The 43,870-nt window shown below is 60.6% G+C and carries 35 protein-coding genes and 2 tRNA genes (1 of these 37 running past the window's edge); 26 read left to right on the top strand and 11 right to left on the bottom strand.

The annotated features are described in order from the left end of the window. Nucleotides 1–506: 506 nt before the first annotated feature. The 6 genes from AC1ROI_RS21660 to AC1ROI_RS21635 all read left to right on the top strand — a co-directional run bounded on the left by AC1ROI_RS21660 (nucleotide 507) and on the right by AC1ROI_RS21635 (nucleotide 7,749). A complete protein-coding gene (locus AC1ROI_RS21660; protein ID WP_102594088.1) occupies nucleotides 507–1,115 on the top strand; it encodes a YqiA/YcfP family alpha/beta fold hydrolase in 609 nt (202 codons plus the stop codon). Nucleotides 1,116–1,169: 54 nt separating this feature from the next. Next, nucleotides 1,170–3,074, top strand: a complete 1,905-nt coding sequence (gene parE / locus AC1ROI_RS21655; RefSeq protein ID WP_010464236.1) for a DNA topoisomerase IV subunit B — start codon at nucleotides 1,170–1,172, stop codon at nucleotides 3,072–3,074. Further along, nucleotides 3,074–4,063 carry an esterase-like activity of phytase family protein gene (locus AC1ROI_RS21650; RefSeq protein WP_077750228.1) on the top strand — a complete coding sequence of 330 codons (990 nt, stop codon included), beginning with the start codon at nucleotides 3,074–3,076 and terminating at the stop codon, nucleotides 4,061–4,063. The genes parE and AC1ROI_RS21650 overlap by 1 nt, the downstream gene beginning before the upstream one ends. Next, nucleotides 4,060–4,584 (top strand): retropepsin-like aspartic protease family protein, encoded by a 525-nt coding sequence (locus AC1ROI_RS21645; RefSeq protein WP_077750229.1) that lies wholly within the window; start codon nucleotides 4,060–4,062, stop codon nucleotides 4,582–4,584. The genes AC1ROI_RS21650 and AC1ROI_RS21645 overlap by 4 nt, the downstream gene beginning before the upstream one ends. Nucleotides 4,585–4,591: 7 nt before the next feature. Continuing rightward, nucleotides 4,592–6,859, top strand: coding sequence for a DNA topoisomerase IV subunit A (parC, locus tag AC1ROI_RS21640; protein ID WP_010464231.1), 2,268 nt, complete (start codon nucleotides 4,592–4,594; stop codon nucleotides 6,857–6,859). A gap of 176 nt (nucleotides 6,860–7,035) precedes the next feature. Next, nucleotides 7,036–7,749, top strand: a complete 714-nt coding sequence (locus AC1ROI_RS21635) for a PqiC family protein (protein WP_010464228.1) — start codon at nucleotides 7,036–7,038, stop codon at nucleotides 7,747–7,749. 255 nt (nucleotides 7,750–8,004) lie between these two features. Here the strand turns inward: AC1ROI_RS21635 and AC1ROI_RS21630 are convergent, their stop codons facing one another. After that, the gene (locus tag AC1ROI_RS21630; protein WP_010464226.1) at nucleotides 8,005–9,537 is read right to left on the bottom strand and encodes an AhpA/YtjB family protein; all 1,533 of its coding nucleotides are present in this window, start codon (nucleotides 9,535–9,537) and stop codon (nucleotides 8,005–8,007) included. Between the two features lie 135 nt (nucleotides 9,538–9,672). Between AC1ROI_RS21630 and serB the strand changes: the two genes are divergently transcribed. Further along, nucleotides 9,673–10,887: a phosphoserine phosphatase SerB gene (serB, locus tag AC1ROI_RS21625; protein ID WP_102594087.1), complete on the top strand. Its 1,215-nt coding sequence runs from the start codon at nucleotides 9,673–9,675 to the stop codon at nucleotides 10,885–10,887. Between the two features lie 147 nt (nucleotides 10,888–11,034). Here the strand turns inward: serB and AC1ROI_RS21620 are convergent, their stop codons facing one another. After that, nucleotides 11,035–12,813 carry a cyclic-di-GMP receptor FimW-related protein gene (locus tag AC1ROI_RS21620; RefSeq protein ID WP_102594086.1) on the bottom strand — a complete coding sequence of 593 codons (1,779 nt, stop codon included), beginning with the start codon at nucleotides 12,811–12,813 and terminating at the stop codon, nucleotides 11,035–11,037. A gap of 198 nt (nucleotides 12,814–13,011) precedes the next feature. On the opposite strand from AC1ROI_RS21620, the gene AC1ROI_RS21615 reads away from it, so the two are divergent. Next, entirely contained in the window at nucleotides 13,012–13,413 is a 402-nt protein-coding gene (locus AC1ROI_RS21615) for a lectin OAA family protein (RefSeq protein ID WP_042932429.1), read from the top strand. Nucleotides 13,414–13,469: 56 nt separating this feature from the next. On the opposite strand, the gene asd is transcribed toward AC1ROI_RS21615, so the two are convergent. Genes asd through AC1ROI_RS21600 form a run of 3 tightly spaced genes read right to left on the bottom strand, consistent with a single transcriptional unit; the run spans nucleotide 13,470 to nucleotide 16,746 of the window. After that, nucleotides 13,470–14,330: an archaetidylserine decarboxylase gene (asd, locus tag AC1ROI_RS21610; protein ID WP_083375180.1), complete on the bottom strand. Its 861-nt coding sequence runs from the start codon at nucleotides 14,328–14,330 to the stop codon at nucleotides 13,470–13,472. Nucleotides 14,331–14,348: 18 nt separating this feature from the next. Continuing rightward, nucleotides 14,349–15,164 carry a rhodanese-like domain-containing protein gene (locus AC1ROI_RS21605; protein ID WP_102594085.1) on the bottom strand — a complete coding sequence of 272 codons (816 nt, stop codon included), beginning with the start codon at nucleotides 15,162–15,164 and terminating at the stop codon, nucleotides 14,349–14,351. Between the two features lie 43 nt (nucleotides 15,165–15,207). Continuing rightward, nucleotides 15,208–16,746 carry an HDOD domain-containing protein gene (locus AC1ROI_RS21600; RefSeq protein WP_010464215.1) on the bottom strand — a complete coding sequence of 513 codons (1,539 nt, stop codon included), beginning with the start codon at nucleotides 16,744–16,746 and terminating at the stop codon, nucleotides 15,208–15,210. A 166-nt stretch (nucleotides 16,747–16,912) separates the two neighbouring features. On the opposite strand from AC1ROI_RS21600, the gene motA reads away from it, so the two are divergent. Beyond that, nucleotides 16,913–17,764, top strand: coding sequence for a flagellar motor stator protein MotA (gene motA, locus AC1ROI_RS21595; protein WP_010464213.1), 852 nt, complete (start codon nucleotides 16,913–16,915; stop codon nucleotides 17,762–17,764). Nucleotides 17,765–17,767: 3 nt separating this feature from the next. Continuing rightward, nucleotides 17,768–18,796: a flagellar motor protein MotB gene (gene motB / locus AC1ROI_RS21590; protein ID WP_102594084.1), complete on the top strand. Its 1,029-nt coding sequence runs from the start codon at nucleotides 17,768–17,770 to the stop codon at nucleotides 18,794–18,796. 221 nt (nucleotides 18,797–19,017) lie between these two features. Here the strand turns inward: motB and rsgA are convergent, their stop codons facing one another. Beyond that, nucleotides 19,018–20,049, bottom strand: a complete 1,032-nt coding sequence (gene rsgA / locus AC1ROI_RS21585; protein WP_010464204.1) for a small ribosomal subunit biogenesis GTPase RsgA — start codon at nucleotides 20,047–20,049, stop codon at nucleotides 19,018–19,020. Nucleotides 20,050–20,156: 107 nt separating this feature from the next. Between rsgA and orn the strand changes: the two genes are divergently transcribed. Together orn and AC1ROI_RS21575 are read left to right on the top strand one after the other, a co-directional pair. Continuing rightward, on the top strand, nucleotides 20,157–20,699 hold the full coding sequence (gene orn, locus AC1ROI_RS21580; RefSeq protein WP_007995036.1) for an oligoribonuclease: 543 nt from the start codon (nucleotides 20,157–20,159) through the stop codon (nucleotides 20,697–20,699). A gap of 222 nt (nucleotides 20,700–20,921) precedes the next feature. Beyond that, nucleotides 20,922–21,533 (top strand): trimeric intracellular cation channel family protein, encoded by a 612-nt coding sequence (locus AC1ROI_RS21575; RefSeq protein ID WP_007945604.1) that lies wholly within the window; start codon nucleotides 20,922–20,924, stop codon nucleotides 21,531–21,533. Here the strand turns inward: AC1ROI_RS21575 and queG are convergent. Beyond that, nucleotides 21,515–22,594 (bottom strand): tRNA epoxyqueuosine(34) reductase QueG, encoded by a 1,080-nt coding sequence (gene queG / locus AC1ROI_RS21570; RefSeq protein WP_083375176.1) that lies wholly within the window; start codon nucleotides 22,592–22,594, stop codon nucleotides 21,515–21,517. The genes AC1ROI_RS21575 and queG overlap by 19 nt on opposite strands. A gap of 63 nt (nucleotides 22,595–22,657) precedes the next feature. On the opposite strand from queG, the gene AC1ROI_RS21565 reads away from it, so the two are divergent. From AC1ROI_RS21565 to AC1ROI_RS21510, 12 genes are all read left to right on the top strand, one after another. Further along, nucleotides 22,658–24,157 (top strand): NAD(P)H-hydrate dehydratase, encoded by a 1,500-nt coding sequence (locus tag AC1ROI_RS21565; protein WP_102594082.1) that lies wholly within the window; start codon nucleotides 22,658–22,660, stop codon nucleotides 24,155–24,157. Next, nucleotides 24,145–24,615 carry a tRNA (adenosine(37)-N6)-threonylcarbamoyltransferase complex ATPase subunit type 1 TsaE gene (tsaE, locus tag AC1ROI_RS21560; RefSeq protein WP_077750238.1) on the top strand — a complete coding sequence of 157 codons (471 nt, stop codon included), beginning with the start codon at nucleotides 24,145–24,147 and terminating at the stop codon, nucleotides 24,613–24,615. The genes AC1ROI_RS21565 and tsaE overlap by 13 nt, the downstream gene beginning before the upstream one ends. Nucleotides 24,616–24,663: 48 nt before the next feature. Next, on the top strand, nucleotides 24,664–26,043 hold the full coding sequence (locus tag AC1ROI_RS21555; RefSeq protein ID WP_370654465.1) for an N-acetylmuramoyl-L-alanine amidase: 1,380 nt from the start codon (nucleotides 24,664–24,666) through the stop codon (nucleotides 26,041–26,043). An 8-nt stretch (nucleotides 26,044–26,051) separates the two neighbouring features. Further along, nucleotides 26,052–27,962 carry a DNA mismatch repair endonuclease MutL gene (mutL, locus tag AC1ROI_RS21550; RefSeq protein WP_172962167.1) on the top strand — a complete coding sequence of 637 codons (1,911 nt, stop codon included), beginning with the start codon at nucleotides 26,052–26,054 and terminating at the stop codon, nucleotides 27,960–27,962. Further along, the gene (miaA, locus tag AC1ROI_RS21545) at nucleotides 27,962–28,933 is read left to right on the top strand and encodes a tRNA (adenosine(37)-N6)-dimethylallyltransferase MiaA (protein WP_010464198.1); all 972 of its coding nucleotides are present in this window, start codon (nucleotides 27,962–27,964) and stop codon (nucleotides 28,931–28,933) included. The genes mutL and miaA overlap by 1 nt, the downstream gene beginning before the upstream one ends. Before the next feature lie 94 nt (nucleotides 28,934–29,027). Next, on the top strand, nucleotides 29,028–29,288 hold the full coding sequence (gene hfq / locus AC1ROI_RS21540) for an RNA chaperone Hfq (protein WP_007902656.1): 261 nt from the start codon (nucleotides 29,028–29,030) through the stop codon (nucleotides 29,286–29,288). A gap of 12 nt (nucleotides 29,289–29,300) precedes the next feature. Beyond that, entirely contained in the window at nucleotides 29,301–30,602 is a 1,302-nt protein-coding gene (gene hflX / locus AC1ROI_RS21535; protein WP_010464197.1) for a ribosome rescue GTPase HflX, read from the top strand. Between the two features lie 96 nt (nucleotides 30,603–30,698). Next, the gene (gene hflK / locus AC1ROI_RS21530) at nucleotides 30,699–31,871 is read left to right on the top strand and encodes an FtsH protease activity modulator HflK (protein ID WP_010464196.1); all 1,173 of its coding nucleotides are present in this window, start codon (nucleotides 30,699–30,701) and stop codon (nucleotides 31,869–31,871) included. Then, the gene (hflC, locus tag AC1ROI_RS21525) at nucleotides 31,871–32,740 is read left to right on the top strand and encodes a protease modulator HflC (RefSeq protein WP_010464195.1); all 870 of its coding nucleotides are present in this window, start codon (nucleotides 31,871–31,873) and stop codon (nucleotides 32,738–32,740) included. Before hflK ends, hflC begins: the two co-directional genes overlap by 1 nt. A gap of 314 nt (nucleotides 32,741–33,054) precedes the next feature. Then, nucleotides 33,055–34,242, top strand: coding sequence for an ATP phosphoribosyltransferase regulatory subunit (locus AC1ROI_RS21520; RefSeq protein WP_010464194.1), 1,188 nt, complete (start codon nucleotides 33,055–33,057; stop codon nucleotides 34,240–34,242). 54 nt (nucleotides 34,243–34,296) lie between these two features. Next, nucleotides 34,297–35,589, top strand: a complete 1,293-nt coding sequence (locus tag AC1ROI_RS21515; protein ID WP_010464193.1) for an adenylosuccinate synthase — start codon at nucleotides 34,297–34,299, stop codon at nucleotides 35,587–35,589. Nucleotides 35,590–35,739: 150 nt separating this feature from the next. Further along, entirely contained in the window at nucleotides 35,740–37,674 is a 1,935-nt protein-coding gene (locus AC1ROI_RS21510) for a methyl-accepting chemotaxis protein (protein WP_010464192.1), read from the top strand. A 123-nt stretch (nucleotides 37,675–37,797) separates the two neighbouring features. Here AC1ROI_RS21510 and AC1ROI_RS21505 read toward each other — a convergent pair whose 3' ends face one another. The 4 genes from AC1ROI_RS21505 to AC1ROI_RS21490 form a co-directional block, all read right to left on the bottom strand. Beyond that, nucleotides 37,798–39,363, bottom strand: a complete 1,566-nt coding sequence (locus AC1ROI_RS21505) for an ABC transporter permease (protein ID WP_077750242.1) — start codon at nucleotides 39,361–39,363, stop codon at nucleotides 37,798–37,800. After that, a complete protein-coding gene (locus AC1ROI_RS21500) occupies nucleotides 39,363–40,373 on the bottom strand; it encodes an extracellular solute-binding protein (protein ID WP_102594080.1) in 1,011 nt (336 codons plus the stop codon). The genes AC1ROI_RS21505 and AC1ROI_RS21500 overlap by 1 nt, the downstream gene beginning before the upstream one ends. Nucleotides 40,374–40,592: 219 nt before the next feature. Further along, nucleotides 40,593–40,679 (bottom strand) — tRNA-Leu (locus tag AC1ROI_RS21495). Nucleotides 40,680–40,845: 166 nt separating this feature from the next. Then, nucleotides 40,846–40,932 (bottom strand) — tRNA-Leu (locus AC1ROI_RS21490). 226 nt (nucleotides 40,933–41,158) lie between these two features. On the opposite strand from AC1ROI_RS21490, the gene rnr reads away from it, so the two are divergent. Both rnr and rlmB read left to right on the top strand, forming a co-directional pair. Then, a complete protein-coding gene (gene rnr, locus AC1ROI_RS21485) occupies nucleotides 41,159–43,789 on the top strand; it encodes a ribonuclease R (RefSeq protein WP_010464189.1) in 2,631 nt (876 codons plus the stop codon). After that, nucleotides 43,786–43,870, top strand: partial view of a 23S rRNA (guanosine(2251)-2'-O)-methyltransferase RlmB gene (rlmB, locus tag AC1ROI_RS21480; RefSeq protein WP_010464188.1) — the 5' end (the start) only. The gene runs 683 nt beyond the window's last position; the window shows 85 of its 768 coding nt (coding positions 1–85); the start codon lies at nucleotides 43,786–43,788; the stop codon falls past the right edge of the window. The genes rnr and rlmB overlap by 4 nt, the downstream gene beginning before the upstream one ends.

Raw genomic sequence — 43,870 nt, 5'->3', positions numbered from 1 at the left:
TCTCTTTTACAGGTACCCCCATTCCACTGTAGGAGCGAGGCTTGCCCGCGAAGACGGCCTGACAGCCGACCAATCTCTTTTACAGGTACCCCCATTCCACTGTAGGAGCGAGGCTTGCCCGCGAAGGCGGCCTGACAGCCGACCAATCTCTTTGCAGGTACCCACACTCCACTGTAGGAGTGAGCCTGCCCGCGAAGACGGCCTGACACCCGACCAATCTCTTTTGCAAGTACCCACATTCCACTGTAGGAGCGAGCCTGCTCGCGAAGGCGGCCTGACAGCCGACCAATCTCTTTTACAGGTACCCCCATTCCACTGTAGGAGCGAGGCTTGCCCGCGAAGACGGCCTGACAGCCGACCAATCTCCTGCAGGTACACCCATTCCCCTGTAGGAGCAAGACTGCCCGCGATGTCGTCTACCCAGCCCCTCATGCCCGCCATGCATATCCCGATCCCCCCGACTCCCTGTAAACTCCGCGTTCTTTACCGACGCCCAGGGAGCTCAAATGTCCGGTTCGATCCTTTATATCCACGGCTTCAACAGCGCGCCTTCGTCAAAAAAGGCCACGCAGTTGGTGCAAGTGATGGACCGCCTGGGTTTGAGCGATCAGTTGCGCGTTCCTGCCTTGCATCACCACCCGCGCGAAGCCATCGGTCAGCTGAACAAGGCGATTGAAGAGCTTGGGCGGCCACTGCTGGTAGGCAGCTCACTCGGCGGCTACTATGCGACTCACTTGGCCGAGCGCCATGGCCTCAAGGCCCTGTTGATCAACCCTGCCGTCAGTCCGCACCGGATGTTTGACGGGTATCTGGGGACGCAGAAAAACCTGTATACCGATGAGGCCTGGGAATTGACCCACGACCACGTGACGGCCCTGGCCGAGCTGGAAGTGCCGGCGCCCCAGGATCCGCAGCGGTATCAGGTGTGGTTGCAGACCGGCGACGAAACGCTGGACTATCGCCTCGCCCAGCAGTATTACCGCGCCTGTGCCTTGCGCATCCAGGCCGGCGGCGACCATAGTTTCCAGGGTTTTGCCGCGCAACTGCCGGCAATGCTGAATTTTGCCGGTATCGGCGCAGATTTGTATCAGGCGATCGATTTCACAGCACTGTGAGTCGTCGTCTCTTTTTCACAGAACACTTTTTTGACAGGCGGACGACGAGACCCCATGGCCACTCCCAGCGCTAGCTCTTATAACGCAGACGCCATCGAAGTCCTCTCGGGCCTCGACCCGGTGCGTAAACGCCCCGGCATGTACACCGACACCAGTCGGCCGAACCACCTCGCCCAGGAAGTCATCGACAACAGCGTCGACGAAGCCTTGGCCGGGCACGCAACCTCGGTGCAGGTCATCCTGCACGCCGATCACTCCCTGGAAGTCAGCGATGACGGCCGTGGCATGCCGGTGGACATTCACCCGGAAGAAGGTGTGTCGGGCGTCGAGCTGATCCTCACCAAGCTTCATGCGGGAGGCAAGTTTTCCAACAAGAACTACCAGTTCTCCGGCGGTCTGCACGGGGTGGGTATTTCGGTGGTCAACGCTTTGTCGACCGAAGTCCGGGTGCGCGTGAAGCGCGACGGCAACGAATACCAGATGACTTTCGCCGACGGCTACAAGAAAACCGAGCTGGAAGTGATCGGCACCGTCGGCAAGCGCAACACTGGCACCAGCGTGTTCTTCGCCCCGGACCCGAAGTACTTCGATTCACCGAAATTCTCCATCAGCCGCCTCAAGCACGTGCTCAAGGCCAAGGCCGTTCTGTGCCCGGGGCTACTGGTCAGTTTTGAAGACAAGGCCACCGGCGAGAAAGTCGAATGGCATTACGAAGACGGCCTGCGCTCCTACCTGGTTGACGCCGTCAGCGAATTCGAACGCCTGCCGGACGAGCCGTTCTGCGGCAGCCTGGCTGGCAACAAGGAAGCGGTCGATTGGGCGCTGCTGTGGTTACCGGAAGGTGGCGACAGCGTGCAGGAAAGCTACGTCAACCTGATCCCGACGGCGCAGGGCGGCACTCACGTCAACGGTCTGCGTCAGGGCTTGCTCGATGCGATGCGCGAGTTCTGCGAATTCCGCAGCCTGTTGCCGCGCGGTGTGAAGCTGGCGCCGGAAGACGTCTGGGAACGCATCGCTTTCGTGCTGTCGATGAAAATGCAGGAACCGCAGTTCTCCGGCCAGACCAAGGAACGTCTGTCGTCCCGTGAAGCGGCGGCGTTCGTTTCCGGTGTGGTCAAGGATGCGTTCAGCCTGTGGCTCAACGCTCATCCGGAAACCGGCATGCTGCTGGCGGAACTGGCGATCAACAACGCCGGCCGTCGTCTCAAGGCCAGCAAGAAGGTCGAGCGCAAGCGCATCACCGCCGGGCCGGCATTGCCGGGCAAACTCGCCGACTGCGCCGGGCAAGACCCGATGCGTTCCGAGCTGTTCCTGGTGGAAGGTGATTCCGCCGGCGGTTCGGCCAAACAAGCGCGGGACAAGGAATTCCAGGCGATCCTGCCGTTGCGCGGCAAGATTCTGAACACCTGGGAAGTCGACGGCAGCGAAGTGCTGGCCAGTCAGGAAGTGCACAACATCGCCGTGGCCATCGGTGTCGATCCGGGCGCAGCGGACATGAGCCAGCTGCGTTACGGCAAGATCTGCATTCTCGCCGACGCCGACTCCGACGGCCTGCACATCGCCACCTTGCTTTGCGCCTTGTTCGTCCAGCATTTCCGCCCGCTGGTGGATGCCGGTCACGTTTACGTCGCGATGCCGCCGCTGTACCGCATCGACCTGGGCAAAGAGATTTACTACGCCCTCGACGAAGCCGAGCGCGATGGCATTCTCGATCGCCTGGTGGCCGAGAAGAAACGCGGCAAGCCGCAGGTCACCCGATTCAAAGGCCTGGGTGAAATGAACCCGCCGCAACTGCGCGAAACCACCATGGACCCGAACACGCGGCGTCTGGTGCAGTTGACGCTGGACGATTTCGAAGCGACCTCGGAAATGATGGATATGCTGCTGGCGAAGAAACGCGCCGGTGACCGCAAATCCTGGCTGGAATCCAAAGGCAACCTCGCCGAGGTTCTTGGCTGATGCGGGCTGGCTTTGCCCTGGCGTGTGCGTTACTTCTGACCTCCGTTTCGGCGCTTTCCGAACCGGCACCGCAGTTGCGCCTGTTGTCCGAGCATCCCGTCGATGGCATGCGCGGCGGCAATCTGTCGGGGCTGGCCCAGTGCGGCAAAGACTTGTGGACGGTCTCCGATCGCGACGATGACCAGATCTACCGTCTCGATACCCGCGACACGGTCTGGCAGGCCGAAACCGTGGGCATCGGCGTGCCGGCGGTGCCGGACAGCGGTTTGCCCTGGGGGTTGCGTTCGCGGGCCTGGGTCGCGGCGTTTGTACGGGGCGGGGACCTGGATTTTGAAGGCATCACTTGCGACAGCGCCGGTAATCGCTACATCGTCAGCGAGTCCCATGCCGCGATCCTGCAAGTGCCGCCCGTTGGGCCGTCGTCCTGGCTGAAGATCTCGCCGATGCTGGTTCGCGAAGCGCGGGCCAGTGGCATGCTGTTGCAGTTCAATGCGCTGTTCGAGGGGCTGGCGATCAATCCGGCGGGCGATCAATTGTGGCTCGCCGCCGAGCGTCAAAGCCGTGGCTTGTTGCTGATCAAGCGCAAACAGACTGTGTGGGATTGCGACGGTGGCTGCGTGCTGCTGAGCGAGGCGGGAAAAGAAATGCAGCCGGCACAGTTTCCACGGGCCAAAGCCGTGACTCGGGACTTTGCCGATGTATCGCTGTTCAACGGCAAGCTGTTTACCCTTGAACGCAACGCTTACCAGATCTGCCGCCGCGACCCGGAGACGGCCAAGGTCGAGCGCTGCTGGTCATTTGCCGATGAAGCCTTGCAGGAACACCGCCGCTATCAAAATCCGTTTGGTCTGACTGAAGCGTTGATGGTCGACGCCGAGGGTGCCTGGGTCGGCACCGACAACAACAACGATGCCCGCGCCGATGGCGAGGTTCGCCCGGTCGTTTGGCGCTTCGCCGCGCCTGAAGGTGGCTGGAGTGCCAAGCCGTGAGCCAGCAAACGCCGGGAAAGCGTGCCGGTCGGGTGTTCATGGTGCTGGCCTGGTGCGCGGCGCTGTTCCTGGCGACGCGGTTTTTCGGCCAGTGGGAGGATCGGCAGCAAAATCCCAATGTGGTCGTCAGCTCGGAGCAGGGCGAAGGTTTTATTGAAGTGAAACTGGCCAGCAACACCCAGGGGCACTTCGTCGCCAGCGGCCAGATCAATGGCCAGCCGGTGGATTTCATGCTGGATACCGGGGCAACCGATGTGGCAATCCCGGCGCAAATGGCCGAACGGCTGAAACTGGAACAAGGCTTCGGGGTGACCCTGAGCACCGCCAACGGTCGTACCGAGGGTTATCGAACCCGCGTCGACCGGCTGCAACTGGGCGACATTGTGCTGCGTGATGTGCGCGCCATCGTCGTGCCAGGCCTGGATGGCAAGCAAGTGCTGCTCGGTATGAGCGCGCTGAACAAACTTGAATTTACCCAGCGCGGTGGCACCATGCTGCTGCGCCAGACAACGAACCGATGAGGCCCGCATGAGCGACTCCCTTGATCTCAGCCTGGACGGTGTAGAACGCCGGTCACTGGCTGACTTCACCGAAAATGCCTACCTCAACTACTCCATGTACGTGATCATGGACCGTGCCTTGCCGCATATCGGCGACGGCCTGAAACCGGTACAGCGGCGCATCATCTATGCGATGAGCGAGTTGGGGCTGGACGCCGATTCCAAGCACAAGAAATCGGCGCGTACCGTCGGTGACGTGCTCGGTAAGTTCCACCCGCACGGCGACTCGGCGTGCTACGAAGCCATGGTCCTGATGGCCCAGCCGTTCAGCTATCGCTACACGCTGGTCGACGGCCAGGGTAACTGGGGTGCGCCGGATGATCCCAAGTCCTTCGCCGCCATGCGTTACACCGAGGCGCGGCTGTCGCGTTATTCCGAAGTGCTGCTCAGCGAACTGGGCCAGGGCACGGCGGACTGGGGGCCGAACTTCGACGGTACACTCGACGAGCCGCTGGTATTGCCGGCGCGTTTGCCGAATATCCTGCTCAACGGCACCACCGGCATCGCCGTGGGCATGGCCACCGACGTACCGCCGCACAACCTGCGCGAAGTCGCGACAGCCTGCGTGCGCTTGCTCGATGAACCCAAAGCCACGGTCGAGCAGCTCTGCGAGCACATCCAGGGCCCGGATTACCCGACCGAAGCGGAAATCATCACGCCTCGTGCCGATCTGCTGAAAATGTACGAAACCGGCAAGGGGTCGGTGCGCATGCGCGCCGTGTACCACATCGAAGACGGCGACATCATCGTCACCGCGCTGCCGCATCAAGTCTCGGGCGCCAAGGTGCTGGAGCAGATCGCGGCGATGATGCAGGCCAAACCGTCCAAAGCCCCGCAGATCGCTGACCTGCGCGACGAGTCCGACCACGAGAACCCGTGCCGGATCGTGATCATTCCGGGCGCGCGGAAGAATTTCGACCACGATGCGCTGATGCAACACCTGTTCGCCAGCACCGAGCTGGAGTCGAGCTACCGGGTCAACATCAACATCATTGGCCTGGACGGCAAACCGCAGCTGAAAAACCTGCGGGCGCTGCTGGTCGAGTGGCTGGAATTCCGCGTTCAGACCGTGCGTCGTCGTCTGCAATTCCGCCTCGACAAGGTCGAGCGTCGCCTGCACCTGTTGGACGGTTTGTTGATTGCCTACCTCAACCTGGATGAAGTGATTCACATCATCCGTACCGAGGAACACCCGAAAGCCGCGCTGATCGCACGGTTCGCCTTGAGCGAAATCCAGGCCGACTACATTCTCGACACCCGTTTGCGTCAGTTGGCGCGACTGGAAGAGATGAAACTGCGTGCCGAGCAGGATGAACTGCTCAAGGAACAAGCCAAGCTGCAAGCCCTGCTGAGCAGCGAAGCCAAGCTGAAAAAGCTGGTACGTACCGAGCTGATCAAGGACGCCGAAACCTACGGCGACGACCGTCGTTCGCCCATCGTCGAGCGCACCGAAGCCAAGGCCCTGACCGAGCACGATCTGCTGCCGAACGAGAAAGTGACAGTCGTGCTGTCAGAAAAAGGCTGGGTGCGTTCTGCCAAAGGCCACGAGATCGACGCCACCGGGCTTTCCTACAAGGCCGGGGATGGTTTCAAGGCATTGGCACCGGGTCGCTCCAACCAGTTTGCAGTGTTTATCGACTCCACCGGTCGCAGTTATTCGGTGGCGGCCCACACGCTGCCATCGGCCCGTGGCCAGGGCGAGCCGTTGACCGGCCGTCTGACGCCGCCGCCAGGGGCGAGTTTCGAATGCGTGCTGATGCCGGAAGACGATTCGCTGTACGTGATCGCCTCCGATGCCGGATACGGCTTCGTGGTCAAGGGTGAAGACCTGCAAGCCAAGAACAAGGCGGGCAAGGCGTTGTTGAGCTTGCCGAACAACTCGAAGGTCATTCTTCCGCGCCCGGTGACCGATCGCGAGAACAATTGGCTGGCCTCGGTGACCACCGAAGGTCGCCTGCTGATCTTCAAGATCAGTGATCTGCCACAATTAGGTAAGGGCAAAGGCAACAAAATCATCGGGATCAACGGTGAGCGTGTGGCCAGTCGCGAAGAATATGTCACGGACATCGCCGTACTGCCGGAGGGCGCCACGTTGGTGCTTCAGGCCGGAAAACGTACGTTGTCGCTGAAAGCGGACGACCTCGAACACTACAAAGGTGAGCGTGGTCGTCGTGGTAACAAACTGCCACGTGGCTTCCAGCGGGTCGATGCGCTGCTCGTCGAAAACCTCAATTAAGCGGCCTAGAGCGCTCGATCTACGATTTAACGCGTAGATCGACGCTTTGCCGCTGGAGTCGGAACGCATATTCACGGATGATATGGCCTTTCAAGCGCCGGCGTGGCCGAGCGTTCTTCATATTTATTGAGTATTTTCACTGTGGTTAGCCTTGTGGCAACCACCTGGATGGGACGATGACTGCTCTGCGCCTTCCTTTTATTTTGATGCTCGCTGGCGTTCTTGGCCTGGCGGGTTGCAGCGTTCACCAGCCGGTGTCGCTGTATCAGCTGGACAGCGGAAGTCCGGTTCAGCCTGCGCAAAGCGCCGGCATGGCGGTATTGCTCGGCCCGGTAACGCTTGCGGATTACCTGCAACGCGAAACCTTGTTGCAGCGACAGCCGGATGGCAGCCTTCAGGCGTCGACCGACGGTCGTTGGGCTGGAAGCCTGTCGTCGGACGTTGATCAGCTGTTGCTGCGTCAGGTGGCGGGCCATCTGGACAGTCAGCGGGTTGTGCTGGCGCCTGCGACCCTCGGCTTCACGCCGGATGTCCAGGTGCTGCTGACGATTACTCGTCTGGACTCGGGCGAATCGCAACCAGCGATCCTGGATGCGCAATGGCGCCTGATCGACCGTCGTGGCCAGGTTCGCGATAACCGCATCATTCACCTGCAGGAGCAGCACGCAGGCGGCACGGCGGCTCAGGTTCAGGCTCAGGGGGTGTTGCTGCAGCGTCTTGCCGAGCAATTGTCCGTGGCGCTCAAGCCACTGGCTAATCAACCGCCGATCGCTGAAGCACCCAAAAAGCCTGCTCCGAAGCCAGTGGCTCCCGCGGCAGAGCAAGAGAAACAGCCGAAGATCCCGATGGCCTCGCCGATCCGGACCGATATGGAAGTGTTCAGGTTCTAAGCCTGGATTGATCCAAGAACAAAGCCCGCAGTGATGTGGGCTTTGTTGTTTCTGCAGGGTGCAGATATCTGACGCTTGTCCTGAGCTCTTCGCGAGCAGGCTCGCTCCCACAGGTTTTGTGTCGTACACCTATCGCGCGAACGACGCAGGACCTCTGGGAGCGAGCCTGCTCGCGAAGAGGCCGGGACACAGGCAACAAAAAAGCCCGCAGACGATCACTCGTCTGCGGGCTTCTTCACTTCTGGGGTTTAAGGCTTACGCCCGACGCTCATGCATCCGCGCCAGTTGTCGCTCCAGCATCGACGGATAAGGCTCCATCAACCGCTCCACACAGCACGCACCCTCAGGGCTGGCAATCGGGCGGATCCGCGCACGCTGGCGTATCAGCGCGTCGTCACCGATCTTGCGCTCCACCAGCAGCAGGTTGCGGCTGTGTTGCGACAAGGCCAGGGCATCCTGAGCGGCTTCGGTCAGCAGCAGGTCGATCTGGCTCAGACCGAATAGCTCATCACCCAGCGTCAGGCCCAGCTGCAATTGCAGGGTGATGCCGCTGTCTGCAACTTCAATCTGCAACTGATGACCCAAGGCTCGCAGCAATTCACCGCAGCAGATTGCGTTGGTCAGGTAATCGTCGCCGCTGTCTTCGGTGTGGAACAGCATCAGCGTGCTGCCATCGTTCAGGGTGTGCAGTTCGCTCTGATAGAGCGAAGCTGCCTGATCGAGGCAGTCGCGATAGCGTTTCAGCAGTTCTTCCAGGCGGGTGCGAGGCAGACGACGCAGTTGATCTTGAGCGCCCAGTTGCACGGCCAGTACGGCGCTGTGCTGCGGCACGTTCGAAATCACCGGTTTGGCGAGCGGTTTAGGCGCAACGTCGGCCGATTCATCGCGCAAGTCAGCAAACGCATCGTCGTCATCGTCGTCTTCAACGGTGCTGACACTGCGCCGTGGCGCTGGCTTGAGGCCGGCCACAGGTTTGCTTTCATCGAAACTCGGATCCCGCAGGTTGCGCACTTCGAAGGACGGCTCGTTATCGTCGGCGTCTTCATAGTCGCTGTCGTCGTATTCCGGCTCCGGCACGGGTTCCGGTTCGGCCGGCTCCGGCGCGAAGTTGGCGTGCAGCTGACGGGCCAGATCGCCGATCTCGTCCTGGCGCTCGGTGGCCGGGGTGTATTCGTCGATATTGCGCAGCCACACGCGCAGTTGCAGCAGCGGCGTGGAGATGTGCCGGCCCAGGCGCAGGCTCAAGGCCAGGGACAGGGCCAGCAGAATCGCACTCAAAATGCCCATGCTTTGCAGGCTGATGGTCATGGGCTGCTGGAACTGATCCATGTCCAGGCTGATGCGCAGTTGCCCGGCGGTGACGTCCTGGAACGTGATCTTGCTCTGGTACATGCCCTCGGCTTCGCCCAGCAGGCTGTGCTTGGGGCGCTGACCGGCTTCGGCGAGGATGCGGTTATCCACGCTGTAAATGGCGGCGTGGGCCACCAGCTTGTTTTTGGTCAGGTTGTTGAGCAGCACGTTGAGGCTGAGGATGTCGTTGGACACCAACAGCTCCGTGGCGGACGTGGCAGTCTGCGTGGTCAGGCTTTCACCCAGCGCATCGGCCTGCTCGTGCATGGCCTGCTTGAACTGCAAACCCATCACGCAGGCGTAGATCACCAGGGCCAGAGCGACCAGGATCACGTTATGGCTGGCGATGCGCAATGCAATCGGTACACGGCGGTGGCGCAGTGCACGGAAGATCAGCAGAAAGAAGTTATCGGTTTTTACTGGCGTGGGCCGGTTCACTTGAGCTCGGCTCTTTTGTCCGTGAAGTTGACGCGCAGTATAGCGACAGGCCCTAGACCGGCAAAGCGCTCACGGTGCCCGATGGTCACTGAAAGTGGGTAGAATGCGGTTTTTTTCCACTTGCGGGGGTGCGCCTTGCGCGAAATCGTCCTGATAAACATCACGGGAGTCGACCGACCGGGTCTGACTGCGGCCATTACCGGTGTTCTGGCCCAGGGTGGTGTGAACATTCTCGACATTGGTCAGGCGGTGATCCACGACACCCTGTCGTTCGGCATCCTGGTTGAAATTCCTGATACCGAGCAAGGCAAGTCGGTGCTCAAGGACATCCTGTTCAAGGGGTACGAGCTCGATCAGCAGGTGCGATTCACCCCGGTGTCCGAAGGGGATTACCAGCAGTGGGTCGGCAATCAGGGTAAAAAGCGCCACATCGTGACGCTGTTGACCCGCAAAGTAACCGCCGGACAGTTGCAGGCCGTGAGCTCGATCACCGCCAAATATGGCCTGAACATCGACCACATCGATCGCTTGTCCGGGCGCATGCCGCTGGACACCCCGGCCGACAAGGGCAAGGGCTGCATCGAGTTTTCCGTGCGCGGCGAAGCGGCTGACCCGCAGGCGCTGCGGGCTGAATTCCTCAGCGTCGCCCAGGAACTGAACGTCGACATCGCCTTTCAGGAAGATTCGCTGTTTCGCCGTAACCGCCGCCTGGCGGTATTTGACATGGACTCGACGCTGATCGAAGCCGAAGTCATCGACGAACTGGCCAAGGCAGCGGGCGTGGGCGATCAGGTGTCGGAAATCACCGAGCGAGCGATGTCCGGTGAACTGGATTTTCGCGCGAGCTTCAAGGAACGCCTGGCCTTGCTCAAGGGGCTGGACGTCAGCGTGCTGGATTCGATCGGTGCTTCGTTGCGCCTGACTGAAGGCGCCGAAACCCTGTTTGCCGAGCTAAAGCGCCTGGGCTACAAGACCGCGATCCTGTCGGGCGGCTTCACCTACTTCGCCAAGCAATTGCAGGCCAAGTTGGGCATCGACTATGTGTTTGCCAACGAGCTGGAAGTGGTCGACGGCAAGGTCACCGGTGTGGCTGTCGAGCCGATTGTCGATGCGCAGCGCAAGGCGGATCTGCTGAAGGAGCTGGCGCACAAGGAAGGTTTGCGCCTGGAGCAGACCATTGCGGTCGGCGACGGTGCCAACGATTTGCCGATGCTGGCAATTGCCGGCCTGGGCGTGGCGTTCCGCGCCAAGCCGCTGGTGAAGCAGTCGGCAAAGCAGGCGATTTCCACCCTTGGATTGGATGGCGTGCTGTATCTGCTGGGCTTTCGGGACCGTGACGGGCAGCTCTGAGTCTCCCCAGAGCTGAAAGGCGCTTGTGGCGAGGGAGCTTGTCGGATCGCCGCACCGTCCCGCTGGGCTGCGAAGCGGCCCCGAAAAAGGACTGCTACGCAGTCCATACGGGAGCAAGATCCCTCGCCACAGGTATTGGATTCATCCTCAGAGCGACTTCCACAACGAATCGAAATCCTCCTCGACGCCGCTCCCCGCGGCGTTGTCGTTTCTGCTCGCCTCCAGCGAACGGTAGGCAAACTGATTGAAGCTGTTGGTGCTCGCCACCCGCCGATCCAGCCCGGCGCGGCGTTCCTGGCCGTTGGTGTTGATCAGCACTTTGCTGCCTTCCTGAAAGGGCAGGCGCGGAGCGAGCAACGTGGCGGGCAGGTCGATGGCGCTGATTTCCGGCAGCAACAGGCCGCGCAGATATTGACTGTGGTCGTCCCGCGTTCGCACCAGTTGCAACCCGCAAGGCTCGGCGTAAGGCGCGACCTGCTCGATCCCCATTTGCGTCCCGCCGCCGCGCACCTGACGAATCCAGCGCACCACCGCAATACTCCAGCCCTGATTGGCAGAGTCCTGGATGCCGATCATTTCGCCAGCCTGCAACTCGGCGGGCACCGCGTCGGGCCACGCCAGGCAATAACCGCCGGGGCTGTGGTTGATGACCGGCAGGGCGTAAGTCGGAAAGTGCCGATTGTTATCGGCCGCCTCCTGGCCGTCGTCGCTCTGGAGGTGCGGGTATTCAATTTCTTCGTAGGGCAGCAAGGTATCGGCGCTGCCGTGGGGGGCGGCGTCGAACGCGTGGTGCCATTGGTCCTTTCCCTGGTTCGTCGGGGACGCTGCCGAGAACTGCGCGAGTCGAGTACCGGGGTTTTTCAGAATATCGCTGAACGAACGTTGCCCGCCCAGGTAGAAGTGCAATGCGCTCATGCCCACACACAAGGTCAAGCTGCCTTGGCCAACCGTGCGCTGAAAACTGCGCTCGGCCGCCTGGCCCCAGGCAGCGTGCAGGTGTTGCAGGGTATCCAGGCTCAGCCCGGTCGGTACCGGCAGCGGCGTTGTGCCGTCATTGCCTTGCAGATGCGCTTCGATGGCGGCGACCAGCGGCTGCGGATCAATCCCCAGCAAACCGGCCTGCTGCTCGGCCCTGAATTTCGAACGATAGCGCGGCCCGGTGTCGAGGTCCGCCGCGACGGCAAACAATCCGTCTGCGGGTTGGCCGGGTTGCAACTTTATCCATTGGCTCCAGGGCTCCAAGACCTCGGCGAGCCGGGCGATCTGGTTCTGGCGCAGTTGATTGCAGCGGGAGGCGCCCAGCAGCAGGGCGGTTACATAAGTCTGTTCGACGCTCAGGGTTTTGGTCTGGCTGGCCAACTCATCGCGCAGGCTCAGGTGCTGGAGTTTGAGTGCGCAGGCGATCCGATACAGCTGATGCAGCTCCAGCCAAAGGCCTTCCGGTACCGGGCAATACAGTTGAGTCGAGCGAATCAGCGGCCCGTTCAGGCAGTGGATCGCCCGCTGCAACGCTTGGGTCAGCAGCGATGCTCGGTCCTTGCTGAAGCGCGGGGTGATGCGCACGACGATCTGTTTGTAACCAATCGCCAAGTGATTTTGCAGGGCCTGGCAGAGGTTGGCGATCTTGCGCGAACGCTCGTCGAGCACTATCGCCTGGTGCAGGAAATGCCGTTCCAGGTGTTTGCAGACGTAATACACCTCGGGTCGCAACAGTTCGAGCAGTTGCAGGCGATTGTCGCTGGGGGTGAGCAGCTGGTTGAGTTCGCTCAAGCCTTGATAGAGCAGGCGAGCGGTTTCACCGATGTTTGCTTTGGGCAGGTTGGCGATCCAGCGCTTGAGGTCGCGTGGCGTCGGTTCACAGAATGTCAGGCGCAATTGAGCCGGGATCGGGGCGCGTAGCAGCAGGTGAGGGCTGGTTTCATTCATGCCGTAGAAAAACTCCAACCGGGAAATGGGCAGTGAATGATCTGACTGTAGCAGTTACGGATGTCGACCGTTTGTCTGTCAGTCGAGTGCTGCCCGGGCGTACTACTAATCTGACACACGTGCGACTGGATACGCACGGTCGTGCGGCCTGCTGCCTACGCAGGGCAGGTCTCTTGTAACTTCAAGGAGATGAGGTTCATGTCTAGATACGTAGTGGCAAATCAATGGGGCGGTAGTTCGGCACCCTGGCATCCGGGCGGAGACTGGACGTTGGGTGCGAGGGACAACCAGAACGTGGTCGCGATCGAGATCAAATCGGGCGATGGCGGGAAGAGCTTCACCGGCACCATGACTTACGCGGGTGAAGGTCCCATTGGCTTCAAGGCTCAGCGCACGGGCCAGAACCAGTACAACGTGGAAAATCAGTGGGGCGGCAATGACGCTCCATGGCATCCGGGTGGCAAGTGGGTCATCGGCGGCCGTGATAATCAGAACGTTGTGGCGTTGAGCGTCACCTCCAGTGATGGAGGGAAAAACCTCAGTGGCACCAATACCTACGCCAACGAAGGGCCGATCGGCTTTCGTGGACAGATAGAGTAACGGCGCTACCGAAATGTCCGCCCCTTCGAAGACGTTCGACGGGGCGGATTAGCCAATCAGGCTGTTGGCAGGCCCAGCGCCTGGCCCATTTGTACTGGCGACAGGGCGCCGAGCCCTTCAGCCCACTTCACCTGATCCGGTCCGAACAGCACCACAGCGGTCGAACCCAGCTTGAAGCGACCCAGTTCCGCACCTTTTTCCAGATGGATTGGCGCGCGGGCGGCTTCGTCGTAACGGAAGGTTTTCAGCTCGCGTTTCGGCGGCGTCACCAGCCCGGCCCACACGGTTTCAATCGACGCCACGATCATCGCGCCCACCAACACCACGGCCATCGGCCCGCGCTCGGTGTCGAAAATGCACGCCACACGTTCGTTGCGGGCAAACAGTTCCGGCACGTTTTCGGCGGTGGTCTGGTTGACCGAGAAAATCCGGCCCGGGATGTAGACCATCTCGCGCAGGGTGCCGGCCAGCGGCATGTGCACGCGGTGGTAGTCTTTCGGTGACAGGTAAATCGTCGCAAAGTCGCCGCCCATGAACGGCGCAGCATTGGCGGCATCACCGCCCAGCAATTCCAGCACGCTGAAACTGTGGCCCTTGGCCTGGAACACGCGGCCATGTTCGATCGGGCCGAGTTGGCTGACCGCACCGTCGGCCGGGCTGAGAATGGCGCCCGGAGTTTCATCGAGCGGGCGAGCGCCGTCTTTCAAGGCGCGGGTGAAGAACGCGTTGAAGTGCTCGTAAGCCGTCAGGTCTTCGACCAGCGCCTGGGACATGTCCACCTGATAGCGCTTGGCGAACCAGGCGGTAAAGGCATTCTTGAACCAACGCACGCGGCATTCGGCAATGCAGCCGGCCAGTCGCGAGAGCAAGTGGTGAGGCAGCAGGTATTGGCTGAGGATAAACAAACGCTTATTCATGGACTGTCCTTAAAAACCTTAAATCTCTACGGGCGTATCGGGGTGGTTGCCCCATTCGCCCCAGGAGCCGGCGTAGCCTTTGACCCGCGGATAACCGAGGGATTTGGCCACCAGATAAGTGAAGCCAGAGCGATGGTGAGTCTGGCAGTGGGTAATGACTTCTTTGTCTTTGGTGATACCGAGTTGTTCCAGGATCTGCGGCATGTCCGTGCGGATGCGCAGGTTGCGCGCTTGATCCATGCCGGCCGTCCATTCGAAATTCACCGCGCCGGGAATGTGCCCGGCCTTGGCTGCCAGGACTTTCTCGCCGGAGTATTCCAGTGGGCCGCGCGCGTCCCAGATCGCCAGGTCGGCGGCACCGAGACGGCTTTGCAGGTATTCGCGGGTGGCGGTCGGCTCGTCGTGCAGGGTCAACGCCACCGGGCCGCCAGCGGGGGCCGGGATTTGGATCGACATGGGCATGCCTTCCGCCAGCCAGGCTGTCAGGCCGCCGTCGAGATAGTGGTAGTTGCGATGGCCGATGACATCGAGCAGCCAGATAAAGCGCCCGGCCCAGCCGCCGCCTTCGTCGTCATAGACCACGTAGGTGGTATTGGCGTTATGTCCCAACTCACCGAACAACGTTTCGAGTGCCGCTTGCGGCGGCATCAGCCCAGGCGCAGGAGCCTGGCCGAGTTGTGTGCGTTTGGGATCGACAAAGCGTGCACCGGGAATATGCCCTTCGGTATAGCGGGCACTGCTGGTCAGGTCCACCAGAATCAGTTCGCGGGACTCAAGGCGAGGGAGCAAGTCGCTCGGCTCGATGACCAGCGCCAAGCCAGAGAAGTCAGACATGTGAGGTCTCCAGAGCACAAAAGGGAGGATTGTAGCGCAGCATTCATTGACCGCGCTGGCTAAAGCTATGGAGTGCCTTTTCAATGCACTGCGCGGTTTTGCCGAAGGCTTGCACGGTGATTTCCGAGAACGGCCCGCCGCCCTGATCCGCCACAACGACCATGATCACCCGACCATTGTTGACCAGCGAGCGCAGCAGCAGGTGTTCGCCGCGAAACTGCGCACGCAGGCTGGCGGGTAGCAATGCCGAGAACTGGGCGTTGTTGGCCGGGGTCAATCGCACCTGGGCCTGTTGCGAGAGCAACCGTTGCAGCACGGTGCTCTGACTCACGACCAGGTTTAGCCCCGCCGCTTCCTTCGCCAGCCCGGCTGTTTGATGCGCACGCAAATTGGCGTGAGTGCGGTCAGCCATCAATATCATCACTCGACGCATACCGCATGCGACCAGTGCGTCCCGGGCCGACGTGGTCAAGTGCATCGCATTGGTGAAGCGGCTCGGCTCAACCAGCAGTTCAGCACATTGTCTACGCCATGCCGTCAGGTTTTCGGTGGTCGGTGCTGGTGCCGGCAGCAACCCGGCGTGAATGCGGTTCACGCCCGAGGGCCAGATCAACGCTACGGCGGGGTGCCAGATGTCCGGCATGGCGTGCTGGTGCGCGCTGTTCACGGCTTGTTGATGCAGTTGCTGCTGCACGTCGCTCATCGGCATTTGCAGGTAAAGGCTGGTCAGGTATTGCCAGCGCTCGCTGTGCGGGCTGTCCCAGGCCTGTTGCGCCGACAGTGCCAGCCCATTGGCCAGCAACACGGTATTGGCCGGTTGGTTGAGCCAGCGACGCAAGGTCGGATCGTCATCGAGGCGGTTTTGCTGGCGCAAGGGATGCTCGCTGTCCCGGGCAATGCGCAGGACTTTGACCAGTTCGCGCTGCTCGTTGAGCAGCAGGCGATAACCTTGCTGCACCCAGATTGGCAGGCGCCAGATGTCCACCAGCGCCTGGCAGATGTCCAGCAGGCGAACGCCGAACAGGTCCTTTTCGACTTTGCGCGCTGACTCGCCTTTATGAATGACCCGCAGTTCCCATTCTTCGAGCAACTGCGGATGAGTCAACGCCATCGGCCAGAGCGGCGAGAGAAACAGCAGGCTGCCCCAGTGGATGTCCTGCCAGAGCCGCGCCAGGCGAGCGGCAAAAAAACCGTTGGCCTGTTGGGTCGCGTGCTGGCTGATCATCTGCAGCTGACGCAACGCCACCGGGATCTGTGATTGCGGTTCGGCAGGCAACCGGGCGAGCAATTCCTCGGTGCGTTTCAACCCGAGACGATTGATCGCCACCTCAAGGTTTTCCGCCGGGTCGGTCATGCTGCCGTGGGTATGACGATTGGCTTCACGAATCACGCTCAAGGCCAGGGCCGGGCTGTCCTGCAACAATTCGGCGATGTCGCGAATCGAGCTGCGGTTGTCGGCGAGGGCCTTGCAGACACGGTCGTGACTGTCTTGCGGAACCGGCAGACGCACGCCATCGAGAAGCTTGACCCAGCCTTCAAGAGTGGTTGGTTTTGGGATCGGGGTGTTCGTTTCGTTAGCCATGGTTGGACGTGATCATCGTCTGCATTACCTATGCCCAGAGAGGGCTAAATTAGCTTTTCGCTTGAACTGGCTATAGTCTGGCGCAGTTTTGCCGATAAGTAGAAGAAGAGATTTTTTAACTTCCGAATATGACCTTGAACCCGACTCAGTAAGTGCTCTCCTACCTATGGCTAAAATAATCGGCATCATCGTCGTATTCGCGAGCGTGCTCGGCGGATACGTGCTTTCCCACGGCAAGATTGCCGCCCTGATTCAACCTTTCGAGGTGATGATTATCGGTGGTGCGGCCCTCGGTGCATTCCTGCAGGCCAACCCAGGTCACATGTTCAAACTCGTTCTCAAGAAAGCGCTGGGAATGTTCAGTTCGCGCTTCAACCACACGTTCTATCTGGAAGTGCTGGGCCTGATCTACGAGATCCTCAACAAGAGCCGCCGCGAAGGCATGATGGCGATCGAAGGCGACATCGAAGACGCCGCCGCGAGCCCGATCTTCGCCAAGTACCCTGCGGTTCTGAAAGATGACCGCATGACCGCTTACATCTGCGATTACCTGCGCATCATGTCCTCCGGCAACATGGCGCCCCATGAGCTCGAAGGTCTGTTCGACATGGAACTGACCAGCCTCAAGGAAGACCTCGATCACCCGTCCCACGCCGTGAACGGCATCGCCGACGCCATGCCTGGCTTCGGTATTGTCGCGGCCGTATTGGGTATCGTGGTGACCATGGCCTCCCTGGGTGAAAGCGATCAGAAAATGATCGGCTTACACGTGGGTGCGGCACTGGTAGGTACTTTCTTCGGTATTCTCGCCGCCTACGGCTTCTTCGGCCCGCTGGCCCATGCCCTGGCCCACGAAGCCAAGGAGGAGCTGAACGTCTACGAAGCCATCAAGGCTTCGCTGGTTGCTTCGGCTTCCGGCATGCCGCCATCGCTGGCAGTGGAATTCGGCCGCAAGGTTTTGTACCCGGCGCACCGTCCTAGCTTCGCTGAGCTGGAACAAGCGGTTCGCGGTCGCTAAGTCATGGAAAACAACCAGCCGATAATCATCAAACGCGTAAAAAAATACGCGGCCGGACATCACGGGGGCTCCTGGAAAATCGCCTTCGCGGACTTCGCGACGGCGATGATGGCGTTCTTCCTGGTGCTGTGGTTGCTGTCCACCGCCACGCCGGAACAGAAGATTGCCATCGCCGGTTACTTCAAGGACCCGGTCGGTTTTTCCGAAAGCGGCACGCCATACATCATCGATCTGGGCGGCTCCCCGACCCTGGCGCCGGAGAACACCCTCAACCCTGAGGTGAAGTCTCAGCCGCAGCCGGACCGAGTCACCGTCGACACCGACCAGGTCGAAGGCATGGCCGAACAGGTGGAGAAGGAACGCCTGGAACTGTTGCTGCAAGAATTGCAGAACAAGGTTGATGAAAACCCGCAGCTGCAAAAATTCAAGGACCAGATCCTGTTCGAAATCACACAGGACGGCTTGCGCATCCAGATCATGGACGCGGAAAACCGGCCTATGTTCGACTCAGGCTCAGCGCGTCTGAAACCGTATTTCGAAGACATCCTGCTGGCCATGGCCGACACCATCAAAGCGGTGCCGAACAAGATCAGCATCAGCGGCCATACCGATGCCAAGCCGTACTCGGGCACCGGTGATTTTGGTAACTGGGAACTCTCAGCCAACCGTGCCAACGCCGCCCGCCGTGCCCTGGTCGCCGGCAGCTATCCGGATCAGCAAGTGGCGCGGGTGGTCGGTTATGCCTCGTCGGCGCTGTTCGATCGCGAGAACCCGTTCAACCCGGTCAATCGCCGGATCGACATCGTGGTGCTGACCAAAAAGGCCCAACGCGCCATCGAAGGTTCGCAAGGCGTTGAACCGGCACCTGCGCCAACGCAAGGGCAGGGCGGTCCGGGCGAAGTGCCGGCCACGCCGATCGATCCGAACGCATTGCCGGCGGATAAACTACCGCTGCCGGCCCATGAGCTTCGTGAGCGATTGAATATCTTCGAAGACCCGGCACCGAAACCGGCGGAACCGCCGAAGCAGTGATCCACAACAATCAAGCCGACAGAGATGTCGGCTTTTTTGTGCGTCTTTCACGGGGTTGGACGTCACTGCATTTTTAGCGTGGACATAGTCCCTGTGGGAGCGAGCCTGCTCGCGAAGGCTTTGTGTCAGGCGACGGGGGGAGGGCGGTGTACATATCCATTTCTGCGGTAACGGCCGCCCATGGATCATGTTCGTGGCATCACGAACATGATCACGGCTACTTAATAACTGGTTTCCGGCAAACTGGCGATGATCGAGCGATAGCTGTTCATCCGCTGCTGCTGCACGCGACCCTCTTCCAGCGCCTTGAGCAAGGCGCAACCCGGCTCGCGGTCGTGCTTGCAGTCGCGGAAGCGGCAGGTGCCGATCAAGTCGTTGAACTCGATGAAACCGGCTTCGACGTCGGCACGGCTGACGTGACCCAGACCGAATTCGCGGATACCCGGGGAGTCAATCAACTCACCGCCACCGGGGAAGTGGAACAACCGCGCGGTCGTGGTGGTGTGGGTGCCCTGGCCGGACAGCTCGGACAGCGGGCCGACACGGGCTTCGACTTCCGGCAGCAGGCTGTTGACCAGCGAGGACTTGCCGACGCCGGACTGGCCGACGAATACGCTGATGCGTCCGTCCAGCTGTTTTTGCAGCTGTTCCATGCCGTTGCCGTGGTGCGCCGAGACCTCCAGCACCGGGTAACCCAGCGTGCGGTAAACCGCCAGCAAGGCATTCAGCGCCGGGGCGTTCTGCTCGTCGATCAGGTCGAACTTGTTGAGCAGCAGCAGCGGACGAATCCCGGCGTGCTCAGCAGCGACCAGGTAACGGTCGATCAGGTTCGCGTGCGGCTCGGGCAGCGGGGCGAAGACGATGACGATCATATCGACGTTGGCTGCAACGGGCTTGAGCTGACCACGGCTGTCCGGACGGCAAAGTTCGGTTTTACGCGGCAGCTGCGCCACGATTACCCCGATGCCTTGGTTGCCGGCACGCCAGACCACCTGATCACCGGTCACCAGCGCTGGGAGGTTGGCGCGCAAATGGCAGCGGAACACTTCGCCGGCCAGTTCGCCCTCAAGGGCTTCGACTTCGACCTGCACACCGAAGTGCGCGATCACCAGGCCCGTCTGTTCCGGACCCAGGTCGCCGCCCTCAAGTGCCTCGACAGCCGAGGACTCGCGTTTGGCGGCGCGGGCAGCGCGTTCACCTTGGATCTTTTCGATGCGCCAGTTTTGACGACGATTGAGTTGGCGTTTGGCCATGGGTGTTCCGTATCAAGAATGCAGCGATTAGGTAAAACGGCCGCGAGTTTAGCACGCCCGGGCGCCGCCCTAGGCTAAACTGCGCAGCATTGCCTAGGAGCCGACACATGCAAAACCCGCAGAATCTGATCTGGATCGACCTGGAAATGACCGGTCTGAACCCTGATACCGACGTCATCATCGAAATGGCGACCATTGTCACCGACAGTGACCTGAACACCTTGGCCGAAGGGCCGGTGATCGCCATTCACCACAGCGACGAGATCCTCGCCGGCATGGACGAGTGGAACACCCGTCAACACGGCGGCTCGGGCCTGACCCAACGGGTGCGCGACAGCCGCATCAGCATGGCCGAAGCCGAAGCCGAGACCATTGCCTTCCTGGAGAAATGGGTGCCAAAGGGCAAGTCGCCGATCTGTGGCAACAGCATCTGCCAGGACCGTCGCTTCCTTTATACCCACATGAAATCCCTGGAAAGCTACTTCCACTACCGCAACCTCGACGTATCGACCCTGAAAGAGCTGGCCGCACGCTGGGCACCGGACGTGCGCGACAGCTTCAAGAAAGGCAGCACCCACCTGGCCCTGGACGACATCCGCGAATCCATCGCCGAGTTGCAGCACTACCGCAAGCATTTCATCAAGTTCTGAAGGGTGTCGGGCCTTTGTGGCGAGGGAGCTTGCTCCCGCTCGGCTGCGAAGCAGTCGTAAAACCTGCAAATGCGGTGTGACTGGAAGAATGCCGGGGAGCGCTTCGCGCTCCAGCGGGAGCGAGCTCCCTCGCCACAGGTTGCGTGTAATGCGTTCTCTTGCCCTCTTTTGGTGCCGGGACTAAATGGCTAGACTGCGCGCCTTTCTGCAAGGACCGCCACCATGCTGCTGATGCTCTACCTGATCGCCATCACCGCCGAAGCCATGACCGGTGCCCTGTCCGCTGGTCGTCGCGGCATGGACTGGTTTGGTGTGGTGCTGATCGCCTGCATTACGGCGTTGGGCGGCGGTTCGGTGCGCGACGTGCTGCTCGGTCACTACCCGCTGACGTGGGTTAAACACCCGGAATACCTGGTGCTGACATCGATTGCAGCCATGTTCACGGTTTTCGCTGCGCGCTGGATGCGTCACTTGCGCTCACTGTTTCTGGTGCTCGACGCCGTGGGGCTGGTGGCATTCACCCTGATCGGCTGCATGACCGCCCTGGAAATGGGTCACGGCATGCTGGTGGCCTCGGTCAGCGGCGTGATCACCGGGGTGTTCGGCGGCATCCTGCGCGACATCTTCTGCAACGACATCCCGCTGATCTTCCGCCGCGAACTCTACGCCAGCGTCTCGTTCGCTGCGGCGTGGTGCTACATGCTGTGCATCTACCTGCAATTACCCGGCGAACAGGCGATTTTGATCACGTTGTTTGGCGGTTTCCTGTTGCGGTTGCTGGCGATTCGTTTCCACTGGGAAATGCCGAAATTCGTTTATAACGACGAAGCCTGACGCTCGGCGTGTTGTTTCAGCGCCCACTCGACGTGTTCCCGCACCAGTTCCGACGGATAGTCGCGCCGCGCTTTCAATGCTTCCAGCACCGGAATGCTCGAGGGTGCGTTCCCTAGCCCGACGGCGAGGTTACGCAACCAACGCTCGTAACCGGCACGGCGCAATGGTGAACCTTCGGTGCTGCTGAGGAACCTGTCCTCATCCCACATGAACAGTTCGGCCAGTTCGGCGTTGTCCAGGTTATGCCGTGGCTTGAAGTCGCTTTCGCCGGACGGGCGGGCGAAGCGGTTCCACGGGCAGACGATCTGGCAGTCATCGCAACCGAACACCCGGTTGCCGATCAACGGGCGCAAATCTTCGGGGATCGCGCTTTTCAGTTCGATGGTCAGGTAAGAAATGCAGCGCCGGGCGTCCAGCACATAGGGGCCGACGAAGGCGTTGGTCGGGCAAATGTCCAGGCACGCAGTGCAGCGTCCGCAATGTTCGGTGCTGTGCGGTGGATCGACTGGCAGCGGCAGATCGACAAAGAGTTCGCTGAGGAAGAAGTAACTGCCGGCCTTGCGATTCAACACCAGGGTGTTTTTGCCGATCCAGCCCAGGCCGGCCTTTTCTGCAATGGCCTTTTCCAGCACCGGCGCGCTGTCGACGAAGGCGCGGTAGCCGAACGGCCCGATGACCGCCTGAATTTTTTCTGCCAGTTGTTGCACACGTTTACGGATCAATTTGTGGTAATCGCGGCCCAAGGCATAACGCGATACGTAGGCTTTTTCCGGTTGGGCCAGCAATTGCGCCATTTGGGTATCGCCGGGCAGGTAGTCCATGCGCAGGGAAACTACGCGCAACGTACCTGGGACAAGCTCTTCGGGATGCGAGCGTTTGCTGCCGTGGGCGCCCATGTAATCCATTTCGCCGTGGTAGCCGGCCGCCAGCCAGCGCTCCAGGTGCTGCTCATGCTCGGCCAGATCGAGGCCGCTGATGCCGACTTGCTGAAAGCCCAGCTCGCGGCCCCAGTCCTTGATGGATTGGGCGAGGGCGGGCAGGTCTGTAGTAATAGCGGGCATGAGGCGAGAGAAACCGGAGCTGAGGTGCGTATAATTCTGCCAGACATCGGAGCCCGAAGACGCATGCCGCACACTAAAGATGATTTACCCGACGCGCTGTACAGCGCCGCGCACGTGCGAGCCCTCGATGCGAATCTGATCGCGGCCGGCACGCCGGGCTTCGAATTGATGCAGCGTGCAGCGCGAGCGACCTGGCGTGGACTCGTCCGTCAGTGGCCGTCGGCGAATGAATTGACCGTCGTGGCCGGTCGCGGTAATAACGCCGGTGACGGTTATCTGGTGGCGGTGCTGGCGCGACGTGCCGGTTGGCATGTCCGGGTCTTGGCGGCTGGCGATCCCCAGCGTTTGCAGGGGGACGCGGCGCTGGCCCATGCCGAGGCGGTGTCCGAGGGCATTGCGGTTCAAGCCTTCACTGCGCAGTCGGAATTGCGTGGAATTGTGCTCGACGCCTTGCTCGGTACCGGTTTGACCGGCGAAGTGCGAGAGCCCTTCGCCAGCGCGATCACCGCAATCAACGCCAGTGGACTGCCGGTGGCGGCGGTGGATATCCCTTCGGGTTTGTGCGCCGATACGGGGCGCATATTGGGCACGGCTGTCCGAGCTGATCTGACCGTGACCTACATTGCCTTGAAGGTGGGATTGTTCACGGGTGACGCGGCGGATGTGGTCGGCGAGCTGGTGTTCAACGATCTGCAAGCCAGCGCCGAGTCGTTTAACGGGGTCGACATTGATGCACGGCGCCTGACAGCCGGTAATTTGCCGCGTCTGGCAGGCCGCGCGCCAACCGCCCATAAAGGCAAATTCGGTCACGTCTTGCTGATCGGCGGTGATCGTGGCTTCGGCGGTGCCATTCTACTGAGCGCGCAGAGCGCATTGCGCAGTGGTGCGGGCATGGTGTCCGTGGCCACACGCAGTGAACATCTGCCTGCGGCGTTGGCGAGAATTCCTGAAGCGATGGTGTTGGGCACTTCCTCGGCCAATCAACTGATGGAACTGCTGCAAAAGGTTTCCGTGTTGGTGGTCGGCCCGGGCCTGGGTCAGGCTGCCTGGGGGCGCAGTCTTTTGTCGGCGGCGGCCAACGCGCCGTTGCCGCAAGTCTGGGATGCCGATGCGTTGAATTTGCTGGCTTCAAACCATGTGAGCTTGCCCAAGGACTGCGTGATCACGCCGCATCCGGGTGAAGCGGCGCGGTTGCTGGGGATCAGCACCGCCGAAGTCCAGGCTGATCGCCCGGCGGCAGCTCATGCATTGAGCAAAAAATATACAGCTGTTGTGATTCTTAAAGGCGCCGGCAGTCTGATCGCCAGCCCCGACGGGCGCCTGGCGTTGTCTCATCAAGGGCATCCGGCCATGGCCACCGCGGGTTTGGGTGATGTGCTGGCCGGTCTGGTCGGCGCGTTGCTGGCCCAAGGCATGGACGCGTTCAACGCTGCTTGTCTGGCGGTCTGGCTGCACGCCAATGCCGGCGAGCAACAAGGTAAATCGGGCCGCGGGCTGGCGGCCAGTGATCTGATCCCAGCCATTCGTCAGTTGTTGGAGGAGCAAGCACCGTGTCTGAAGTAACCCTGTACCTGGCCGATGAAGAGGCGATGACCGCATTTGGCGCACGCATCGCACAAACCACCCAAGGGCACGGTCTGATTTTTCTGGAAGGCGATCTGGGGGCGGGGAAAACCACGCTGTCACGGGGCATTATCCGTGGCCTGGGGCATGTGGGGGCGGTAAAAAGTCCGACGTTCACCCTGGTCGAGCCTTACGAAATCGGCGACATCCGGGCCTTCCATTTCGACCTCTATCGACTGGTTGATCCGGAAGAACTGGAGTACCTCGGTATCCGCGACTACTTCGAAGACGACGCGCTGTGCCTGATCGAATGGCCCCAGAAGGGTGCAGGCTTTTTGCCAAAGCCCGACCTGACCATTACCATTAGCCCGCAAGACAGCGGGCGTTCGCTGAAAATTTTGTCCCAGGGCTCGCGCGGCGAGTCGTGGTGTGCCGCTTTGGCATTGGAATCCAATTAAATGATGGGGTCAGGTATGCGCTTTCGCGCGATGGTAGCTGCCGTAGGGATGTTGTTTTTGGCGGTGACCGTCGACGCTGTGGCCGAGACTAAGGTCAACAGCGTTCGCCTGTGGCGGGCGCCGGATAACACACGGTTGGTGTTCGACCTGACCGGGCCGGTGCAACACAGCGTTTTCACCCTGACCTCCCCGGATCGGCTGGTGATCGACATCAATGGCGCCTCCCTTGGCTCGCCGCTGAACGTCAACACCTCGAACACCCCGATTACCGCCATGCGCTCGGCCCAACGCACGCCGACCGATTTGCGGGTGGTCATCGACCTGAAAAAAGCTGTTACGCCAAAAAGCTTCACCCTGGCGCCAAATGCCCAGTACGGCAATCGACTGGTGGTCGACCTGTTCGATAACGCCGCCGATGCCGCGCCAATACCGGCGCCGACCAATGTCGCGACGGTGGCGCCGGTGCCGGTCACGCCGGTAGAGCCTCCGGTGAAGCTGCCGCCTGCGCCTGCCGGCAAACGCGACATCATCGTGGTGATCGACGCCGGCCACGGCGGCGAAGACCCGGGTGCCTCGGGGTCTCGCGGTCAGCGTGAAAAAGACGTGGTGCTGGCCATCGCCCGCGAATTGCAACGCCAGGTCAACGGCATGAAAGGCTTCCGCGCCGAACTGACCCGTACCGGCGACTACTTCATTCCATTGCGCGGCCGTACCGAAATCGCCCGCAAGAAAGGCGCCGACCTGTTCGTCTCGATCCACGCCGATGCCGCCCCTTCGGCTGCGGCGTTCGGTGCGTCGGTGTTTGCCCTGTCTGATCGCGGCGCCACCTCGGAGACGGCCCGTTGGCTGGCCGATAGCGAAAACCGTTCCGACTTGATCGGCGGTGCCGGCAACGTCAGCCTCGACGACAAGGACCGCATGCTCGCGGGCGTGCTCCTCGATCTGTCGATGACGGCTTCCCTGACGTCCAGCCTGAACGTTGGTCAAAAAGTCTTGAGCAACATCGGTCGCGTCACGCCGCTGCACAAACAGCGCGTGGAGCAGGCCGGGTTCATGGTGTTGAAGTCGCCGGACATCCCGTCGATCCTGGTCGAAACCGGGTTCATCTCCAACGCCAACGAAGCGTCCAAACTGGCTGCCGCGAACCACCAGCAGGCGCTGGCCCGTTCGATCAGCAGTGGCGTGCGCCAGTTCTTCCAGCAGAACCCGCCGCCGGGCACCTACATCGCCTGGCTGCGTGATTCCGGCAAGATCGCTCAAGGCCCACGTGACCACCGGGTAAACCCGGGTGAGACGCTGGCGATGATTGCCGTGCGTTACCAAGTGTCTCCGGCCACATTACGCAGCGCCAATAACCTGAAAAGCGACGAGCTGAAAATCGGTCAGACCCTGACCATTCCCGGCACAGAACTGGCGTCCAAAGAATGAATCAGGTGTTGACCCATGCGGCTCGCATCGAGCTGCTCAGCCCGCGACTGGCGAACCAGATTGCCGCCGGTGAGGTGGTTGAACGCCCGGCGTCGGTGATCAAGGAGTTGCTGGAGAACAGCCTCGACTCCGGCGCCCGGCGCATCGATGTCGATGTGGAGCAGGGTGGCGTCAAGCTGTTGCGGGTGCGCGATGACGGCAGCGGCATTTCGGCCGATGACCTGCCGCTGGCCCTGGCGCGACACGCCACCAGCAAGATTCGCAACCTGGAAGACCTCGAGCAGGTCATGAGCCTCGGGTTTCGCGGTGAAGCCCTCGCCTCGATCAGCTCCGTGGCGCGTCTGACCCTGACGTCCCGGACCAAGGATGCCGACCAGGCCTGGCAGGTCGAGACCGAAGGCCGGGACATGGCCCCCCGGGTTCAACCCGCTGCCCACCCGGTGGGCACCTCGGTTGAAGTGCGCGATCTGTTCTTCAACACCCCGGCGCGGCGCAAATTCCTCAAGACTGAAAAAACCGAATTCGATCACCTGCAAGAAGTGATCAAGCGTCTGGCGCTGGCGCGTTTCGACGTGGCGTTTCATTTGCGTCACAACGGCAAAACCATCCTCAGCCTGCACGAAGCCCATGACGACGCGGCCCGTGCGCGGCGAGTGGCAGCGATTTGCGGTTCAGGTTTCCTGGAACAGGCGCTGCCGATCGAAATCGAACGCAATGGCCTGCATTTGTGGGGTTGGGTCGGGTTGCCGACGTTCAACCGCAGCCAGGCGGACTTGCAGTATTTTTTTGTGAACGGCCGTGCCGTGCGCGACAAACTGGTGGCCCACGCGGTACGCCAGGCGTATCGCGACGTGCTGTTCAATGGTCGGCACCCGACGTTCGTGCTGTTTTTCGAGGTCGATCCGGCCGGTGTCGACGTCAACGTGCACCCGACCAAACACGAAGTGCGCTTCCGTGACGGGCGTATGGTCCACGACTTTCTCTACGGCACCTTGCACCGCGCCTTGGGCGATGTGCGACCGGATGATCATCTGGCTGCGCCGGTGGCGACGGCGATCGTTCGGCCGACCGGCATAGACGCCGGTGAATTCGGTCCCCAGGGTGAAATGCGCCTGGCGGCCAATGCCCTGCTGGAGCAACCTCAGGCGCAGCCGTCGTTCAATACGCCGGCAGGCTCAGGCTCAGGCTCAGGCGCCGGCGCCGGTTATCAATATCAATACACGCCGCTTCCTCAGTCCGGCGTGCCAGCGGCTGAGGCCCAGGCGGCGTACCGGGAGTTTTTTGCACCTTTGCCAGAGGCAAATGCCGTCGCGCTCCCGGCCGGTCAGGATGATATTCCTCCATTGGGCTACGCATTGGCGCAGCTCAAGGGTATCTACATTCTCTCGGAAAACGCCCAAGGCCTAGTGCTGGTGGACATGCACGCCGCCCACGAACGGATCATGTACGAGCGCCTGAAAATCGCGATGGCCAGCGAAGGCCTGAGCGGCCAGCCGCTGTTGGTGCCGGAATCGTTGGCGGTTAGCGAGCGCGAAGGCGATTGCGCCGAAGAAAACGTCGCGTGGTTCCAGCGTCTGGGCTTTGAACTGCAGCGCCTCGGCCCGGAAACACTGGCGATCCGGCAGATTCCAGCCTTGCTCAAGCAAGCTGAAGCGAATCGATTGGTGAGTGATGTGTTGGCCGATCTGATGGAATACGGCACCAGCGACCGTATCCAGGCGCACCTCAACGAACTGCTTGGCACCATGGCCTGCCACGGCGCGATTCGGGCAAACCGGCGTCTGGCGCTGCCGGAAATGAACGGTCTGCTGCGGGACATGGAAAACACCGAGCGCAGCGGTCAATGCAACCATGGCCGACCGACCTGGACCCAATTGGGCCTGGACGATCTGGACAAACTGTTCTTGCGCGGTCGTTGATGAGCCAGCTCCCACCTGCGATTTTCCTGATGGGCCCGACCGCAGCGGGCAAGACTGATCTGGCCATCGAACTCACCAAAGTGCTGCCTTGCGAGCTGATCAGTGTCGATTCGGCGCTGGTCTACCGCGGCATGGACATCGGCACCGCCAAGCCTTCGAAAGAGATTCTGGCCGAGTTTCCGCACCGTTTGATCGATATTCTTGATCCGGCCGAGAGCTATTCGGCGGCGGATTTTCGCCGTGATGCGCTGGAGGCGATGGCCGAGATCACTTCGCGAGGCAAAATTCCGCTGCTTGTAGGCGGCACGATGCTCTACTACAAGGCTTTGGTGGAAGGACTGGCAGAAATGCCGGCGGCGGATCCCGAGGTTCGTGCGCAAATCGAAGAAGAGGCTGCACGCCTTGGCTGGCAAGCCCTGCACGAACAATTGGCGCTCGTAGATCCGGTTTCGGCGGCGCGAATTCATCCGAACGATCCGCAGCGACTCAGTCGAGCGCTGGAAGTTTATCGCGTCAGCGGTCAGAGCATGACCGAGCTGCGGCTGAGACAAAGTGCGCAAAGTACTGAAGCAGCCGCTTCGGGACTGCAACAATTGCCCTATACTGTCGCGAACTTGGCCATTGCTCCGGCAAATCGCCAGGTACTGCACGAGCGAATTAAACAAAGATTCACAGTTATGTTGGAACAGGGATTCATTGACGAGGTCGTAGCCCTGCGTAAGCGAAGTGACCTGCATTCCGGGTTGCCGTCTATACGTGCGGTAGGCTACCGACAAGTCTGGGACTACCTGGATGGCAAGCTGACCCAAGCCGAGATGCAGGAGCGTGGAATCATCGCCACGCGCCAATTGGCAAAGCGTCAGTTCACCTGGCTGCGCAGCTGGGCTGATTTACACTGGTTGGACAGCCTGGATTGCGACAATCTGCCGCGCGCCTTGAAATACCTGGGGACCATCTCCATATTGAGCTGAGTCCTTGCAATTGCCGTCTATCCTTGGGGGTGTGACGGCCACAAGCCATCTGTTTACCTATTTTTTATATTGAATCCTTAAAGGAGTGCGGCACATGTCAAAAGGGCATTCGCTACAAGACCCTTACTTGAATACTTTACGTAAAGAGAAAGTTGGGGTGTCCATCTACCTGGTGAACGGGATCAAACTGCAAGGCACGATCGAGTCTTTCGACCAGTTCGTTATCCTGCTGAAAAACACCGTCAGCCAGATGGTTTACAAACACGCTATCTCTACAGTGGTGCCGGTTCGTCCAATTCGTCTGCCTAGCGCAACCGAATCCGAAGCAGGTGACGCTGAGCCAGGTAACGCCTGATAGGAGTCTCCTTTGTTCTTTGAGCGCCACGGTGGTGGTGAGCGAGTGATCCTCGTTCACTTGGATGGACAGGACCCTGAGGCGCGCGAAGATCCGCAGGAGTTTCAGGAGTTGGCTAATTCGGCTGGCGCCGAGACCGTTGCGTTTTTTAACGTGCCGCGTCATCGGCCAACCGCCAAATTCCTGATTGGCAGCGGCAAGGTCGAGGAACTTCGCGACCTGGTCCATGCCGAGAAGGCAGATCTGGTGATCTTCAATCACATCCTCACGCCCAGTCAGGAACGTAACCTCGAACGTGTTTTCGAGTGTCGCGTGATCGACCGCACGGGTCTGATTCTCGATATTTTCGCCCAGCGCGCCCGTACCCATGAAGGCAAGCTCCAGGTAGAACTGGCCCAGCTTGACCACATGAGCACCCGGCTGGTTCGTGGCTGGACTCACCTTGAGCGTCAAGGTGGCGGTATCGGCATGCGTGGCCCGGGTGAAACCCAGCTGGAAACCGACCGCCGTTTGCTGCGGGTACGCCTGCGACAGATCAAGGGCCGACTGGAAAAAGTGCGCAGTCAGCGCGAGCAGTCGCGACGCGGCCGTTCGCGTGCGGATATTCCTACCGTGTCCCTTGTGGGCTATACCAACGCCGGCAAATCCACGCTCTTCAATAACGTGACGAAATCCGACGTGTACGCGGCTGACCAGTTGTTTGCCACGCTGGACCCGACCTTGCGCCGTCTGGAGCTCGACGACCTGGGGCCGATTGTCCTGGCCGATACGGTGGGTTTCATACGCCACTTGCCTCACAAACTGGTTGAGGCATTTCGGTCTACGCTCGAAGAGTCGAGCAACTCAGACCTGCTGTTGCACGTGATCGATGCGGCCGAACCGGATCGCATGTTGCAGATCGAGCAGGTGATGGTGGTGCTGGGCGAGATCGGTGCCCAGGACTTGCCGATCCTCGAGGTCTATAACAAACTCGATTTGCTTGAAGGCGTTGAGCCACAAATCCAGCGCGACGAAAACGGCAAGCCCCAACGGGTCTGGCTGTCGGCGCGTGATGGCAGTGGTCTGGAATTGCTTGAGCAAGCCATTGCCGAGTTGCTGGGCGGTGATTTGTTTGTTGGCACCTTGCGCTTGCCGCAGCGTTTTGCTCGACTGCGTGCGCAGTTTTTCGAACTCGGTGCGGTGCAGAAAGAAGAACACGACGAAGAAGGCATCAGCCTGCTGGCCGTTCGCTTGCCACGGGTTGAGTTGAATCGACTGGTGAGTCGCGAAGGTCTGCAACCGATGGAATTCATCGAACAACACACTTTGCAATAAAAGCCTGAAAAAGCGGTTGTGCCGCGGTGACAGGCATTCTGTAGCATTGGTCGGCGCGCCGTGGGTGCGTCTTTGCTTTATCAGATGGAGAGCGCTATGGCTTGGAATGAGCCGGGTGGCAACTCGAATAATCAGGATCCTTGGGGTGGCAAGCGCCGCAATAACGGCGACCGCAAGGGACCACCGGATCTCGACGAGGCCTTCCGAAAGCTGCAGGAAAGCCTGAACGGGTTGTTCGGTGGTGGTAAGAAACGCGGTGATGACGGCGGTGGTTCGGGCAAGAGTGGCGGCTTCGGCGGCCTGCTCGGCATCGGCCTGGTCGTGTTGGCGGCCGTATGGCTGTACAGCGCGGTCTACGTAGTCGACGAGCAGGAGCAAGCCGTGGTGCTGCGCTTCGGCAAGTACTACGAAACCGTCGGCCCGGGCCTGAACATCTACTTCCCGCCGATCGATCGCAAGTACCTGGAAAACGTCACGCGTGAGCGTGCCTATACCAAGCAGGGTCAAATGCTCACTGAAGACGAGAACATCGTCGAAGTGCCGCTGACCGTGCAGTACAAGATCAGCAACCTGCAGGACTTCGTGCTGAACGTCGATGCGCCGGAAATCAGCCTGCAGCACGCGACCGAAAGTGCCTTGCGCCATGTGGTGGGTTCCACCGCGATGGACCAGGTGCTGACCGAAGGTCGTGAGTTGATGGCCAGCGAAATCAAGGAGCGTCTGCAACGCTTCATGGATACCTATCGCACCGGTATCACCATCACTCAGGTGAACGTACAGAGCGCAGCGGCACCGCGCGAAGTGCAGGAAGCCTTCGATGACGTGATCCGTGCCCGTGAAGACGAGCAGCGTTCGCGCAACCAGGCTGAAACCTACGCCAACGGCGTCGTGCCGGAAGCCCGTGGTCAGGCCCAGCGTATCCTCGAAGATGCCAACGGCTACCGTGACGAAACTGTCTCGCGCGCCAAGGGTGAGGCTGATCGCTTCACCAAACTGGTGAGCGAGTACCGCAAGGCCCCTGAAGTCACCCGCGAGCGTCTGTACCTGGACACCATGCAGGAAGTCTTCACCAATACCAGCAAGGTCCTCGTGACCGGCAACAAGAATGGCCAGAGCAATCTGCTGTACTTGCCGCTGGACAAGATGGTCGAAAGTGGTCGCAACACCAGCACTCCGGTGACCGGTGCGGCAGCCACCAGCAATGAAGCGAATGCGCGTGCGGCAGCTGATCTGCAGCAACAGCAAGCACGTACCAGGGAGAGTCGCTGATGAGCAATAAATCGCTGATCGCCCTTATTGTCGGCGTCGTCGTGGCCATCGCTGCCTGGAACTGCTTCTACATCGTGGCTCAGACCGAGCGTGCGGTGCTGCTGCAGTTCGGTCGGGTGGTCCAGGCCGATGTTCAGCCGGGCCTGCATGTGAAAGTGCCTTACGTTAACCAGGTGCGCAAATTCGACGCACGCCTGATGACGCTGGATGCACCGACGCAACGCTTCCTGACGCTGGAAAAGAAAGCCGTGATGGTCGATGCCTACGCCAAGTGGCGCGTGAAAGATGCCGAGCGCTTCTACACCGCGACTTCCGGCCTCAAGCAGATTGCCGATGAGCGTCTTTCCCGTCGTCTGGAGTCGGGCCTGCGTGACCAGTTCGGTAAGCGTACGCTGCACGAAGTGGTGTCCGGTGAGCGTGATGCGCTGATGTCCGACATCACTGCCTCACTGAACAAGATGGCGGAAAAAGAGCTGGGTATCGAAGTTGTCGATGTCCGGGTCAAGGCCATCGATCTGCCGAAAGAAGTAAACCGCAGTGTGTTCGAGCGTATGAGCTCCGAGCGTGAGCGTGAAGCTCGCGAGCACCGCGCCAAGGGTAACGAGCTGGCAGAAGGCATCCGTGCCGACGCCGATCGTCAACGCCGTGTGCTGCTGGCTGAAGCCTATCGTGAATCTGAAGAGGTTCGCGGTGATGGTGATGCCCAGGCCGCTGCGATCTACTCCAAGGCCTACGGCCAGGATCAGGAGTTCTACGGTTTCTACCGTAGCCTGCGCGCCTACCGTGAAAGCTTCGCGAACAAATCCGACGTCATGGTCCTGGACCCAAGCAGCGACTTCTTCCGTTACCTGGAAAAAGCCAAGCCTTGATACGACGTTGACCTGAATCATCCCCCGCCTGGCGGCTAAAGCCTCGGGCGGGGTGATCCTTTGGGAAAACGTGTGTATGATGCGGCAGCCGGGAAATTCCCGGCTTTTTTGCGTCTGCACGTTTGATTGCTGTTTTTAGCGGGCGCCCGAGTTGAATGACTCGACAGGTTTTTCGAGGAAAGTGGTTGGCGAAGCCGGTTTCAGGCTTTTCGCCACGTTGTTTATGCGCGTGGTTTGCACATGCGCCGACCATTTTCTGCTTCACTCAAGGCTCGCCCAACGGCTGGCCGCCCGGATCATAGGGGAATGGCGTAATGGCAACGGTAGACCGCTGGCTGCTGCCAGATGGCATCGAAGAAGTACTGCCACCAGAGGCGGCGCGCATTGAAGTCGCGCGTCGTCAGGTGTTGGATCTGTTCCAGAGCTGGGGTTACGAGTTTGTCGTGACTCCCCATATCGAGTACCTGGAATCCCTGCTGACCGGCGCGGGCTCGGACCTCGATCTGCGGACCTTCAAGGTCATCGACCCGCAATCGGGCCGGCAGATGGGGTTCCGTGCCGACATCACGCCGCAAGTGGCGCGCATCGATGCGCACACCCTGCGCCGTGAAGGCCCGAGCCGCCTGTGCTATGCCGGCAGCGTGCTGCATGCCCAGCCGCGCGCCCTGTCGTCCTCACGCAGCCCGATCCAGCTGGGCGCCGAGTTGTATGGCGATGCCAGCCCGAGCAGCGACGTGGAAGTCATCAGCCTGATGCTGGCCATGCTGCAACTGGCCGATGTGCCGGATGTGCACATGGACCTCGGTCATGTCGGCATCTACCGCGGCCTGGCCCGTGCGGCCGGTCTGTCTGGCGAAGTTGAACAGCAGTTGTTCGATGCGTTGCAACGCAAGGCCATCGACGAGGTCATTACCTTGACCGAAGGCTTGCCTGCCGATCTGTCGGGCATGTTGCGCGCGTTGGTCGATCTGTGTGGCGGCCGTGAAGTATTGAGCGCTGCTCGCGAGCGTCTGGCGCATGCGCCAGCGCCGGTTCTGGCGGCGCTGGACGATTTGCTGGCGATTGCCGAGCGTCTGTCCACGCGTTTCCCGGAGTTACCGCTTTATTTCGACCTGGGCGAGTTGCGCGGCTACCACTACCACACCGGTGTGGTGTTCGCGGTGTTCGTACCGGGTGTTGGCCAGTCCATTGCCCAGGGCGGTCGTTACGACGACATCGGCGCCGACTTCGGTCGCGCTCGTCCGGCAACCGGCTTCTCCACCGATTTGAAAACCCTGGTGACCCTGGGGCGTGCTGAGATCAAGCTACCGTCTGGCGGTATCTGGATGCCTGACAGTACGGATGCGGCACTCTGGCAGCAGGTTTGTCAGTTGCGCAGTGAGGGTCAGCGTGTCGTTCAGGCGTTGCCTGGACAACCTTTGGCCGCCGCCCGTGAAGCGGACTGCGACCGGCAATTGATTCAGCAGAACGGGCTTTGGCAAGTATCGCCACTGGCTTCTTGAGTTTTCCTGTCGGCTGCGGCCGGCACCAAGTTTGCGCGAATGAGGACAAGTGTTATGGGTAAGAATGTCGTAGTCCTGGGCACCCAATGGGGTGATGAGGGCAAAGGCAAGATCGTTGATCTGCTGACCGAACATGCTGCCGCCGTAGTGCGCTACCAGGGTGGCCACAACGCGGGTCACACCCTGGTGATCGACGGCGAAAAAACCGTCTTGCACCTGATTCCGTCGGGCGTTTTGCGCGAAGGCGTGCAGTGCCTGATCGGCAACGGCGTGGTGGTTGCACCCGACGCTCTGCTGCGGGAAATCATCAAGCTGGAAGAGAAAGGCGTACCGGTGCGTGAGCGCCTGCGTATCAGCCCGTCCTGCCCGCTGATCCTGTCCTACCACGTCGCGCTGGACCAGGCCCGTGAAAAGGCCCGTGGCGAGCTGAAGATCGGTACCACCGGTCGCGGCATCGGCCCGGCTTATGAAGACAAGGTTGCACGTCGCGGTCTGCGCATCGGTGACCTGTTCCACCGTGAGCGTTTCGCCGCCAAGCTGGGTGAGTTGCTGGATTACCACAACTTCGTCCTGGTCAATTACTACAAAGAGCCTGCGATCGACTTCCAGAAAACACTCGACGAGTGCATGGAATACGCCGAGCTGCTGAAGCCGATGATGCTCGACGTCACCGCCGAGCTGCACGAGTTGCGTCGCGCTGGCAAAGACATCATGTTCGAAGGCGCCCAAGGCTCCCTGCTGGACATCGACCACGGTACCTACCCGTACGTCACCAGCTCCAACACCACCGCGGGCGGCATCGCTACCGGTTCGGGTTTTGGTCCGATGTACCTGGATTACATCCTGGGCATCACCAAGGCGTACACCACCCGCGTGGGTTCGGGTCCGTTTCCGACTGAGCTGTTCGACGACGTGGGTGCATTCCTGGCCAAGCGTGGCCACGAGTTCGGCGCTACCACCGGTCGTGCCCGTCGTTGCGGCTGGTTCGATGCCGTCATCCTGCGTCGCGCTATCGACGTCAACAGCATCTCGGGCCTGTGCCTGACCAAGCTGGACGTGCTGGACGGTCTGGAAACCATCAACATCTGTGTTGGCTACAAGAACCAGGATGGTGCAGTGATCGACGCGCCGACTGACGCCGACAGCTACATCGGCCTGGAGCCGGTGTACGAAGAGATGCCAGGCTGGACCGAATCCACCGTCGGTGCCAAGACGCTGGAAGAGCTGCCGCAAGCTGCTCGCAACTACATCAAGCGCGTCGAAGAGTTGGTCGGTGCGCCGATTGACATTATTTCGACGGGCCCGGACCGCAACGAAACCATCGTTTTGCGTCACCCGTTCGCTTAATAAGTTGTTGATGTAGAAAGCAAAGGGCCCTTGATTGGGCCCTTTGTCATTTATACCTGCCGGACGGCATGACCTTTGCTGTGATGTTGAATAAAAGCATCGCTTCCAGTGCGCCATCAATTTAATGGCGCCAAAGCAGAGGGATTCCAAGTGTCGGCCGTTCTCTCATTGTTACAAAGCCGTTTGTTGCGGCCTGTGTTCGTTACCCTTGGTATCGCCCTTTTGGTGCAGGTGCTGGTGGCTGTTGCTCTGACTCGGAGCACGGTGACTGCGCTTGAGGCTGATCTTGGTGTGCGTCTGGGTGTCGACAGCCAAAAACTGTCTGGAGAGCTTGAGCAGGCGGGGCGTGAAGTCACGTCGAGCCTGGACAACCTCTCTACCAGCACCCGTCAGCGACTCACCGCCGGCTTGTCGACTCGCTTGAAAGACGAGCAGGTGCAATTGCGTGCGACGTTGGAAAAGGATCTCAAGGATTCGGCCAACGACATGGCGCAACTGCTGGCCTCGGTCGCTCCGCGCGCCATGTGGGACAGCGACGTTCCAACCCTGTCCGAATTTGCCCGTCGAGCCCAGCGCAATCCCAACGTGTTGTTCGTGGTGTATGACGACGCGACGGGTCAACACCTGACGCGCTACCTCAACCGCGAAAACCCGATCAACAAGGCGCTGCTGGAGAAAGGCCAGGGCGAGCGTGCGCTGGACAAAGTGCTGGACGCGGCGAAGAACGATCCATCGGTCTACTACCTCGAAGCATCGATCAACCCCAACGGCGTGGAAATCGGCAAGGTCTTGATGGGTGTCTCGACCGCCTCGGTGGAAACTGATCTGGCGGCCCTGGATAAACGTTTTGCGGCGCTGATCGCCAGCGGAGATCAACTGGTTGGCGACAGCCTCAAAGGCGCGGCCGCCGACAGCGCCACGGCGATGCGTGCGCGTCTGACGTCTGCGCAGGCTACGGCCTCTGAAATGAAAGCCAACACCACCAGCACCGTGCAGGAAGCGGCGTCGACATTGCGCTGGCGCATCGGGATGTTCCTGGCGCTGGTCGGTTGCGGTGTGCTGCTGTTGCTCGCGGTGGTGCTGGGCCGTCGCGTGGTCAATCGCTTGAAAATGCTCATCGCCGCCATGGATGACCTGGCGGCGGGTGAGGGCGACCTGACCAAGCGCGTGCAGATCAATAGCAAAGATGAAATCGGCGATATGGCCGCGGCGGTCAACCGCTTTGTGGATAAGTTGCAGCCGATCGTGCGCGAAGCGGGCGATGTGGCCCAGCGTACCGGTGTGGAAATCGGCGCCATGACCCTGCGCAATGCCGGAGCTGATGCGGCGGCGGGCATGCAGCGTGATGAAGTGGCTGAGAGCCTGCGCGCGTTGTCGCAGATGGCCGATGAAGCCCAATCGGAAAGCAACGCCATGCAGGCTGCGTTGCAGCAAGTGGTGGATATTCGTTCGGCCACCGATGAGAACACTCGAACTTCGGCGAAGGTCGGTAGCCTGATCGAGGCGTTGGCCGGGCAGGTCGATACCGGGGCGAAAGTCATCGAGCGTCTGGCGCAGCAGAGCGAGCAGATTGAAGTGGTGCTGACGGTGATTCACGGGATCGCCGAGCAAACCAACCTGCTGGCACTGAACGCCGCCATCGAAGCGGCGCGTGCCGGCGAAACCGGTCGCGGCTTTGCGGTGGTGGCGGACGAAGTCCGGGCGTTGGCGAGCAAGACTCAAAGCTCCACCGGCGACATCCAGGCGCACATCGTGGCCTTGCAGCAAGGTGCACGTGAAGCGGTGGCAGCGATCGGCCAGGCCGGGCGTCAGGCCAATGAAGGTTTGCTGGTATTGCGTGACAGCGCACGGTTGCAGCAATCGGTGCAGGCATCGGTCGAGCAGGTGCATGCGGCGATTGGTCTGGCGACCCAGGCAGCGGCGCATCAGGCGCAAGGTGCGCAGGCGGTGCGGGGTCGGGTTGAGACGATTCATGCACAGGCTGAGAAAGCGGCTCAGGCGGTGGTGGAAACCACGGCCAGCGGCAAGGTGCTGGATGGGTTGGCGGCGCAGCTGAAGGCGAGCCTGGGGCAGTTCAGGGCGTAAGATTTGTATTGGTTGAGCTGACGTCATCGCGAGCAGGCGCGCTCCCACGGGTTTGTGGGTGGGCACAGAATTTGTGACCACCTCAGATCAAATGTGGGAGTGAGCCTGCTCGCGATGGCGATCTCAACGGCTCAAATACATCCGGGTTGTTAACAGGTAAACCGGCAGCCCCGACACCAGAATCAACAACGCCGCATAAGGCGCCGCTGCCGCGAACTCCACGTTCGCGGTATGCGCCCAAACCTCCGTCGCCAGCGTATTGAGCCCGGTCGGACTCAACAGCAGCGTCGCCGTCAGCTCCTTCATCGCATCCAGAAACACCAGCGCAAACGCTGCACCCAGTGCTGGAAAGATGATCGGCAGCGTCACCCGGCAAAACGCACTGAAAGACGATGCCCCCAGCGTGCGTGCCGCCTCTTCCAGTTGCGGCGCGGCCTTGTTCAGCGCCGTGCGAATCGGTGCCTGCGCCAATGGCAAAAACAGTAGCGCATAAGCGATCAGCAGCAGTGCCGAAGTCTGGTACAGCACCGGCACGTAATGCAGGGCGAAATACACCAGCGTCAGCGCAATCACCAAGCCTGGCAGCGCGTGCAGCAGATAGGGCAAGCGCTCGGCCCAGATCGCCAGCCGGCCTTTGTGCCGCACCACCAGCAATCCCACCGGCACCGCCAGCACCAGGCACAGTGCAGCGCCACCCAGCGACAGCGCCAGGGACGACAGTAGCGCCTCGCTGATTGCTGCCACCGGGAATGCTGCCGACGAACCTACCGCCAGCCAGTACGCCAGCATCCCCAGCGGAATGCCGCTGCCGATGATTGCCAATGCCAGGCAGTAAACCTGTCCGGCAACCGTCCACGGCCCCAGTCGAACCTGTTCCGCCTGCCGCGCTGCGCCCTGGCCGGTGCGCACGTGCCGGCCTTTGCCGCGTACTCGCAACTCAAGCCACAACAGCACCAGGCACAGCGCCAGAAGCACCGCCGACAGCATCGCCGCGTTGGCGTTGCTGAATTCCAGTTCGAACTGCTGATAAATCGCGGTGGTAAAGGTTTGCAGGCCGATGATCGACAGGGCGCCGAACTCCACCAGCATGTGCAGGGCAATCAACAGCGAACCTGCAAGCAGGGACGGCCAAAGCAGGGGGAGGGTAATCCTGAAAAACACGCCCCACCGATTCTGTCCCAGCGTGCGGGCTGACTCTTCCAGGGACGGATCGAGGTTGCGCAGGGTTGCTGCGACGGGCAGAAAGATCAACGGGTACTTGGACAGGGTCATCACCAGGATCGCCCCACCCAGGCCTTCGAAATGCGCGCTCAGGGATACCCAGGTAAAACTGCTGACGAACGCCGGCACGGCGAACGGCAAGCACAGGATAACGCCCCACACACGCCGTCCTGGCAGATTGCTGCGTTCCAGCAGCCAGGCAAGGGACAAACCGATCACGCCGCAGGCGACGGTCACGCCGATCATCAGCGCCAACGTATTGCGCAGCAGCCCGAACACATAAGGCCGCCACAGCAAATGCAGCGCCTCGGCCCAGCCGGCCTGCCAAGTCTTGAGCCCGACATACACCAGCGGCAAAAGGCTGAGCACCACCAGTAGCAAAACCGGCAGCAGCAGCCAGATCGACGGCCGCTTGCGCCGTGGCACGTAACCCCCGCGCGAGGCGGGGGCGGATAACGATGCGCTCATCAGTTCAAGCCAACGTCACGTTCCAGGTCCAGGGCTTCTTCGGCGTTGCCGAGGTCGGCCGGGGTGACTTTCGGTGCCTCCAGTTCGCTGAACGGCTTGAGACCGCGATCCGATTCCATGCCTTTGTGCAGCGGGTATTCGGCGGTGGTCTGGGTGATCACGCGCTGACCTTCTTCGCTGGCCATGTAGGCGAGAAATTGCTGGGCTTCTTTTGGATGCTTGGTGGATTTCAGCACGGCGGCGCTGGAAACAGTGATCAAGCCGCCGACGTCACCGCCGGTGAAGTAATGCAGTTTCGAGTCGAGCTGGCCTTTTTCCCGTTGCAAGGCGAACCAGTAGTAGTTGTTCACCAGCACGGTGGCGACTTCGCCGTTTTCCACCGCTTTCAGCGCAACCATGTTGTTGCTGTAAGTCTTGCCGAACGCGCGCAGGCCGGTCAGCCATTCTTCGGCCGCGTCCATGCCATGCACTTTGATGATTGCCACGGCCTGTTCCTGGAACGCGCCGCTGGTAGGCACGAAACCGACTTTGCCTTGCCATTTCGGATCGGAGAATTCCATCACCGACTTGGGCAGGTCTTTTTCATCGATCAGTTTCGGGTTGAAAGCGACCACGCGGACCCGGGCGGTGATGCCGATCCAGGTGCCATTACCGGCGACGTAGTCTTTCGGCAGAACGGCGAGGGTGGCGGCGTCGGTCTGGGCCAGCAGGCCCTGTTCGCCGAGTTTGTTCAGCGGAGGCGATTCTTCTGTGTAGATCACATCGGCGGGAGAGCGGTCGCCTTCTTCGACGACCTGGCTGGCGAGCTGATTGCTGCTGCCTTTGCGTACGTTGACGTGAATGCCAGTCTTGGCTTCGAAGGCTTTGGCGATGGCGTCGCCGACTTCCTTGTGTTGGCCGTTGTAGAGGGTCAGGGAAACTGTATCAGCAGCCTGGGAGAGGGGAGTGGCGAGTGCCAGGCCGAGCAGGGTGAAGGTCAGGCCGCGGCGCAGGGTATTTCGAAACATCATTCGCAGGGTTCCTCACTGTCGCATTGCAAAAACTTGAAACAATGATAAACGATATTGTTTCTCAAGTGCGCCTTGCGGGGCGCAGAGGGTTTTGCTAGAGGGGGTGCGATCTCTTTGGCGAGGGAGGAGTAATGGCTTGAAGTTTTTGAATGCCAGAAACGCAAAAACCCGCTTTCGCGGGTTTCTGTGAAATCCAAGATCGAAACCTTGAATTTGAATTGGTGCCCAGAAGAAGACTCGAACTTCCACGACCTTGCGGTCACCAGCACCTGAAGCTGGCGTGTCTACCAATTTCACCATCTGGGCATAATCTTCAGCGTCGCCGCTGTTGATGTGGCGCACTATACGGAGAGCGTTTTGATCTGTAAACCCCTGATTTAGATTTAATAAATCAGATGTTTAGAATGCAAAAAACCCGCTTTCGCGGGTTTTTGTGTGAGCCTTGAAATTGATCTAATCTCAAGCTCGTAATTGGTGCCCAGAAGAAGACTCGAACTTCCACGACCTTGCGGTCACCAGCACCTGAAGCTGGCGTGTCTACCAATTTCACCATCTGGGCAGTATCGGCAACGCTAGTGCGTCGTCGATGGCGCGCACTATACGGAGCGTCTTTTTAACTGTAAACCCCTGGCATCAAAAAAACCTGGAAAATTTTACCAGCGGCATTTAAATCAGCTTTGCGCTGTCGATATAAGGCTTTAGATAGGCTGTCGCAGCCTGAAATTTCCCGTTTCATTACGCCTATGCCAAACTAACCCGCATATAGACAAGGTGAAAACTCTCTAATGGCCGATTGGCAGTCCCTCGATCCCGAGGCCGCTCGTGAAGCGGAAAAATATGAAAACCCTATTCCTAGCCGCGAACTGATCCTTCAGCACCTTGCTGATCGGGGTTCGCCTGCTAACCGCGAGCAGTTGGTGGAAGAGTTTGGTCTGACCACGGAAGACCAGATCGAAGCCCTGCGTCGCCGCCTGCGCGCCATGGAGCGCGACGCTCAACTGATCTATACCCGTCGCGGCACCTATGCGCCTGTGGATAAGCTCGACCTGATCCTGGGCCGCATCAGCGGTCACCGTGACGGCTTCGGCTTCCTGGTCCCGGACGACGGCAGCGATGACCTGTTCATGAGCCCGGCGCAAATGCGCCTGGTGTTCGATGGTGACCGAGCCCTGGCCCGTGTGTCTGGCCTCGACCGTCGCGGTCGTCGCGAAGGCATGATCGTCGAAGTGGTGTCCCGTGCCCACGAGACCATCGTCGGTCGCTACTTCGAAGAAGGCGGTATCGGCTTCGTGGTGGCGGACAATCCGAAGATCCAGCAAGAAGTGCTGGTCACTCCGGGTCGTAACGCCAACGCGCAGATCGGTCAATTCGTCGAAGTGAAGATCACGCACTGGCCGACCCCACGCTTCCAGCCGCAAGGCGACGTGGTCGAGGTCGTGGGCAACTACATGGCGCCGGGCATGGAAATCGACGTTGCCCTGCGCACCTACGATATTCCTCACGTCTGGCCTGAGGCGGTGCTCAAAGAAGCCGCCAAGCTCAAGCCTGAAGTTGAAGAGAAAGACAAAGAGAAGCGCATCGACCTGCGTCATCTGCCGTTCGTGACCATCGACGGTGAAGATGCGCGCGACTTCGATGACGCGGTTTACTGCGAAGCCAAGCCTGGCAAGCTGCGCCTGTTCTCCGGCGGCTGGAAGTTGTACGTGGCGATTGCCGACGTTTCCAGCTACGTGAAGATCGGTTCGGCACTGGATAACGAATCCCAGGTTCGCGGCAACTCGGTGTACTTCCCCGAGCGCGTCGTGCCGATGCTGCCGGAGCAGCTGTCCAACGGCCTGTGCTCGCTGAACCCGCACGTCGATCGCCTGGCCATGGTTTGCGAGATGACCATCTCCAAAACCGGCGAGATGACCGACTACTGCTTCTATGAAGCGGTGATTCACTCCCACGCCCGCCTGACCTACAACAAGGTCAGCGCGATGCTGGAAACGCCGAAACTCACAGAAGCGCGTCAGCTGCGTGGCGAGTACACCGACGTCCTGCCACACCTCAAGCAGCTTTACGCACTGTACAAAGTGCTGCTGGCTGCTCGTCACGTGCGTGGCGCGATCGATTTCGAAACGCAGGAAACCCGGATCATTTTCGGTACCGAGCGCAAGATTGCCGAAATCCGTCCGACCGTGCGTAACGATGCGCACAAGCTGATCGAGGAATGCATGCTGGCGGCCAACGTGGCCACCGCCGAATTCCTGAAAAAGCACGAAATCCCTGCGCTGTATCGCGTCCACGACGGTCCGCCACCGGAGCGTCTGGAAAAACTGCGCGCCTTCCTCGGCGAGCTCGGCCTGTCCTTGCACAAAGGCAAGGACGGCCCGTCGCCGAAGGATTACCAGGCCTTGCTGGCCAGCATCAAGGACCGTCCGGATTTCCACTTGATCCAGACCGTCATGCTGCGCTCGTTGAGCCAGGCGGTGTACAGCGCCGATAACCAGGGCCACTTCGGCCTGAATTACGAAGCCTATACCCACTTCACCTCGCCGATCCGCCGCTACCCGGACTTGCTCACGCACCGGGCGATCCGCAGCGTCATCCATTCCAAGCAGAACACCCCGCACGTTCGCCGTGCCGGCGCGATGACTATTCCGAAAGCGCGCATCTATCCATACGACGAAGCGGCGCTGGAGCAGCTCGGCGAGCAATGCTCGATGAGCGAACGCCGTGCCGACGAAGCCACCCGCGACGTGGTGAACTGGCTCAAGTGCGAGTTCATGAAAGACCGTGTGGGCGAATCGTTCCCGGGTGTGATCACCGCAGTGACCGGTTTTGGTCTGTTCGTCGAGCTGACCGACATCTACGTCGAAGGCCTGGTGCACGTCACCGCGCTGCCGGGCGATTACTACCACTTCGACCCTGTGCACCACCGCCTCGCCGGTGAGCGTACCGGTCGCAGCTTCCGCCTTGGCGACACCGTTGAAGTGCGCGTGATGCGCGTTGACCTCGACGAGCGCAAGATCGACTTCGAGATGGCGGAAAAAACCATCAGCGCGCCGATCGGCCGCAAAAAGCGCGGAACTGAAAAGACCGAGCCAGCCGCCAAGACATCGGCCAAAACCGCAGCAGAACCGGCACCGGCAAAAACCGGTCGTCGTCCTGCCAAGGAAAAGGCTGTCGAAGCCTATCGCCCAAGCGATGCTGCGGCGAAAAATGCCGAGTTGCGTAAAAGCCGTGAATTGAAACAGGCGTTACTGTCTGAAGCAAAAAGCGGCGGTAAAGCGGCGTCTGGGGGAAAGACCGGACGGTCGGCGCCTGACAAGGCCCCCGGCAGCAAGCCAAGCAAACACCGTAAAGGCCCGCCGAAAGCGGGTTCGGCCCCAGCCAAAAGCGGCGGTGCGCGAAAACCTAAGGCCAAGTCATGAGTAATTTGGAAAAGATCTACGGCGTGCACGCTGTAGAAGCATTGCTGCGTCACCACCCGAAACGCGTCAAGCAAATCTGGC

It is taken from the genome of Pseudomonas sp. GW823-FHT02C02, from assembly GCF_058797635.1.
This window is presented reverse-complemented; position numbering and strand designations above follow the sequence as displayed.

Excerpts from the sequence above, each read along its gene's own strand:
- AC1ROI_RS21605 (WP_102594085.1), bottom strand. The coding sequence starts at position 15,164 with ATGTCTGACTTCTCTGGCTTGGCGCTGGTCATCGAGCCGAGCGACTTG.
- AC1ROI_RS21650 (WP_077750228.1), top strand. The coding sequence starts at position 3,074 with ATGCGGGCTGGCTTTGCCCTGGCGTGTGCGTTACTTCTGACCTCCGTT.
- motB (WP_102594084.1), top strand. The coding sequence starts at position 17,768 with ATGGAAAACAACCAGCCGATAATCATCAAACGCGTAAAAAAATACGCG.
- AC1ROI_RS21660 (WP_102594088.1), top strand. The coding sequence starts at position 507 with ATGTCCGGTTCGATCCTTTATATCCACGGCTTCAACAGCGCGCCTTCG.
- rnr (WP_010464189.1), top strand. The coding sequence starts at position 41,159 with ATGGCCGATTGGCAGTCCCTCGATCCCGAGGCCGCTCGTGAAGCGGAA.
- AC1ROI_RS21500 (WP_102594080.1), bottom strand. The coding sequence starts at position 40,373 with ATGATGTTTCGAAATACCCTGCGCCGCGGCCTGACCTTCACCCTGCTC.
- queG (WP_083375176.1), bottom strand. The coding sequence starts at position 22,594 with ATGCCCGCTATTACTACAGACCTGCCCGCCCTCGCCCAATCCATCAAG.
- motA (WP_010464213.1), top strand. The coding sequence starts at position 16,913 with ATGGCTAAAATAATCGGCATCATCGTCGTATTCGCGAGCGTGCTCGGC.
- AC1ROI_RS21620 (WP_102594086.1), bottom strand. The coding sequence starts at position 12,813 with ATGAATGAAACCAGCCCTCACCTGCTGCTACGCGCCCCGATCCCGGCT.
- orn (WP_007995036.1), top strand. The coding sequence starts at position 20,157 with ATGCAAAACCCGCAGAATCTGATCTGGATCGACCTGGAAATGACCGGT.
- hflC (WP_010464195.1), top strand. The coding sequence starts at position 31,871 with ATGAGCAATAAATCGCTGATCGCCCTTATTGTCGGCGTCGTCGTGGCC.
- parC (WP_010464231.1), top strand. The coding sequence starts at position 4,592 with ATGAGCGACTCCCTTGATCTCAGCCTGGACGGTGTAGAACGCCGGTCA.
- asd (WP_083375180.1), bottom strand. The coding sequence starts at position 14,330 with ATGAATAAGCGTTTGTTTATCCTCAGCCAATACCTGCTGCCTCACCAC.
- AC1ROI_RS21520 (WP_010464194.1), top strand. The coding sequence starts at position 33,055 with ATGGCAACGGTAGACCGCTGGCTGCTGCCAGATGGCATCGAAGAAGTA.
- AC1ROI_RS21505 (WP_077750242.1), bottom strand. The coding sequence starts at position 39,363 with ATGAGCGCATCGTTATCCGCCCCCGCCTCGCGCGGGGGTTACGTGCCA.
- AC1ROI_RS21555 (WP_370654465.1), top strand. The coding sequence starts at position 24,664 with ATGTTGTTTTTGGCGGTGACCGTCGACGCTGTGGCCGAGACTAAGGTC.
- AC1ROI_RS21565 (WP_102594082.1), top strand. The coding sequence starts at position 22,658 with ATGCCGCACACTAAAGATGATTTACCCGACGCGCTGTACAGCGCCGCG.
- hflK (WP_010464196.1), top strand. The coding sequence starts at position 30,699 with ATGGCTTGGAATGAGCCGGGTGGCAACTCGAATAATCAGGATCCTTGG.
- AC1ROI_RS21615 (WP_042932429.1), top strand. The coding sequence starts at position 13,012 with ATGTCTAGATACGTAGTGGCAAATCAATGGGGCGGTAGTTCGGCACCC.
- AC1ROI_RS21515 (WP_010464193.1), top strand. The coding sequence starts at position 34,297 with ATGGGTAAGAATGTCGTAGTCCTGGGCACCCAATGGGGTGATGAGGGC.
- AC1ROI_RS21600 (WP_010464215.1), bottom strand. The coding sequence starts at position 16,746 with ATGGCTAACGAAACGAACACCCCGATCCCAAAACCAACCACTCTTGAA.
- miaA (WP_010464198.1), top strand. The coding sequence starts at position 27,962 with ATGAGCCAGCTCCCACCTGCGATTTTCCTGATGGGCCCGACCGCAGCG.
- AC1ROI_RS21575 (WP_007945604.1), top strand. The coding sequence starts at position 20,922 with ATGCTGCTGATGCTCTACCTGATCGCCATCACCGCCGAAGCCATGACC.
- rsgA (WP_010464204.1), bottom strand. The coding sequence starts at position 20,049 with ATGGCCAAACGCCAACTCAATCGTCGTCAAAACTGGCGCATCGAAAAG.
- parE (WP_010464236.1), top strand. The coding sequence starts at position 1,170 with ATGGCCACTCCCAGCGCTAGCTCTTATAACGCAGACGCCATCGAAGTC.
- hfq (WP_007902656.1), top strand. The coding sequence starts at position 29,028 with ATGTCAAAAGGGCATTCGCTACAAGACCCTTACTTGAATACTTTACGT.
- AC1ROI_RS21635 (WP_010464228.1), top strand. The coding sequence starts at position 7,036 with ATGACTGCTCTGCGCCTTCCTTTTATTTTGATGCTCGCTGGCGTTCTT.